Annotated in this window: 54 protein-coding genes and 1 pseudogene (2 of these 55 cut by a window edge); 27 read left to right on the top strand and 28 right to left on the bottom strand. The window is 61.7% G+C overall.

The annotated features are described in order from the left end of the window. On the bottom strand, positions 1-239 hold the start of the coding sequence (norR, locus tag LOY54_RS22985; RefSeq protein WP_213603281.1) for a nitric oxide reductase transcriptional regulator NorR. It extends 1315 nt beyond the left edge of the window; only the first 239 of its 1554 coding nucleotides appear in the window; it begins with the start codon at positions 237-239; its stop codon lies beyond the left edge, outside the window. 153 nt (positions 240-392) lie between these two features. On the opposite strand from norR, the gene hmpA reads away from it, so the two are divergent. The 3 genes from hmpA to LOY54_RS22970 all read left to right on the top strand — a co-directional run bounded on the left by hmpA (position 393) and on the right by LOY54_RS22970 (position 2542). Continuing rightward, positions 393-1574, top strand: coding sequence for an NO-inducible flavohemoprotein (hmpA, locus tag LOY54_RS22980; RefSeq protein ID WP_258608042.1), 1182 nt, complete (start codon positions 393-395; stop codon positions 1572-1574). Between the two features lie 171 nt (positions 1575-1745). Beyond that, entirely contained in the window at positions 1746-2039 is a 294-nt protein-coding gene (locus LOY54_RS22975; protein ID WP_408980538.1) for a phosphate-starvation-inducible PsiE family protein, read from the top strand. 29 nt (positions 2040-2068) lie between these two features. Next, on the top strand, positions 2069-2542 hold the full coding sequence (locus LOY54_RS22970) for a phosphate-starvation-inducible protein PsiE (RefSeq protein WP_258608040.1): 474 nt from the start codon (positions 2069-2071) through the stop codon (positions 2540-2542). 47 nt (positions 2543-2589) lie between these two features. On the opposite strand, the gene LOY54_RS27730 is transcribed toward LOY54_RS22970, so the two are convergent. Both LOY54_RS27730 and LOY54_RS22965 read right to left on the bottom strand, forming a co-directional pair. Continuing rightward, entirely contained in the window at positions 2590-3072 is a 483-nt protein-coding gene (locus LOY54_RS27730) for an adenylyltransferase/cytidyltransferase family protein (RefSeq protein ID WP_408980537.1), read from the bottom strand. Between the two features lies 1 nt (position 3073). Further along, a complete protein-coding gene (locus tag LOY54_RS22965; protein ID WP_258608038.1) occupies positions 3074-4030 on the bottom strand; it encodes a hypothetical protein in 957 nt (318 codons plus the stop codon). A 654-nt stretch (positions 4031-4684) separates the two neighbouring features. Here LOY54_RS22965 and LOY54_RS22960 point away from each other — a divergent pair. The 3 genes and pseudogenes from LOY54_RS22960 to LOY54_RS22950 all read left to right on the top strand — a co-directional run. Further along, positions 4685-6019: a hypothetical protein gene (locus LOY54_RS22960; RefSeq protein ID WP_258608036.1), complete on the top strand. Its 1335-nt coding sequence runs from the start codon at positions 4685-4687 to the stop codon at positions 6017-6019. A 314-nt stretch (positions 6020-6333) separates the two neighbouring features. Further along, the gene (locus LOY54_RS22955; RefSeq protein WP_258608034.1) at positions 6334-7203 is read left to right on the top strand and encodes an RES domain-containing protein; all 870 of its coding nucleotides are present in this window, start codon (positions 6334-6336) and stop codon (positions 7201-7203) included. Positions 7204-7287: 84 nt separating this feature from the next. Then, a pseudogene (locus LOY54_RS22950) lies at positions 7288-7521 on the top strand (phosphate-starvation-inducible PsiE family protein); the annotation flags it as partial. On the opposite strand, the gene LOY54_RS22945 reads toward LOY54_RS22950, so the two are convergent. After that, positions 7490-7795 carry a DUF3509 domain-containing protein gene (locus tag LOY54_RS22945; RefSeq protein ID WP_213603285.1) on the bottom strand — a complete coding sequence of 102 codons (306 nt, stop codon included), beginning with the start codon at positions 7793-7795 and terminating at the stop codon, positions 7490-7492. The pseudogene LOY54_RS22950 and the gene LOY54_RS22945 overlap by 32 nt on opposite strands. A gap of 200 nt (positions 7796-7995) precedes the next feature. Between LOY54_RS22945 and LOY54_RS22940 the strand changes: the two genes are divergently transcribed. From LOY54_RS22940 to LOY54_RS22920, 5 genes are all read left to right on the top strand, one after another. After that, entirely contained in the window at positions 7996-8412 is a 417-nt protein-coding gene (locus tag LOY54_RS22940) for a hypothetical protein (protein WP_258608032.1), read from the top strand. A gap of 3 nt (positions 8413-8415) precedes the next feature. After that, complete coding sequence (locus LOY54_RS22935) at positions 8416-9843, top strand: PAAR domain-containing protein (RefSeq protein ID WP_258608030.1); 1428 nt, start codon at positions 8416-8418, stop codon at positions 9841-9843. Then, entirely contained in the window at positions 9840-10247 is a 408-nt protein-coding gene (locus LOY54_RS22930) for a hypothetical protein (protein ID WP_258608028.1), read from the top strand. Before LOY54_RS22935 ends, LOY54_RS22930 begins: the two co-directional genes overlap by 4 nt. A gap of 14 nt (positions 10248-10261) precedes the next feature. Beyond that, complete coding sequence (locus tag LOY54_RS22925; RefSeq protein ID WP_258608027.1) at positions 10262-10654, top strand: hypothetical protein; 393 nt, start codon at positions 10262-10264, stop codon at positions 10652-10654. Between the two features lie 338 nt (positions 10655-10992). After that, positions 10993-11370, top strand: coding sequence for a hypothetical protein (locus tag LOY54_RS22920; protein WP_258608025.1), 378 nt, complete (start codon positions 10993-10995; stop codon positions 11368-11370). Here the strand turns inward: LOY54_RS22920 and tnpC are convergent. From tnpC to LOY54_RS22885, 7 genes are all read right to left on the bottom strand, one after another. Next, positions 11367-12902: an IS66 family transposase gene (tnpC, locus tag LOY54_RS22915; RefSeq protein ID WP_258608024.1), complete on the bottom strand. Its 1536-nt coding sequence runs from the start codon at positions 12900-12902 to the stop codon at positions 11367-11369. The two genes, LOY54_RS22920 and tnpC, sit on opposite strands and share 4 nt — an antisense overlap. A 63-nt stretch (positions 12903-12965) precedes the next feature. Beyond that, positions 12966-13301 (bottom strand): IS66 family insertion sequence element accessory protein TnpB, encoded by a 336-nt coding sequence (gene tnpB, locus LOY54_RS22910; protein WP_232893846.1) that lies wholly within the window; start codon positions 13299-13301, stop codon positions 12966-12968. Further along, complete coding sequence (gene tnpA / locus LOY54_RS22905) at positions 13298-13618, bottom strand: IS66-like element accessory protein TnpA (protein WP_258608021.1); 321 nt, start codon at positions 13616-13618, stop codon at positions 13298-13300. The genes tnpB and tnpA overlap by 4 nt, the downstream gene beginning before the upstream one ends. Positions 13619-13838: 220 nt before the next feature. After that, entirely contained in the window at positions 13839-14243 is a 405-nt protein-coding gene (locus tag LOY54_RS22900; protein WP_045197178.1) for an HPF/RaiA family ribosome-associated protein, read from the bottom strand. 178 nt (positions 14244-14421) lie between these two features. Continuing rightward, positions 14422-16761: a TonB-dependent Fe(3+) dicitrate receptor FecA gene (gene fecA / locus LOY54_RS22895; RefSeq protein WP_258608019.1), complete on the bottom strand. Its 2340-nt coding sequence runs from the start codon at positions 16759-16761 to the stop codon at positions 14422-14424. Positions 16762-16850: 89 nt separating this feature from the next. After that, positions 16851-17783 carry a FecR domain-containing protein gene (locus LOY54_RS22890; RefSeq protein ID WP_258608017.1) on the bottom strand — a complete coding sequence of 311 codons (933 nt, stop codon included), beginning with the start codon at positions 17781-17783 and terminating at the stop codon, positions 16851-16853. Further along, positions 17780-18274, bottom strand: coding sequence for a sigma-70 family RNA polymerase sigma factor (locus LOY54_RS22885; protein WP_258608015.1), 495 nt, complete (start codon positions 18272-18274; stop codon positions 17780-17782). Before LOY54_RS22885 ends, LOY54_RS22890 begins: the two co-directional genes overlap by 4 nt. A 219-nt stretch (positions 18275-18493) precedes the next feature. Between LOY54_RS22885 and LOY54_RS22880 the strand changes: the two genes are divergently transcribed. The 7 genes from LOY54_RS22880 (at position 18494) to LOY54_RS22850 (ending at position 26803) form a co-directional block, all read left to right on the top strand. Then, on the top strand, positions 18494-20461 hold the full coding sequence (locus LOY54_RS22880) for a ligand-gated channel protein (protein ID WP_258608013.1): 1968 nt from the start codon (positions 18494-18496) through the stop codon (positions 20459-20461). A gap of 74 nt (positions 20462-20535) precedes the next feature. Next, positions 20536-20841 carry a DUF3649 domain-containing protein gene (locus LOY54_RS22875; RefSeq protein ID WP_045197184.1) on the top strand — a complete coding sequence of 102 codons (306 nt, stop codon included), beginning with the start codon at positions 20536-20538 and terminating at the stop codon, positions 20839-20841. Next, positions 20838-22412 (top strand): PepSY domain-containing protein, encoded by a 1575-nt coding sequence (locus tag LOY54_RS22870; protein ID WP_195884994.1) that lies wholly within the window; start codon positions 20838-20840, stop codon positions 22410-22412. Before LOY54_RS22875 ends, LOY54_RS22870 begins: the two co-directional genes overlap by 4 nt. After that, the gene (locus LOY54_RS22865; protein WP_093379632.1) at positions 22412-22738 is read left to right on the top strand and encodes a DUF3325 domain-containing protein; all 327 of its coding nucleotides are present in this window, start codon (positions 22412-22414) and stop codon (positions 22736-22738) included. Before LOY54_RS22870 ends, LOY54_RS22865 begins: the two co-directional genes overlap by 1 nt. A 22-nt stretch (positions 22739-22760) precedes the next feature. Continuing rightward, positions 22761-23324: an RNA polymerase sigma factor gene (locus LOY54_RS22860; RefSeq protein WP_123566555.1), complete on the top strand. Its 564-nt coding sequence runs from the start codon at positions 22761-22763 to the stop codon at positions 23322-23324. After that, complete coding sequence (locus LOY54_RS22855) at positions 23321-24295, top strand: FecR domain-containing protein (RefSeq protein ID WP_258608011.1); 975 nt, start codon at positions 23321-23323, stop codon at positions 24293-24295. Before LOY54_RS22860 ends, LOY54_RS22855 begins: the two co-directional genes overlap by 4 nt. A gap of 105 nt (positions 24296-24400) precedes the next feature. Further along, positions 24401-26803, top strand: a complete 2403-nt coding sequence (locus LOY54_RS22850) for a TonB-dependent receptor (RefSeq protein ID WP_258608009.1) — start codon at positions 24401-24403, stop codon at positions 26801-26803. On the opposite strand, the gene LOY54_RS22845 is transcribed toward LOY54_RS22850, so the two are convergent. Then, positions 26800-27675, bottom strand: coding sequence for an AraC family transcriptional regulator (locus LOY54_RS22845; protein ID WP_258608007.1), 876 nt, complete (start codon positions 27673-27675; stop codon positions 26800-26802). The two genes, LOY54_RS22850 and LOY54_RS22845, sit on opposite strands and share 4 nt — an antisense overlap. A gap of 137 nt (positions 27676-27812) precedes the next feature. Between LOY54_RS22845 and LOY54_RS22840 the strand changes: the two genes are divergently transcribed. Continuing rightward, on the top strand, positions 27813-28715 hold the full coding sequence (locus LOY54_RS22840; RefSeq protein WP_045197195.1) for a DMT family transporter: 903 nt from the start codon (positions 27813-27815) through the stop codon (positions 28713-28715). A gap of 54 nt (positions 28716-28769) precedes the next feature. Here LOY54_RS22840 and LOY54_RS22835 read toward each other — a convergent pair whose 3' ends face one another. Next, entirely contained in the window at positions 28770-29741 is a 972-nt protein-coding gene (locus tag LOY54_RS22835; RefSeq protein ID WP_258608005.1) for a D-glycerate dehydrogenase, read from the bottom strand. A 73-nt stretch (positions 29742-29814) separates the two neighbouring features. Then, entirely contained in the window at positions 29815-30762 is a 948-nt protein-coding gene (locus LOY54_RS22830; RefSeq protein ID WP_045197201.1) for a LysR family transcriptional regulator, read from the bottom strand. Positions 30763-30948: 186 nt separating this feature from the next. Here LOY54_RS22830 and LOY54_RS22825 point away from each other — a divergent pair, with 186 nt between their 5' ends. From LOY54_RS22825 to LOY54_RS22810, 4 genes are read left to right on the top strand one after another with little or no spacing between them, the layout of a single operon-like run. Continuing rightward, positions 30949-32475 carry an efflux transporter outer membrane subunit gene (locus LOY54_RS22825; RefSeq protein WP_258608004.1) on the top strand — a complete coding sequence of 509 codons (1527 nt, stop codon included), beginning with the start codon at positions 30949-30951 and terminating at the stop codon, positions 32473-32475. Then, complete coding sequence (locus tag LOY54_RS22820) at positions 32472-34658, top strand: FUSC family protein (protein ID WP_258608002.1); 2187 nt, start codon at positions 32472-32474, stop codon at positions 34656-34658. Before LOY54_RS22825 ends, LOY54_RS22820 begins: the two co-directional genes overlap by 4 nt. Further along, positions 34648-34848 carry a DUF1656 domain-containing protein gene (locus LOY54_RS22815; protein WP_028943216.1) on the top strand — a complete coding sequence of 67 codons (201 nt, stop codon included), beginning with the start codon at positions 34648-34650 and terminating at the stop codon, positions 34846-34848. Before LOY54_RS22820 ends, LOY54_RS22815 begins: the two co-directional genes overlap by 11 nt. Positions 34849-34859: 11 nt before the next feature. Further along, positions 34860-35726, top strand: a complete 867-nt coding sequence (locus LOY54_RS22810) for an HlyD family secretion protein (RefSeq protein ID WP_258608000.1) — start codon at positions 34860-34862, stop codon at positions 35724-35726. 7 nt (positions 35727-35733) lie between these two features. Here the strand turns inward: LOY54_RS22810 and LOY54_RS22805 are convergent, their stop codons facing one another. Next, positions 35734-36186 carry a universal stress protein gene (locus LOY54_RS22805; RefSeq protein ID WP_258607998.1) on the bottom strand — a complete coding sequence of 151 codons (453 nt, stop codon included), beginning with the start codon at positions 36184-36186 and terminating at the stop codon, positions 35734-35736. 162 nt (positions 36187-36348) lie between these two features. On the opposite strand from LOY54_RS22805, the gene LOY54_RS22800 reads away from it, so the two are divergent. The 4 genes from LOY54_RS22800 to LOY54_RS22785 all read left to right on the top strand — a co-directional run bounded on the left by LOY54_RS22800 (position 36349) and on the right by LOY54_RS22785 (position 41452). After that, the gene (locus LOY54_RS22800; RefSeq protein ID WP_045197211.1) at positions 36349-37254 is read left to right on the top strand and encodes a LysR family transcriptional regulator; all 906 of its coding nucleotides are present in this window, start codon (positions 36349-36351) and stop codon (positions 37252-37254) included. Positions 37255-37365: 111 nt separating this feature from the next. After that, positions 37366-38907, top strand: a complete 1542-nt coding sequence (locus LOY54_RS22795) for an MFS transporter (RefSeq protein WP_258607997.1) — start codon at positions 37366-37368, stop codon at positions 38905-38907. 23 nt (positions 38908-38930) lie between these two features. After that, positions 38931-40001, top strand: coding sequence for an HlyD family secretion protein (locus tag LOY54_RS22790; protein WP_258607996.1), 1071 nt, complete (start codon positions 38931-38933; stop codon positions 39999-40001). After that, a complete protein-coding gene (locus tag LOY54_RS22785; RefSeq protein ID WP_258607995.1) occupies positions 39998-41452 on the top strand; it encodes an efflux transporter outer membrane subunit in 1455 nt (484 codons plus the stop codon). The genes LOY54_RS22790 and LOY54_RS22785 overlap by 4 nt, the downstream gene beginning before the upstream one ends. A 41-nt stretch (positions 41453-41493) precedes the next feature. On the opposite strand, the gene LOY54_RS22780 is transcribed toward LOY54_RS22785, so the two are convergent. From LOY54_RS22780 to LOY54_RS22720, 13 genes are all read right to left on the bottom strand, one after another. Further along, positions 41494-42318 (bottom strand): SDR family oxidoreductase, encoded by an 825-nt coding sequence (locus LOY54_RS22780; protein WP_093379686.1) that lies wholly within the window; start codon positions 42316-42318, stop codon positions 41494-41496. A gap of 146 nt (positions 42319-42464) precedes the next feature. Then, positions 42465-42710 carry a hypothetical protein gene (locus tag LOY54_RS22775; RefSeq protein ID WP_258607994.1) on the bottom strand — a complete coding sequence of 82 codons (246 nt, stop codon included), beginning with the start codon at positions 42708-42710 and terminating at the stop codon, positions 42465-42467. A gap of 85 nt (positions 42711-42795) precedes the next feature. Then, positions 42796-43260, bottom strand: coding sequence for a multidrug transporter (locus LOY54_RS22770; protein ID WP_258607993.1), 465 nt, complete (start codon positions 43258-43260; stop codon positions 42796-42798). A 106-nt stretch (positions 43261-43366) separates the two neighbouring features. Further along, the gene (locus LOY54_RS22765) at positions 43367-44818 is read right to left on the bottom strand and encodes a mannose-1-phosphate guanylyltransferase/mannose-6-phosphate isomerase (protein WP_045197221.1); all 1452 of its coding nucleotides are present in this window, start codon (positions 44816-44818) and stop codon (positions 43367-43369) included. A gap of 33 nt (positions 44819-44851) precedes the next feature. Continuing rightward, positions 44852-45508: an alginate O-acetyltransferase AlgF gene (locus LOY54_RS22760; RefSeq protein ID WP_045197222.1), complete on the bottom strand. Its 657-nt coding sequence runs from the start codon at positions 45506-45508 to the stop codon at positions 44852-44854. A 13-nt stretch (positions 45509-45521) separates the two neighbouring features. Continuing rightward, on the bottom strand, positions 45522-46679 hold the full coding sequence (locus LOY54_RS22755) for an alginate O-acetyltransferase (RefSeq protein ID WP_093379696.1): 1158 nt from the start codon (positions 46677-46679) through the stop codon (positions 45522-45524). A gap of 11 nt (positions 46680-46690) precedes the next feature. Then, positions 46691-48148, bottom strand: coding sequence for an MBOAT family protein (locus tag LOY54_RS22750; RefSeq protein WP_195884985.1), 1458 nt, complete (start codon positions 48146-48148; stop codon positions 46691-46693). Between the two features lie 139 nt (positions 48149-48287). Further along, positions 48288-49397 (bottom strand): mannuronate-specific alginate lyase, encoded by a 1110-nt coding sequence (locus LOY54_RS22745; protein ID WP_258607992.1) that lies wholly within the window; start codon positions 49395-49397, stop codon positions 48288-48290. 7 nt (positions 49398-49404) lie between these two features. Further along, positions 49405-50814 (bottom strand): alginate O-acetyltransferase, encoded by a 1410-nt coding sequence (locus LOY54_RS22740; protein ID WP_258607991.1) that lies wholly within the window; start codon positions 50812-50814, stop codon positions 49405-49407. 13 nt (positions 50815-50827) lie between these two features. Beyond that, positions 50828-52393 carry a mannuronan 5-epimerase AlgG gene (gene algG / locus LOY54_RS22735; protein ID WP_045197233.1) on the bottom strand — a complete coding sequence of 522 codons (1566 nt, stop codon included), beginning with the start codon at positions 52391-52393 and terminating at the stop codon, positions 50828-50830. 18 nt (positions 52394-52411) lie between these two features. Then, a complete protein-coding gene (locus tag LOY54_RS22730; RefSeq protein WP_045197235.1) occupies positions 52412-53893 on the bottom strand; it encodes an alginate export family protein in 1482 nt (493 codons plus the stop codon). Next, on the bottom strand, positions 53890-55386 hold the full coding sequence (gene algK, locus LOY54_RS22725; protein ID WP_258607989.1) for an alginate biosynthesis TPR repeat lipoprotein AlgK: 1497 nt from the start codon (positions 55384-55386) through the stop codon (positions 53890-53892). Before algK ends, LOY54_RS22730 begins: the two co-directional genes overlap by 4 nt. Positions 55387-55398: 12 nt before the next feature. Beyond that, positions 55399-56178: the 3' portion of an alginate biosynthesis protein Alg44 gene (locus tag LOY54_RS22720; RefSeq protein ID WP_258607987.1), read on the bottom strand. 387 nt of this gene lie beyond the right edge of the window; the window shows 780 of its 1167 coding nt (coding positions 388-1167); its start codon lies off the right edge, out of view; it ends in the stop codon at positions 55399-55401.

Here is a 56178-nt window from a genome sequence, read left to right as displayed (position 1 = left end):
GCGGCAAAGCGTGGATGTTCATCGACCTTGAAGCGCCGCCCGAGAGTATCGGTGCTCAAGCCGTCCACCGCCAGGGGCACCAGCCATTCGCCGTCCAGACGCAACAGCGCCGCGGCATCGCACGGCAGCAGGCTGCGCATGGCTTGGAGCAGGCGCCGGTAGCGCTCGCGTTCGGGCAATTCGCGGGACAGGTCGCTGACCAGCGGCAGCAAGGCAGTGAGCAGGGATTTTGCGGTCATAAAGACTCCTGTGGGTCAAAATGACTATATCGCAGATGTTGTCGTTATGACTCTATAATTTATAAGTTGTTGATTTATATGGATTAAATAGTTGGCACGAAAGCTGTAATAACTCAGGCATTCATCAAGAAGCCACAGGCTCAGGAGTCATCCATGCTCAATGCCCAGGATCGTAAAATCGTCAAAGCCACCGTACCCCTGCTGGAAAGCGGCGGTGAAGCGCTGACCACCCATTTTTACAAGCTGATGCTCAGCGAGTACCCCGAAGTGCGCCCGCTGTTCAACCAGGCCCACCAGGCCAGCGGCGACCAGCCACGGGCCTTGGCCAATGGCGTGCTGATGTACGCCCGGCACATCGACCAGCTCGAACAACTGGGTGGCCTGGTCGGGCAGATCATCAACAAGCATGTGGCTTTGCAGATCCTGCCGGAACATTACCCGATTGTCGGTAGCTGCCTGCTGCGCGCCATCGAAGAAGTCCTCGGCAAAGACATCGCCACCCCTGAAGTGATCGCCGCCTGGGGCGCGGCCTATCAGCAACTGGCCGATATCCTCATCGGTGCCGAAGGCGAGGTCTATGCACAAAAAGCTGCGGCCCCTGGTGGCTGGCGTGGCGCGCGCGCATTCAAGCTGGTCGAGCGGGTCGAGGAGAGCAGCGAAATCGTCTCGTTCTACTTCGCCCCGGTTGATGGCGGCGCGATCCTGCAGGCCGAGCCTGGCCAGTACATCGGGTTGCAACTGCTGATCGACGGCGTCGAACAGCGCCGCAACTATTCGCTGTCGGCCCTGAGCAATGCCGGCCAGTACCGCATCAGCGTCAAGCGCGAAGCCGGCGGCAAAGTCTCCAACTACCTGCACCAGCAGCTGGCGGTAGGCGACAGCATCAACCTGTTCCCGCCATCGGGCGAGTTCACCTTGAGTGCCAGCGACAAGCCGCTGGTGCTGATCAGCGGCGGCGTCGGCATCACCCCGACCTTGCCGATGCTCGAAGCGGCGCTGGACAGCGGCCGTTTGGTGCACTTCATTCACTGCGCGCGCAACGGCGCGGTGCACGCCTTCCGCGACTGGGTCGATCAACTGGCGGCGCGCCACCCGCAGGTCAAGCGCTTCTACTGCTATGCCGAGGACGATGGCGTCAGCCAGCCGGCGGACGCCGTGGGTTTGCTCAGCGCCGATCAGCTTGGCCAGTGGTTGCCGCAAGAGCGTGATGTGGACGCCTACTTCCTCGGCCCGAAAGCCTTCATGGCCAGCGTCAAGCGCCACCTCAAGGGCCTGGGCGTGCCCGAGCAGCAGAGCCGCTACGAATTCTTCGGCCCGGCCTCAGCGCTGGAGTAAACACGTTTCGGTAACCGCGAACTGAAAGGATAGGGGCACGGCCAGCGATGGCTGTGCCTTGCGGCAACCGGTCGCCTTCTCAAGCAGGGGGCCTGGCCTTTTTACTGCATGCAGACAAAGCGTCATGCGCCTGGCGCATCATCCTTCCAGCCGTATCAAGGAAACCGTATCGTGAGCATCAATTGGGCTGACAAACTGCGCAAGAGCCTGCATGGCTCGGCCGACTCGCTGGGCAACCTGTGCGTCGAGGCGTTCCACTACCTGGCCCTGTTCGGCATCGGTGGCATCACCGCCTACGCGGCCGTGTTCACCTTCATCGAGATGCTCGGCAAGGGCGTCAGCGTCGACGACATCCTGCTGCTGTTCATCTACCTCGAGCTCGGCGCCATGGTGGGGATCTACTTCAAGACCAACCATATGTATCTAACACACGGTAAGACCCAGCCCAGTGGGTGGAACGCTTGATTGAAGATTAGATCCGAGAGGTGCAGGAAATGAAGTGGGCAGATAAAAATCGAAAGCGTATGCATGACAACGCAAATTCGATCGGAAACTTGCTAGTCGAAGGATTTCATTACTTAGGGCTGTTCGCTATTGGGGCAGTAACTGCATGGGCGTCTGTCATGGCCTTCAAGGATATGATAGATAAGGGTCATGCTAGTGTAGATGATATACTTTTATTGTTTATTTACTTAGAGCTTGGTGCGATGGTTGGTATATATTTCAAAACCAATCATCTTCCTATTCGCTTCCTCTTGTATATCGCCATCACCGCTCTGACCAGATATTTGATAGGTGATGTCTCTCACCATAAGGAACCGAATATAGGTTTAGTATATCTATGCGGAGGAATATTATTCCTAGCACTTTCTGTTCTGGCGGTTAGATATGCATCTTATCAATTCCCTTCTAGCAAGCCTATAGATTCCTCAGGTGAGGTGGTGGGCAACAGTGATGGAGAAAAATAGTGTTATAGCTTGTGGGAGTTGCTTGCAAGTCAAATGGAGCTGATTAACTAATCTGGCTCCATTTTAAGTTTGTTCTCCTGATTTCGCGCTATGAGTATTTTTGTTATTTTCTCTGTTGTTGAATAGTTCGGGTTGCGTTGGATGAAATGGATGTGTTTGAAGTTATTTAGTGTCGATAATTCATGAATTTTGCTGCTTTCGATTATCCTGCTCGCAGAATAAAAGTGAACGTTTGGTTTGATCTGGCGAATGTAATCGATTGATGCGGTTCTCTTTTCGAAGACAAAATTTACTAGAGGTTTCAAAGTGTGAATTCTGTCTTCAACTGTTTGGAAAGGCCTTTGGTTGCCCTTAGAAATCTGTACGCGGGCATCGGAATCGACTCCAAGAACTAATATGTCGCAAAGATTTCTGCATGCATAGATGTAATCCAAGTGGCCTTGGTGTAAGAGGTCAAATACGCCTGAGGTATAGCCTATAGTCAGGCACTTGCTTCGTAGTGTTTCTAATTCCTGGATGAATGAAAGCATGTCAGATTGCTGATAACTGTAAGCTAAGTTCAGATAGGTCGTCGAATGTATGAACGCCAATGTAGACTTTCATAGGTTTTTGCAAGGAAGTTAATTTTCTCCTAATGGCATTTACTGTGGCTGGGATAGCAATATTTTGAGCTATGCCCCCACGACCAAGCCCAAAAACAGGAAAGTATATACTATCCTGCGAATTCTTTATCGCAATGTCTATAGAGGAAGATATAATTAAATCTATAGCTGCTTCTTCTATGCTGCTCGTGTTGTTGCCGTTTTTTCTTATAGCTACTGCGAATATTATGGTTTTAATATCTTTGTGTGCTGCATTGTAAGTGTTGTTACATTCGACTGTGGTTCCTAGCCTGAAATCTCCAAGCTTATTTTCGCTTTCTTTCCACTGCTCAATAAATGTTTTGAGATTGTCTTTTGTTAAATCCCCAGCCTTATTAAAGGTGGCGGCCATTTTTCGAACTCTACCAGAGACGGATGCTCCGGAAATAGAGCCAAGATTCAAATCAGTGTCTTCTGATGTAACCACCACGTCAATTCCAGAGATATGCGTCACATTACCGCAATGGAACTGTACAGTTGAAAGACCTACCTCGAAGCTATCGCCGGTTTTTTTATCGTCTATAATCGCTTCTTTGTTTGCATTTTTTATTTTTTGAGAGTTAGCTTTGAGTGCAAAAAAGACGCATAATGATGTAAATGTAAAAAAGAAGATAAGGCTCATCACCTCAATCGATGAATTTGTGCAAGTGATGGAAGGGTTTTGTGGGTCGAAGTATTTCAAGCCAGCATTTAATAGTATGGTTAGGATTGGGGTCGCTGATGAGGCAAGGGCAGCCGCAAGAAAATTTAGAGAAAGCTTTGAGTAAAAACTTCTAGACATGTAATATTTGGCCAGACGATTCAATAATCCGGCAATAATGTAAAGTGATGGCTTGAATTTGCTCATGATGAATTCGGGTAGTATTTTTTTAGATGGGTTTCATGGGACTTCGGTTGTACGTGCTGAGGCAATTCTAGCAAAAGGCTATCATTGCGTGTCAAGTGCTGAGGACTGGCTTGGTAGCGGTGTGTATTTCTTTCTTGACGGCTTTGCGTGTGCCTTTACAAACGCAAGCGAGTGGGCGTTGTCTAAGTACGCTGAGGAACAGTGTGCCGTAGTAAAAAGTCGAATTGAGTGCCAAACTTCGAAAGTTTTAGACTTGACTACTTCTGCAGGGCTAAAGATATACAATGATGCAAGGGATAGAGCTCTAAAGAAGTTTGGGGGTGATCTGGTTTTTCGGAGAGATCTTTCGATTAAAAAGCGAAGAGACATAAGGCTTGATGATAAAATAATCATAGACTTAGTCCTGAGGGATTTGAGTTTTGATGTTTTGATTCATAATGTTTACGTAAAGAATAGACAGCAAAGATCTTTGGCTCTTGAATCAAGCTATCCTAATGCTACTGTGTGCAGTGTGAGTAATCTGGAATGTATAGTGAGTTGTGAAGTTGTGAAGTTGTGAATGTTTCAGTTCGTTAGGCTTCAAAATATACAGTTTTGATTTGGTGTTTTTTTGATACTGTTAAGTTCTATTTATGTGTTTGCAGGGAAGATGCTATGGTAGAGCAGAAAAAAGCTTATGAAATACCAGTTTGCTCGCTTCCTGGTATTTCTATTGAAGATAAATTATCTGATTTAGAAAATCTGACGGTGTTTTTGAATTGTCGGGGAATTGAAACTAAAAACACTCGTATCGATAGATATCAGAAGTATCTCAGGGCCGCTTCGGATTTCGGGATTGAAAAGTCGGACCCCGTGAAGGTATTTAAGAATGTTACCGATGCTCGATTTCAGCATGATTTAGATTGGTATTTATACGTGCTGAGGGAAGTTGATGAGCTGGCCCATATTCTTAAGGGTTTAAAGGTGCATGTGCCAAATGGTATTGATGATCGGCTCCGTAAAGTTGTTGCGGGGGCTGATTTTGCAGCTTTAGATAAAAATTCAGAGTCGCGTAATATTCAGTTTGAACTACGCATCGCAAGCTATTTTTGCCTTTCTGGTTTTGTGGTGGACCTGTCTACCGAGACTGATATTTTGGCGTTCAAAGGTAGGCAGCATTTCTATATAGAGTGTAAAAGGGTGTCCAATGCGAAACAGTTAGAAGAAAACATTCTAAAGGCTAAGCAGCAGATATTGGCGAGGATGCCTAAAAGAAAAGGGATTTTAGCTAAATGTTATGGGGTGATTGCCCTAGATGTTACAAGGGTCGCATACAGTCATAATGGGCTTACTATGGGAGTCACTAATGATCATGCACGGGATGTTGTGCAAGACGCTCTTAGGGGTATTTCAAATAAGCTCGGGCATATAAAATTTTTCTCGAAGAAGCCGCCGATAATACAGTGCTGGCTTCAAATACATATACCCGGACTGATTGAGCATCCTCCTCAGGCGTTTACTCGATTTTCATCAATGTTCCTTACTAATCCAGAAGTGGCATTTGGATGCAAAGCTGCCCTCTCATTGCTCCACAGTGCTACAGCAGGGCTAGATCTCGCTGATCCTCGAGAGCATCCGCCCAAAAAATTAAATACTCGGCTTGATCTACCTGCTGGAGCAGAACTGTGGTTGGATTCGAATATATCTGAAGTTTTTGTTAAGGCGTCTGATTCGGAGTTATCTAAAAATCTCAATATTAAAGAGTTTCCAGGCTTTGATGATGTGACGAAGAAAAATATAGGAGGCATGCTAGTGCAAGGGGAGGAGTATAACTTTTCTATGCTAGATCTTGTTACGTTACTGGCGAAAAGCTCTCCAGAATTAGTTAGAGATTTGGGCGTTCGACTGTCCAGTAGTGAAGGCCTGGAAGCTCGAACTGAATTGCTCTGTATGTTGTTTTTAAATAAATATCCTTTTCATGAAGGGTGGCCCTACACGAGCAGCGATTAATTTTTGCTATGCCTCCATGCATGAAGATGTATTCCATCTGTACGTTCTTCTTCCGTACTTGGTGGGGGTATAAGATTTGCTAATGGTTACGTGTTGACGGGGGATTGATCATGAATAAATATGAGGTGGCCAGCGACGCATGCGGTGTAGAGTGACTTGATTGGTAATCTGATATATTAACTCTTTGTCTTTTATGTAAGTTTCCTGTCCGTTTTTGTTGTCATGAGTGTCTCGAATTTATTTGCTTTTAGTAGGGTGATAAGTTTTATATAAAGTGTTGTTGGTTGTGGTATTGAAAGAATGGTCGAGGACGTATGCATAATATTACGCATAAATTTCCACCCTTACCTCTAAGTGAACTAATCGCTAGAATTGAGCGATTTTCAGAAGCTAAGCTTCATGAAAAGCACTCGTTGATATCTGACTTGGTCAAGGTTCATCCTTTGCTTAGCATGGATTTTGGTGCAGGCTCTGTATTTAGGCGGGCAAGGAAGATTGATGAACATGATTATCCTTCCTCAGTTCAAGATTTTCTATGGAGGGTTGGCGGTAAACCTTCCGTTGGTCGAGCTAATCCTGAAGGGTTTCCGGTTCTTTACATTGCAGATAGGCCGGAAACAGCGTTTAGTGAAACTCACATAAGTGACAACTTTGTATTGCTCTCTGAGCTGAGAATTCGAGAAGGTGCTAAATGTAGGATTGCCCCTATAGGTGAAATGCTGCAAGTTCAGCGTACAGGCAGAGGGTTTCTATCCGGCGATGCTTCGGTTGCCATAAATAATATGCTGAACGCCTGTAGTATTGATCAAGCTCGATCTCTTCTTATAACGGATGCATTTTTGTTTGAGTGCTTGGTTGGTGATGATGAGAAGTATCTGGTTTCATCATTTGTTTCTGAAGCAATCTTTAAGAAAAATAGGAAAATTTCTGCAGTCGCTTATCCGAGTGTTAGACAGCATGGTGCGATAAATTTCGCAGTGCGAATTGATGATTTCTGGGACTCTTGGAGTGTAGTGGCTGCTCGTCGTATGAGGGCTCGCCATTTAGCATGTGGATACTACGAAACTACACGAACTGAGCATGTCTTAGGTATCACTGCAGAAGGCAAACTAGTCTGGGGAAAAGGGAAGATTGAAGACAATATAGCTTGCAGGCTTGAGCCACCTTGGCATCCAGGGTTGTGAGAATACTTCGTCGACCAGACCTTTCAGTTCCTGTATATGGCTGAGGTCGATCAAAAATGACATTTTTGGGCGGCAGGACTGGTCAAGACCAACCACATGCCGATCCGCTTCCTGCTGTATGTAGCGATCACCGCGCTGACCCGCCTGCTGATTGGCGACGTGTCGCACCACAAGGCGCCGGACGCCGGTTTGCTGTACGTGTGCGGCGGCATCCTGCTGCTGGCGTTCTCGATCCTGGTGGTGCGCTACGCCTCGTACCGCTACCCGTCGACCAAAGCCATCGATGCTAGTGGCAAGGAGATCGAGGAAGCGAAGTAACCTGGCCGGCTTTTGCACCGTTGCGGGTCATGGCGGCGAGGATTTCCACGGCGCTGTGGCCCTGTTCGATGGCGATACCGAACTGGACGCTTTCGATCAAGCGCTGCAGGCGCTGCGGGTCGTTGCGCTGGGCCGGGCTGATCAGCCGTTTGGCGACGATGCCGGTGTCGTTGGAGAGGGTCAGCATGATGCTGCCGTCGAGCCGCTCGATACTCAGGTTGACCCGGTACTCGGGGGCAAAAGCGGCGTTGATCTGTGCGAAAGGGTTGATCATGGAGCTTCACCTGGCAAAGACATGCAGTGATTGACCGGGAGGGGGAGGGTTGGTTCAGGTAACTTTTCTCACGATCTTTTGCGATATCTGACAGCTAAATCCTACGACCGAGTGGGATGCTTCTGAATTGCCTCTGCCCAGGCAGAAGGCCACCTTTACCGTGCTAGGTTCCGGGCTTCATTTGCCCAAGGAAGCTACACATGACACGGAATAATCAACCCACCTCTTCCTTCACCAACGCGCTGACTTCGCAACAGAGCGCAGCCGTTTCATCCTCTGTTACCGAAGCCATCTATCGTCTGGCAACCCAAGGCAGCCGCACGCGCAAGGGGGGTGTCATTCGCCAGGCCAGTGCCCCACTGATCATCACCCTGGACGATGGCCAGGTGGTGCGCGTGGCGCAGACCGGTGACTATGCCGACTACCCGGACGGCAGCCGCGCGCACATCATCAGCGGCGCCGGAGCCCAAGGGCAACTGCAGGATCAGGCCATTGCCCTGGTCGGCAGTGCCTTGAGCAACGGTGATGAAATCATCGACACCCCACAAAACACTGCGCTGATCAGCAAGCAGCACGGTGTACCCCTGGCGGACGATTTCCTCACGAGCGCGAGGTGAGCGATGGTCTATCGCCTGAACCTCAATGGTCGCGGCGCCGGGCAGCATGGCGACCCGACCACCAGCGGGGCGACCTGCCTCAGCAGCCAGTCCAGTCACCTGCAGAACGGGGTCGGCAGCCTGCGCCTGGGGGATGCCACCACGCCATGCCCGGAGTGCGGCCAGGCCGGCAAGATTGCCGAAGGGTATGCTGACTGGACCATCGACGGGCTGCCGATCGCCTTTGATGGTGCGCAGATCGACTGCGGCTGTCCGGCCGGCAGCAACCGCCTGGTCGCGCCGCTGGATGGCGGCGGCGCCAGAGCGGCGCCGGTAGCGGGCGGCTTTACCGCGCCGGCTGGCCAGGCCTTCAAGCCGCCTGCGGCGACGCCCAGGCCAGCCGCCATCGCTACGACTAATCCCGCTTCAGCCATGTCCAGTGCGCCCGGCGCGCTGGAGCCGGGCTTCTATGTGGTGCCACGCAGTATGTCGGGTCAGCAGGTGCTGGCCCGGCTTGGCGGCGAAAACCGCTACCTCAGCGCCCGGCTGCAGCGGCTTAACCCCACCTTCGCCGAAGGCTTCAAGGCCGGTGAACTGTTCGTCCTCGGCGACCCCGACACCGGCATGAGTTGCACCCGCGAGGAAGCTCAATTGATGGTCGCTGCCGCCCAGGTGCGCGAGGTACTGGCGCCGCTGACCGAGGAGGAGGCCAACTTCATGGTCCGCTACCAGGGTGAAATCGCCGGCTTGTTCAGCGGCGCCAGCCAGTCGATGGGCGTCGGCAAAGACATGCTCGGTCATGGTTTGAGCCAGGTTGAAAACAGCCTGCGCGCGCTTGAACAGCTGCATCAGCGCTCGTTCAGCACCTACGGGCATCTGAACAGCCCGCAGTTTTTCGCCTCCCGCCAACAGCTGTACCGCCAGCTGGATGCCCAGTTGAAGACGGCGTTTCTCAACAAGCCATTGAACCTGGGCAATTACGAGAGCCTGCGTCGAGACCTCGGCATCTCGACCAAAAGCCTGGTTCACCACTGGAGCCGTGCCGGTGCGCCGGGAGAGATCCCGGGTTATGCCACACACCTTGAGCAGGTATCCCGGACCGCGAAATACCTTAAGCACGGTGGGTATGTCGGTATTGCCCTGGGGGGTGGCGCGTCGGTTCTCAAAGTGCAGGAAGTGTGTAGAGCGGGGGAGACGGAGGAGTGTAAGAAGATTCGATTTACTGAGGCTGGGAGCTTTTCTGGGGGGCTGGCGGGTGGTGGTGCTGGTGCTTATTGGGGAGGGAAGGCAGCTGTAGCTGTATGCGGAATTGCTGCCGCTACCAGTGCTGGGGTTGGCGGAGCGATTTGTGGAATTGTTCTGGTTGGTGGTGGTTCGCTGATTGGAGGGTATGGGGTGGGCAAGGCTGGGGAGCTCACGGGGGAGGCACTTTACAATTGGACGGGACCATGACGCCTGACTTCTACTATTCCTGGCATCCAGGGTTACGATTCGCGTTCTTGTTCACGCCGTTCGTGATCATGATGTCTGGTGTGGCAATGAGTACCTACCTTGCCTTAAGTCGAAACTTTGAGACCATGATTGCGAGCTTGCAAAAGAGTTTTTGGCTTCAACAGCAGATGCCTTTCTGGGGGACGACAGGTTGGAGGTCACGTTGCTATCTGCTCAGCACAATCAGTGGAGCATTGCTCTATCCGAAACTTAGTGTTCGATCAGGGATGATGGATGCCGAAGAGTTACGTAACTTCCCTCGGTACCTTCGACGCAGAATGCTAGTGGCTTCCTGGCTGACAATCATTGGCTCAGCCTGGTTGTTTATCGGAGTTGCCTTGATCAAGCTGTTGGTGCAACGCTAGTGCTGGCTGGAACTGTGAGCAGCTTCTGGAGCTCTTGGTGGGCATTTGCCTTCATGCTGACTCCCTTCGTGATGGGTATAACCGGCGTAGCCATGGAGACCTACATCGCCCGCAGCCGGGACTTCGACCTCATCATTGCCAGCCTCCCAAACAGTCTCTGGCTCAAGCAGCAGATACCGTTCTGGGGGACCACCAGGTTGAAATCGCGCTGCTATTTGCTCAGCACGATTTGCGGCGCAATGCTTTATCCAAAGCTTTGCATCCGCCTGGGAATGATGGATGCAGAGGACTTGCGCAACTTTCCTCCACGGCTTCGGCGACGATTGTTGATTGCTTCCTGGTTGATCATCATTGGCTCAGCCTGGCTGTTTATCGGTGTCGGCCTGATCAAGCTTTCAAAAACCTGAGCAAAAAAAAGCGAGCCCCATGGGCTCGCCTTGGAAGTTTGCAGAGCAGAGGAGACTCAGGAGTGTAAAAAGATTCGATTTGCTGAGGCCGGAAGCTTTCTGGTGGGTCGCTTGCTGGCGGGCCAGGAGTTAAAGCAGGTGGCGAATGGCTCAGGGAATTCGTTTATAAAAAGGTCAATCCATAACGGAATTTTGTAGTTCTTGGTGGGCATTTACTTTCATGCTGACTCCTTTCGTGCCCAGTCTTTCCGGCGTGGCGATGGGCGCGTATATCGCCTGCAGCCGCGACTTCAACACCATCGGAGAATGCCTAGGAGACAAGATTTATCAGGTGAAACATGATTGACATAAACACTTGGCCGCCGAGCGTTGCGATCGCTTTCGGTTTTGCACCCTTTGTCATCCTCTTATTTGGCGTAGCCATGGAAACCTACATCGCCCGCAGCCGGGACTTCGACCTCGTCATTGCCAGCCTTCCAAACAGTCTCTGGCTAAAGCAGCAGATACCGTTCTGGGGGACCACCAGGTTGAAATCGCGCTGTTATTTGCTCAGCACGATTTGCGGTGCAATGCTTTATCCAAAGCTCTGTATCCGCCTGAGAATGATGGATGCAGAGGATCTGCGCAACTTTCCGCCACGGCTTCGGCGACGATTATTGATTGCTTCCTGGTTGATCATCAGTAAGCGTCCGCCCAACTCACCTTGCGTAAGTTAGGCAGACACCCACTGATGCGGTAACAGTCGCCCGATCTCACTGGCCCGTTGCGTCGGCAACCGCGTCAGTACATCTTTGAGATAGGCATATGGATCATGCCCATTCATACGCGCTGACTGGATCAAGCTCATGATCGCAGCCGCCCGTTTACCGCTGCGCAGCGATCCGGCAAACAGCCAGTTCGAGCGCCCGAGTGCCCACGGCCGTATCTGGTTTTCAACTTGGTTGTTGTCGATGGGCACAGCTCCATCGTCCAGGTAGCGCGTCAGCGCTACCCAGCGTTTCAGGCTGTAATCGAAGGCTTTGGCCGTGGCTGATCCGTTGGGCACCAGGTCGCGCTGGGCCAACATCCAGTCATGCAGTTTTTTACTGATCGGTACCGCCATTTCCTGACGTATTCGCCAGCGATCTTCATCACTCATGTCCCGCGCCTGGCGTTCGACCTCGTACAGGCCGCTGATCGAGTGCAACGCCTGTTCGGCTAGCTGACTTTTGTTCGCCACATGCAGATCGAAAAACTTGCGACGGGCGTGGGCCATGCAGCCGATCTCAGTGATGCCTTGCTCAAAACCAGCTTTATAGCCAGCGAAGTCATCGCAAACCAGCTTGCCGTTCCAGTCGCCCAGGAAGTTACGCGCGTGTTCGCCAGCACGGCTTGGGCTGAAGTCGTAGACCACCGCCTTGAGCGCCGAAAACGGCGTCGTGCTGTAGGCCCAGACATAGGCTCGGTGGGTTTTCTTCTCGCCCGGCGCAAGCATTTGCACCGGTGTTTCATCAGCGTGAATCACGCCCTGGTTCAGAACGGCTTCACGCAGTGCATCGACCAGCGGCTGGAGCCGCACACCGGTTTGTCCGACCCACTGGGCCAGGGTCGAGCGAGCGATTGCCAGCCCCGCGCGGCCAAAGATTTTCTCCTGCCGGTACAGCGGCAAGTGGTCGGCAAACTTCGCCACCATCACGTGGGCCAACAACCCTGCGGTCGGGAGACCTTTGTCGATAACCTGCGCCGGCACCGGCGCCTGCATCAGTGTCTCGCACTGACGGCAGGCCCATTTGCCACGCACATGTTGCTCGACAGTGAACACGCCCGGCGTGTAATCCAGCTTCTCGCTAACGTCTTCGCCGATGCGTTGAAGTTGGCAGCCACAGGTGCACTGAGTGTTTTCCGGTTCGTGGCGGATCACCGTGCGTGGAAACTGCGGCGGCAATGGCGCACGTTTCGGGGATTGCCGTGGCTCGACCTGTGGCGAAGCTGGGAGGAGCTGTTTCAGCTCTGCTTCGATAGCTTCAAGGTCTGTGTCGAGCAGGTCATCCAGCAAGCTGCCTTGCGCCGGGCTGATTTGCTCGCTGCGCTTAGCAAACTTGTGGCGCTTGAGCAGGGCGATTTCGAACTTGAACTGTTCGATGAGGATTTCATCGTTCTGGATCTTCCTGCTCATCGCCTCGACTTGGGACTGCAACTGCAGCGCCTGTGCCGCCAAGGCACGGAGCTGTTCCGGGGTCATCTGGTCGAGGTTGGGCGAGAAAGTCATGCCGCCGATTGTGCCAGAGCAGGCCCGAAACGACGACAAGCAGACCGGTCAAATGGCCGGCGATTACAGCATGCTGATCACGCCACCCGTGCCGACTCGCTGCCACGGCAAACCCAGTACCAACGCCTGGAGTTGCTCGCTGTCGAGTTCGACCTCGCAGCCATGGCGAATGCCGGGCCAGTGGAACTTGCCTTGGTTCAGTCGACGCGCTGCAAGCCAGACGCCGACGCCATCGTGCACCAGCACTTTCATCCGGTTAGCCCGGCGATTGGCGAACAGGTAAGCGCAGTGCGGCTTCGCCGCACCGAACACCGCGATCACTCGGGCTAATGCGGTTTCGGTACCGGCGCGCATGTCCATCGGCTCGGTGGCCAGCCAGATGGCATCGATACGGATCATCGAGTGACAGCCCGAATAAACTGCGCGCAGCCTTCAGGGTCTGAGGTTGGCCATTTCACCGTGATCACTTGCCCGGCCATGGGCAACTCGATGATCACTGGCGCTTCGGCTGGCCGTTTAGGTGCGGCTTTAAGCGGGACGAATGCCGGTAGTGAAGCCGCTGCGGGCTGATCTCGATAGAGCGGCATCCATTTGCGGATAACGTTGGCATTGATGCCATGGCTGATGGCGACACTGGAAATGGATGCGCCAGGTTGCAGGCATTCCTGAACGACCTGGGCTTTGAACGGTTTCGGATAAGAGCTTCGTTGGCGCATGGAAATCCTGGCGATAAGGGTGATCGCGTCCGCTTAAAAATACGCGGACACCATCGCCCTTAAAGCTGGAGTTCGGAAGGTGAGTTCGCCGGACGCTTACGATCATCATTGGCTCAGCCTGGATGTTTATCGGTGTCGGCCTGATCAAGCTTTCAAAAACCTGAGCATAAAAAAAGCGAGCCCATGGGCTCGCCTTTTTACCGTCTGCGTTGCTGCTTGTTCAGTTGATGCGAGCTTGCTCGTTCTCCAGAAACTCTTCCTGCAACAGCCCGTCATTCTGGGCGCCGTCGATGCTTTGCTGGGCCACCGCGCGTTTGCTGCGCAGTTTGCCGTAGAAGTGCTCCAGGGCGTGGTTCAGTTTGATTGCGGCGCCTTCGACAGCCTGGTCGAGGGATGCGGACTTGTGGCTTACGGAAATCGGTTGATGGCCTTTTGGGCGTGCCTCCATCTGGCAGCGTTTGTCGTGCGGACCTGGCTTGTCGCCGTTCTCGTCGCGCAGGTGGACCTCGATGCGGGTGAGGTCTTCGTCATATCGTTCGAGCGTGCTTTCTACCGTGCTGCGGACCCACTCTTCCAGCCGGATGTTGCCTTGAATATGGTTGTCGCTATTGACCTGGATTTGCATAGTTCAATCCCTTATTCAGCTAGCTCGCAAGAGAATCGATGGGGCCTTGGCGGCCTGTGACAACCATCGCCTCTTGACTACAAGGTCAGGCACTTGGCCAAACAATTCAAGCCCTTTTGAAATAAAAATATCTTGTAGCAAATAGCCCGGCACAGGCCGGGCTTTTGCATGCGCTGGATCAGAACGCGACGGAGGTCTGCAGGTATACCGTACGGGGTTCACCCACGTACTTGCCCTTGTTGTTGTCGTCGAACGAGCGGGTGTAGTACTGGTGATTCAAGATGTTTTTCACCCCCACGGCGACGTTGAGGTTCGACAGTTGCGGGCCGAAATCGTAGGCCGCGCGGCTGCTGAACAGCATGTAGCCGGGGATGCGCCCGGTGCTGCCGTCAGCGCTTTCGGCCGCGGTGTTGGCGTTGTCGGCGAACTGGTCGCTCTGGTAGCTGCTGTCGAGGTTGAGCCGCCACTGGCCTTCGGTATAACCGATGCCCAAGGTGCCTTTGTGACGCGAGGAGAAGGGCACACGATTGCCCTTGTTCGGCCCGTCTTCGCGGATTTTAGCGTCGACAAAAGCGTAAGTGGCATACACGTCGAAACCTGCCAGCGCCGGGTTGAGGCCTTCGAGGGCGTACTTGACGCTGGTCTCGATGCCCTGGTGGCGGGTTTCGCCGCGGGCGATCACTGAATCGTTGGTCTGGTTGCTTTCGTACTGGTTGTCGAAGTTGATCAGGAAGGCGCCGATTTCGGCTTGCAGGTTGCCGTTGTCGTAGCGGGTTCCCAGTTCCCAGGTGCGGGCTTTTTCCGGTTTCACTTCGCCGCTGCTGACCCGGTTGGGCATCTGGCTGTACTGCACGCTGCCGAACGAGCCTTCGGTGTTGGCGTACAGGTTCCAGCTGTCAGTCAGGTGGTACATGACATTGAGCGCCGGCAGCGCGGTGTTGTAGTCGCCCTGGTAGCGCTGGCCGTTGAGTGTGTTCGACTGCTCGGAATCGATCATTTCGTAGCGGATGCCCGGGGTGATGGTCCACTGGCCGATGTCGATGCGGTCATCGAGGAACAGCGCATGGGCTTCGGTGCTGCCACGGGTGTCGCGGTCGTTGCGGCTGGCGCTGGTCGGCAACTGGTTGGCAGCGATCGGCTCGCGGTAGCGCAGCTCGTGGCCGGCTTCGTTGACGTAGCGGTAGCCTACGCCCACTTCATGCCAGCTCTCGCCGAGGGCAAAGCCCTGGGAGAAGCGTGTTTCGATGCCGCGTACCCAGTACTCGCGCGGCGACAGCGAGACGAAGCTGCCCTGGTCCAGATAGCCGCTGCGCAGGGTCTTGGTGAAGAAGCTGTTGACGCTGAACTGGCGGGCGTCTTCCTTGTAGTCATAGCCGAAGTTGAACATCGTTCGCCGGCCCCAGAACTTGTCCTGCAGGCGGGTCGACTGGTACGGGTCGGCATCGTAGTCGGCAACGCTCAGGCCGCCGGGCATCTGCGCTTCGCCTTCGTAGTACTGGGCCATGGCGTGCAGGCTGTTGGCCTCGTCTAGCTGGTATTTGCCCTTGAGGATCAGGTCGTCGATGTGCGTGTCGCTGTGCTCGCGCCAGTCACCGCCACGGCTGCCGGAGTACAGCAGGGCGCCGCCCAGGCCGTTGGCGTTGGTGCCGCCGGCGAGCAGGTTGGCGCTGGTCTTGAAGCCGTCGTGGCTGGACGACGGGCTGGTCTGGGTCTGGAAACCGGCTTTCACCGTCGGCTCGTCGGGGATCGCCCGGGTCACGAAGTTGACGATGCCGCCGACGTTCTGCGGGCCGTAGCGCACCGCGCCGCCGCCGCGCACGACGTCCACCGCGTCCATGTTGCCCATGCTGATCGGAGCGAACGACAGCTGTGGCTGGCCATAGGGTGCGAACGGCACCGGAATGCCGTCCATCAGCACCGTTGAGCGCGAGGCCAGGCGCGGGTTGAGCCCGCGAATGCCGAAGTTCAGCGCCATGTCGTGGCTGCCGGTGCCGTTGTTTTCCGGGGCGTTGACCCCGGGGATGCGGTTGAGCACTTCGCGCGCGGTGGTAGCGCCGCTGCGCTCGAATTCTTCGCGGCGGATTACATCGCGGGCACCGGCATGTTCGAAGACGTTGTCTTGCTGCGCCGCGCCCAGCCAGTCGCCGACCACGGTGGAGGCGCCGAGCTCGACCGGCGCGCTGGCGGCCGCGAGCGGTTGCAGGCTGAAGGCGTTGTCACCTTCGGCGCGGGCGTGCAGGCCGGTGCCTTGCAGCAATGCATCGAGACCCTGCTGCGGGCTGTACTGGCCCTGCAGGCCGGGGCTGTGCACTCCGCGGGTGAGCTGCGAGCCAAACGAGATCAGCACGCCGCTTTCACGGCCGAACTGGTTCAGGGCGTTTTCCAGCGTGCTCGGGGCGATCTGGTAAGTGCGCGCCGGGGCCTCGGCTGCCTGGGCGGCAACGGCGCTGAAACTCAGGCTGGCACCCAGCAGCAGGGTGCGCAGGGCCTGGGCAAGTGGACTCGGTCGAAGGGGCATGCAGAAGGTCCTTGAGAAGGTCGAAGCAAAGGGTTCTGCCTTCTCTGTCACGCGAGATGTGAAAACGGCTCAGGTCAGTGGAAAAACCTTCAGGCCCGCGCTTCGACCGTCACCCAGTAGCGGGTAAAGCGCCGCACGCGCACCGGCAGTGCCACCTCGAGCAGGTCGAGAATGCGTTCGCTGTCGGCCAGCGGATAACTGCCGGAAATCAGCAAATTGGCTACCTCGGGTGCACAGTTGAGCTGGCCGCGGCGGTATCGGCCGAGCTCGTCGAGAAACGCGCCAAGGGGCATGTGCGCAGCCACCAGCATGCCGTCGACCCAGGCGCCGAGGTTGCTGTCCAGGGCCTGGCTGGCCTGCCAATGCGGGCCGTTGAAGCGCGCTTGCTGGCCCGCCCCCAGGCGATTGCCGGCCAGGCTGGCGCTGCCTTCGAACACCGCCAACTGGCTGTAGCCGGCGAACTGGCGCAGGTTGTAGCGGCCGTTGCCCAGGTTCAGCAGGCCGTGTTCGCTGCGCAGTTGCAGCGGTCGGCTATCGCCGGCCACGGTCAGTTGCAGTTCACCTTCGAGCAGGTGCACCAGGCGCTGGCTGGCATCGAAACGCACGTCGGCGGCGCTGCGGGTGTTGAGCTGCAGCAGGCTGCCGTCGTCCAGGGCCAGGCGCCGGCGTTCGCCGACCGGGCTGCGGTAATCGGCGAGCAATGTCGGCAACGGGTTGTGCTGCTGCAAGGCCAGGCCGCTGGCGCTGCCGACCCCGAGGATCAGCAGGGTTTTCAGCGCCCGGCGGCGGCTGGCCGAACGTGGCGCCTGCAACGCGGCGTGGGCCAGGGGCGAGGATAAGCCGCGCAAACGTTGATTGACCCGCTGGATGTGCTCCCAGGCGCGCTGGTGGTTGTCGTCGGCCTGCAACCATTGCTGCAGGGCCTGTTGCTGACGCGCATCGAGGGCGCCGCCCTGCAGCTCGATCAGCCAGTGCACGGCCTGTTCGGCCACCTGCGGGGAAAACTCTTGATGGCCGTTCACAGGGCGAAGTAACAGCGCATGGCCGCCTTGTTCAGGTAGCGCTTGACCGTGGCCAGGGAGATGCCCAGTTGCGCGCCGATCTCGGCGTATCTCAGACCATCGACCTGGGCCATCAGGAATGCGCGCTTGACCACCAGTGGCAGGCCGTCGAGCAGGCGGTCGAGCTCCAGCAGGGTTTCGAAAATGATTGCCCGGTGTTCTTCCGACGGCGCCAGTGCTTCGGGCAACTGCGCCAGCGCCTGGAGGTAGGCGCGCTCCAGGTCCTGGCGGCGGTAATGGTTGCACAGCACGCGTTTGGCGACGGTGGTGAGGAACGCCCGCGGCTCGTTGAGCAGCGGCGTTTCGCGGCCCTGGAGCAGGCGCATGAAGGTGTCCTGGGCCAGGTCGGCGGCACTGTCGGGGCAGCCCAGACGCCGGCGCAACCAGCCGGTCAGCCAGTTGTGATGGTCGAGGTAGAGGCCTTCGAGCGAGGAAGAGGGAGCGCTGGGCACCGTGAACACTCCGGCGCCGGGATGCGCAACAGAATAAGAATTGTTCGCATTGTAGTGAAAGGTGCCACTACTCGGCAATCGGTGCCTGACTGACGGGCGTAGCAGAGGATCGGGGAAATGTAAAAAACGTAAATACGCTTTACTCACATTTGAGAATGAATAGCATTCGCTCCCTAGATGAATTTACGCAACCTTTACATTTCTCAGGGAGAGGTCCTCGTGTCCCCGACTTTCAGTAAATCCTGCCTCGCGCTTACCCTCTGCTCGCTCTACACCGCGCAAGCCACAGCTCAGAACCAGCCGCTGGAGCTGGACAACATGGTGGTGACTGCGTCGGGTTTCTCCCAGCAGATCAAGGATGCGCCGGCATCGATTTCGGTGATTACCCGCGAGCAGATCGAGAACAAGTCCTACCGTGACGTCACCGATGCCCTGCGCGATGTGCCGGGCGTGGTGGTCACCGGTGGCGCCAGCTCCAGCGACATCAGCATTCGCGGCATGGCCTCCAAGTACACCCTGATGCTGGTCGACGGCAAACGCCAGGACTCGCGTGCCACCCGCCCGAACAGTGACGGCGCCGGTATCGAACAGGGCTGGATGCCGCCGCTGGAAGCCATCGAGCGCATCGAAGTGGTGCGCGGGCCGATGTCTTCGCTGTATGGCTCCGACGCCATGGGCGGGGTGATCAACATCATCACCCGCAAGGTCACCCCGCAGTGGTACGGCGGCGTGCGCACCGAAGCAACCTTCCAGGACCGCTCCGACTCGGGCAACTACAACAGCACCAACGCCTTCATCTCCGGGCCCCTGGTCGACAACCTGGTCGGCCTGCAGCTGTACGGCCAGCGCTCGCGCCGCGACGAAGACCATATCGTCAACGGCTTCAACGAGCAGAGCACCGACAGCGCCACGGCCAAGCTGTCGTTCACCCCGGATGAACACAACGACATCACCCTCGAAGCGGGCAAGTCCGAGCAGGAGCGCAACTCCCACGTCGGCCGTTCGGCCAGTCGTTCCGCCAGCCGTAACGACTACGACCGTACCAACTTTTCCATCACCCATTCCGGGCGCTGGGACAGCCTTACCAGCGAAAGCTACCTGCAGCGCGAAAAGATCGAGAACCCGGGTCGGCGCATGGAGCTGGAAAACACTGTGCTTAATTCGCAGGTGTCGTTCTTCAGCGATTCGCACATCACCACCTTCGGTGGCCAGTACAAGTACGAGGACCTCAGCGACGAAGGCAACCAACTGGCCTCGGCGGCCAGCGTCAACCAGTTGACCCGCTGGTCGTGGGCCCTGTTTGCCGAAGACGAATGGCGCCTGACCGAAGCCTTCGCCCTGACCGGTGGCCTGCGCATGGACCGCGACGAAAACTACGGCACGCACTGGTCGCCACGCCTGTACGGGGTCTACCACCCGACCGAGCAGTGGACCATCAAAGGTGGTGTATCCAGCGGCTACCGCTCGCCGGACATCCGCGCCGCCGTCGATGACTGGGGCCAGATCACCGGTGGCGGTGGCGACCCGGCGATCATCGTCGGCAACTCCAGCCTCAAGCCGGAGAAGAGCCTGAGCCAGGAAATCGGCTTTATCTGGGACAACCTCGAAGGATTCTCCACCGGCCTGACCCTGTTCAACACCGACTTCAAGGACAAGATCACCGAGACCCGCCGCTGCACCGACAGCACCGGCAATGCCTCGGGCCGGTGCCAGATCGGCGGTACCTCGTACAAGTTCATCAGTGACCGGGTCAACGTTGACGAGGCGCAGATGCGCGGCATCGAAGCGACCCTGGACTGGGACATCACCCAGACCGTGTCGCTGGCCACCAACTACACCTTCACCGCCTCCGAGCAGAAGAGCGGCCCGCAGAAAGGCAAGGCCCTGAACCAGATGCCGCGGCACATGTTCAACGCCACCCTCGACTGGCAGGCCACCGACCAGCTGGGCACCTGGGCGCGCCTGAACTACCGCGGCAAGACCTCGGACTACCTGGGCCGGAGCACCATGTCCGACGGCACGCCGTCGTACACCTTCGTCGACTTCGGCGGCACCTACCGGGTGACCAAGAACGTCAAGCTGCTGGCCGGTGTGTACAACGTCTTCAACAAGGAAGTGGACTACGACAACTACCAGACCGTGCTGGACGGCCGCCGCTACACCATGGGCGTCGACCTGTCGTTCTGATCGGCCGGCCTGCGGTTTTGCTTATGAGAATATAAATCATTATTATTGTGCGCTTCTCGTAATGGACCGATGCCATGAAAAGCAAAGCCGCCGGGCTGCCCATCAGCTATCGCCTGGCCGTGACTTCCCGCAGCCTGGCTGCCGTGTTCGGTGGCTACCTGCTGGCGGCCATGGCCAGCGTCTGTATCACCCTGCTGTTGCCGGTGCCGCGGGCGGAGGCGGTGATCAGCGGCATGATGCTGTCGTTCCTGTTCTACCTGGTGGCTTTTCTCTGGTGCTTCGCCTGTCGTAGTGCCTGGCAGGCCTGGCTGGGAGTACTGGTGCCGAGCCTGGTGCTGGCGATGATCAGCGGCCTGGCCTACTGGATGAAAAACCCATGAAAGAGGGCTTTCGCCAGGCCATGGCCTGGCTGCATACCTGGACCGGGCTGATCTTCGGCTGGTTGCTGTTTGCGATTTTCCTGACCGGGACCATGTCCTACTTCAAGGAAGAAATCAGCCACTGGACCCAGCCGGAAGTGCCCAGCCGGGCGCTGGATCCGGCGGCCAGCCTGGACCTGGCCCAACGCTACCTGCAAGAGCATGCGCCGACTGCGGGCAGCTGGTTCATCGAGTTGCCCAACGCTCGCGAACCGGCGCTGAGCGTGAGCTGGCCCAAGGCTGGAGGCGGGCGCCGCGACTTCACTTCCAAAACCCTCGACCCTGCCACCGGCGCCGAATTGCAGGCGCGCGAGACCCGTGGCGGCAATTTTTTCTACCGTTTCCATTTCCAGCTGGAGATGCCTCACCCCTGGGGCCGCTGGCTGTCGACCTTTGCCGCGTTCATCATGCTCCTGGGCCTGGTGACCGGGATCATTACCCACAAGAAGATCTTCAAGGAGTTCTTCACCTTCCGCCCGGGCAAGGGCCAGCGTTCCTGGCTCGATGGGCATAACGCCATCGGCGTGCTGGTGCTGCCGTTCCACCTGATGATCAGCTACAGCAGCCTGGTGATCTTCATGGCCATGGTCATGCCGGCCAGCATCATCGCCAGCTATGGCGACAACACCCGTGGCTTTTTCAACGACCTGTTCGGCGGCCAGAGCCAGGTCCAGGCCGCCGGCACCGCGGCGCCGTTGCTGCCCTTGCCGCAGTTGTATGCCAAGGTCCAGGAGCAGGCGCCCGGGGCCAATCTTGCCTGGGTTGAGGTGCAGAACCCCGGTGACCAGAACGCCCGGGTCCGGTTCGCCCGCCATGCCGGTGACCGTATCGCTCACCAGCGCGGCGGTGGCTGGCTGTTTGACGGGGTTAACGGCACGCTTGAGGGCGGCAGCCAGATCGAGGCCACGCCGGTGCTGATTTCAGGCGGCATGTACGGCCTGCACATGGGCATTTTCGCCGGGCCGTGGCTGCGCTGGCTGTACTTCTTCTTTGGCCTGGCCGGCACCGCAGTGATCGGCACCGGCCTGGTCATGTGGCTGGGCAAGCGCCAGCTCAAGCATGCCAAGAGCGGCACCCAGCCGTTCGAGCTGCGCCTGGTCGAGGTGCTCAACATCGCCAGCATGAGCGGCCTGCTGCTGGGTGTGGCGGCGTTCTTCTGGGCCAACCGCTTGTTGCCGATCGGCCTTGAAGGCCGTGCCGACTGGGAGACCAACTGCTTCTTCCTGCTCTGGGCTTTGTCACTGGTGCACGCCATGCTGCGCCGCGGCCGCCGAGCCTGGGCCGAGCAACTGGGCCTCGGCGCGCTGATGTGGGCGGGCTTGCCGCTACTCAACGGCCTGACCACCGGCCAGGGCCTGAACCACTCGCTCGCCGTCGGCGACTGGGCCATGGCCGGTTTCGACCTGACCGCCTTGGCCAGCGGCCTGTTCCTGGCCTGGGCTGCCAGCAAGATGTGGCGGGCGCCGCTAGTCGCGCCCAAGCGCAAGCCCAAGGCCGCGCCTGGCACGTTGATTGAAAGCGAGGTGAACTGATGCTGGCCATTGCCCTGTTTGGTTTTGCCGGCTTCGCCGCGCTGTGCCTGGCCATGGACAAGCACTACAAGGACCTGCTCGGACAGCCACCGAGCAATGCGCGGCGTGCGGCGCTGCGGGTGGCGGGCTGGGCGCTGCTGGCCCTGGCGCTGTTGTTGGCGGTGCGCCACAGCGGCTGGGCCATGGGCCTGGTCGAGCTGTTCGCGGTGCTGATGGCCGGCGTCACCCTCTGGGTGTTCCTCCTGCCTTACCAGCCGCGCCTGCTGCTGGGCCTGGCGGCGGCCAGCGTGGTGCTGGCGCCATTGACTGCCCTGGCGTCGCTGTAGCTTGGTCAACGAGCCGCTCGATCTGCCCGCCGAAGGTGGCAACGACACCGACGGGGCCAGCGGGCGCGCGCGATTTGTGCAGGTGTTTCTCGCCCAACGGGCGCAGATGGAAGCCCTGGTCAGCCGCCGCATCGGCTGCCGGGCCACGGCCTCGGACCTGATCCAGGAGTTGTTCCTGCGCTTCTGGCGCCGGCCGCAGGTCAAGGTCGAGGCGCTCGATACCTACCTGCTGCGCTGCGCCGGCAATATCGCCATCGATCACCTGCGCAGCGAAGGTGCCCGCGAGCGGGTCAACGACAGCCTGCAACTGGAGGTGGCCGACGAGCATGTCAGCGCACCGCAAGTGGCCCTGGAGGTAAACAGCGACCTGCAGCGCATCGAGGCGGCGCTGCGCCTGCTGCCCGAGCGTACCCGGCAGATCTTCTTGCTCAACCGCATTCACGGGCGCAAGTACGCCGAGATCGCCAAGGCCATGGGCCTGTCCCAGAGTGCGGTGGAAAAACATATGATGCGCGCACTGGAGGCGTGCAAGGCGAGTATCGAGCTGCCGCCGGCCAGCACCCGCAAGCCAGGGAAAGCACCATGACTGACATCACCGCCGCGCAGCACCAGGCCGCACTGGGCTGGCTGAGCCGGATCAACGAGCAACCGCAACTGGCCGAGCGCGCCGAGTTCAAGCGCTGGTTGCTCGCCCATCCGGCCCATGGCCGCGCCTATGCCCAGGCCCAGGCGTTGTGGCGCCTGAGCGAAGCGCCGGCGAGCCTGTTGGCAGCCGAGGACGACCCGGCCTTGCAAGGCTATTTGCGCGCCATGCAGCAACCGCCCGCGGGGCGCACCTGGCGCCGTGTCGCCACCTTGGCTGCCGCTGCCTGCCTGGTACTGGCGCTGGGCACCGCTGCCGGCTGGCATCCGGCCTACTGGCTGGATGACCTGCAGGCGGATTACGTCACGGCGCCGGGGCAGGTTGAGGAAGTGGTGCTGGCCGACAACTCGCACATGACCCTGGATGCTGGCAGCGCCGTGTCGGTAGATTTCAGCGATGGTCAGCGCCAGGTGACGATCCGCCGTGGCGCGGCGTTCTTTCATGTCACCCACACCGGCGCGCCGTTCGTGGTCGAGGCGGCAAAGGGCGAGACGCGGGTACTCGGCACCCGCTTCGAGGTGCGCAAGCACAATGGCGGCGCGCGGGTCACCGTGCTCGATGGCCGGGTGGCGGTGACCGCCGAGCCCGGGCGCTTGCAGCAACAGCTGAGCGGCGGCCAGCAGGTGGCCTACCGCCACGGCACCGCCAGCGCCGTCGAAGCGGTGGACAGCGAATCGCGCCTGGCCTGGCGCCAAGGCTGGCTCAATTACTACCAGGTGCCGCTGAGCACGGTGATCGACGACCTGGCCCGCTACTATCCCGGGCGCATCATCGTGCTCGACAGCGAACTGGGCAAACGCAAGGTCAGCGGCAGCTTCCCGGCCAGCCAGCCGCTGGCGGCGCTGGATTCGCTCGGCGCGGTGCTGGGCTTCAAGCGCAATACCCTGCTGGAGCGGGTGACGCTGATCCGCTGAAAAATATTTTCAGAAAACTGATGAGGTAAGTTCGCGCGGCAACCGTGTAGTGAGTGAAAGTGCGATTCATTCGCATAAACGTCACTCCTTCACAGGTTACCGGTCATGAAGTTCACCCCCTCGGCAGCGCGCAGCTTTTCAATCTGGCTCAGTGTCTCGGCCCTGGCCTCAGCGGGCGCATTCCCCCTGGGCGCGGTGGCCGCGCAGCAAGTCTATGTGTTTGCCCAGCCGAGCAAGCCGCTGGTGCAGGCGCTCAATGACTTCAGCCGGCTGACCGGGCAAAGCGTGATCTATACCACCGACCTGCCGGCGCTCAACGCCCCGGCCCTGCACGGCAGCCTCAGCGCCGAGCAGGCCCTGCAGCAACTGCTGGGCAATTCCGGTTTTGCCGCACGCCGGGTCGATGCCCGCACCCTGACCCTCGAACCACTCGATGCCGGCGCTGCGCTCAAGCTCGACGCGACCACGGTGAACTCGCAAGCCGATGCCGACTACAGCTATCAGCCGCCAGCCAGCAGCTCGGTGATGCGCAGCCAGGCTTTGATCATGCAGACGCCCCAGGCGATCAACGTGGTGCCGGCCCAGGTGCTCAAGGACCAGGCCCCGCGCAACCTCGACGATGCCCTGGCCAACGTCAGCGGCGTGACCCAGGGCAACAACTTCGGCGGCACCCAGGACACGGTGATGAAGCGCGGCTTTGGCGACAACCGTGACGGCTCGATCATGCGTGACGGCATGCCGATCGTGCAGGGCCGCAGCCTCAATGCCAGCACTGAGCGGGTCGAAGTGCTCAAGGGCCCGGCTTCGTTGCTGTATGGCATCCAGGACCCGGGCGGGGTGATCAACGTGGTCAGCAAGCGCCCGCAACTGCAGCAATACAACGCCCTGAACCTGCGCGGCTCGAGCTATGGCAGCGGCAAGAACGGCAGCGGTGGCGGCCTGGACAGCACGGGTGCCCTGGGCCAGAGCAACTTCGCCTACCGCCTGGTGCTCGACCATGAAGACGAAGACTACTGGCGCAACTTTGGTACCCACCGTGAATCGCTGGTGGCGCCGTCGCTGGCCTGGTTCGGCGAAGACACCCAGGTGCTGCTGGCCTACGAGCACCGCGAGTTTCTCTACCCGTTCGACCGCGGCACGGCCATCGACCCGCGCACCAACCACCCGCTGGATATCCCCAGCACCCGGCGCCTGGACGAGCCGTTCAACGACATGCAAGGGCGCTCGGACCTTTACCGCCTGGAGGTCGATCATCAGCTTGCGGACGACTGGAAAGCCCACTTCGGCTTCAGCTACAACCGCGAAACCTACGACGCCAGCCAGGTGCGGGTGACCGCCGTCAACGCCGCCCGCGGCACCCTGAGCCGAAGTATGGACGGCACCCGCGGCGCGCTCAGCAGCGACCGTTTCGCCACCGCAAGCCTGGAGGGCAAGGTGCAACTGGCGGGCATGCAGCATGACCTGCTGTTCGGCCTCGACAATGAGTACCGTAAAGTCTACCGCGCCGACCTGATCCGCCAGGGCAGCCTCAGCACTTTCAGTTACCTCGACCCGGTGTATGGCCGCGAAGTTGAGGGCACCAGCGTGCGCGACAGCGACAGCGCACAGACCGACAAGCTGCGCAGCGACTCGTTGTTCTTCCAGGATTCGATCCACCTCGATGAACACTGGATTCTGGTCGCCGGTGCGCGCTACCAGATGTACGACCAGCTCGCCGGGCGCGGGCGGCCGTTCAAGGCCAATACCAACACCAACGGTCAGGCCTGGGTGCCGCGGGTGGGGCTGGTGTACAAGGTTGACGAGCAGCTGTCGTTGTATGGCAGCTACAGCGAATCGTTCAAGCCCAACTCCAGCATTGCCCCGCTGACCGGCGGCCTGGTGCTGGATTCGGGGATCGAACCGGAGGAGGGTAAATCCTGGGAACTGGGCGCCAAGCTCGACATGCCGGGGGCTCTGACCGGCACCCTGGCGCTGTTCGACATCCGCAAGCGCAACGTGCTGGTGGCCAACTTCGATTCCGCTACCGGCGACACGCTCTACAGCAACGCCGGCGAGGTGCGCTCGCGCGGCATCGAGCTGGACCTGACCGGGCAGTTGAGCGAGCGCTGGAGCCTGATCGGCAACTATGCCTTCATCGACGCCGAAGTCACCCAGGACCCGACGCTTGAAGGTAATCGCCTGCAGAACGTGGCGCGCCACAGCGGCTCGCTGTCGGCGGTGTATGACGCCGGCAGCCTGTTCGGTGGCGACCGCCTGCGCCTGGGCGCCGGGGCGCGCTATGTCGGTGAGCGGGCCGGTAACGCCGAGAACGATTTCGAGCTGCCGGGCTACACCGTCGCCGATGCCTTCGCCAGTTACGAAACCCGCCTGGACGAACACAAGGTGCGCTTGCAATTGAACGTCAAGAACGTGTTCGACCGCACCTATTACAGCTCGGCGGTGAACCGCAACTTTGTCTCGGTGGGCGATGCGCGCCAGGTCAGCCTGTCCAGCACCCTCGAATTCTAAGCGCTGAAGGCCGCCCGGTAGGCGCCGGGCGTTGCTCCCAGGGCCTGGCGGAAGCGGTTGCTGAAATGGCTGGCGCTGGCAAAGCCGCACAGCAGCGCCACTTCGCCCAGCGGCAGTTGGCCATGGCGGAGCAATTGCCGCGCTTTGGCCAGGCGCCGGGCCAGCAGGTACTGGTGCGGCGGCAGGCCGAAGCTTTGACGAAACATTCGCGCGAAGTGGTACTCGGAAAGGTTGCACAGCGTCGCCAGCTCACCAAGGCTCAGCGGCTGATCCAGGTGGCCTTCGACATATTCACTCAGTTGCCGGCGCTGGTGCGCGGCCAGCCCGCCCTTCAGGCGCAGGCCCTGGCGCAGGCCGACCTGGCTGAGCAGGGCGTGGTCGAGAATCTCGTGAGCCAGGCTGCTGGTCAGCAGGCGTTCGGCGGGCTCGTCCCAGTCCAGGGCAATCAACTGACGAAAGCGCCGGGCCTGCTCGGGATCGTCGAGAAAGGTCGCTTCCTGCAATTGCAGCTCGCGCGGTTCGCGGTCCAGCAGGCTGACGCAGCCGAGGGCGAACTGCTCCTGGCTGATATACAGGTGCGCCAGGCGGATCGAGCCGTTGACCACCCAGTGCGAGGCGGAACCGGCAGGCATGATGCACAGTTTGTCGGGCGAGCCGGTGTGGCCGGGGCGGTCGCGGCGAAAGGTGCCGGTGCCGTCGGCGATGTAGCACGACAGGGTGTGATGGCTGGGCGCTTCGTAGTCGCGGGCGTCGTGGCGGTTGTTCCACAGGGCTGCCGCCAGGCCGTCCCCCAGGTGCGCGCTGTGTTCCAGGCGGGCATGGGGTGAGTCGTGCATGGCTTTGAAAACGTGCAGCTGGTCCAACGGCGTCATGGTCGCTACCTCTGTTGGCCATCCTACTCCGCCGCGTCCGGGCTGACAGCTGCTGCCTGCGCAAAAGCGCAAGAATGTGCAAGTGCCGTTGCCGGGGGCGGCTGCACACTGGTGGCCTGGAATTGAGGAGTGCCGCCATGAACCTGTCGTTATACCTGCTCACTGTGCTGATCTGGGGCACCACCTGGATTGCCCTGAAGCTGCAACTGGGGGTGGTCGCCATCCCGGTGTCGATCGTCTACCGCTTTGCCCTGGCGGCGCTGGTGCTGTTTGTCATTTTGCTGCTCAGCCGCCGCCTGCAACCGATGAACCGTCGCGGTCACATGATCTGCCTGGCTCAGGGCTTGTGCCTGTTCTGCGTCAACTTCATGTGCTTTCTGACCGCCAGCCAGTGGATACCCAGCGGCCTGATCGCCGTGGTGTTCTCTACCGCAACCTTGTGGAACGCGCTGAATGCGCGGGTGTTCTTTGGCCAGAAGGTGGCTGCCAATGTGCTGGCCGGTGGCGCCCTCGGCCTGGCCGGGCTGGGGCTGCTGTTCTGGCCCGAGCTTTCCGGGCATGCCGCCAGCCGTGAAACCATCATCGGCCTGGGCCTGGCACTGCTGGGAACCCTGTGCTTTTCGGCCGGCAACATGCTCTCCAGCCTGCAACAAAAAGCCGGTTTGCGCCCGCTGACCACCAATGCCTGGGGCATGCTCTATGGCGCCAGCATGCTTGGCCTGTATTGCCTGGTCAGCGGTATTGCGTTCGCCATGGAATGGAACACGCGCTACATCGGTTCGCTGATGTACCTGGTGATTCCGGGCTCGGTGATCGGCTTTACCGCCTACCTGACTCTGGTCGGGCGCATGGGCCCGGAGCGGGCCGCTTACTGCACGGTGTTGTTCCCGCTGGTGGCGCTGAACGTCTCGGCGTTCTACGAGGGTTACCAATGGACGGCGCCCGCGCTGGCCGGCCTGGTGCTGGTGATGCTGGGCAATGTGCTGGTGTTTCGCAAACCCCGGCCCAAGGTGGTCGAGCCGGTGGTGGCCTTGCGGTAGCTATCGCACCGAACCTGTGGGAGCGGGCTTGACCCGCGATGGGGTCTGTACGGCTTACTTCCACACCTGCGGATTGACCAGATCCCGTGGCCGTTCACCGAGCAAGGCGCTGCGCAGGTTATCAATCGCCCGGTTGGCCATGGCCTCGCGGGTTTCAGCGGTAGCCGAACCTACATGCGGCAAGGTCAGGGCGTTTTTCAGCTGGAACAGCGGTGATTCGGCCAGCGGCTCCTTCTCGTAGACATCCAGCCCGGCGCCGCGAATAGTGCCGGTCTGCAAGGCTTCGACCAGCGCCGCTTCATCGACCACCGGCCCACGGGAGACGTTGATCAGAAACGCGCTGGGTTTCATTAACTGCAGCTCGCGACGGCTGATCAGGTGTTTGGTCTGCGCCCCCAGTGGCACCACCAGGCAGACGAAATCAGCTTCAGCCAGCAGTTCATCAAGGCTGCGGTACTGCGCGCCGAGTTCCTGCTCCAGCGCTGGCTTGCGGCTGTTGCCGCTGTAGATCACCGGCATGTTGAAGCCGAAGCGCCCGCGCCGGGCGATGGCCGCGCCGATATTGCCCAGGCCGACGATGCCCAGGGTCTTGCCGTGCACGTCGCTGCCGAACTGCGCCGGGCCGACGGTGGCTTGCCATTGCCCGGCCTTGGTCCAGGCATCCAGCTCGGCGACCCGCCGCGCCGCGCCCATGAGCAGGGCAAAACCGAGGTCGGCGGTGCTTTCGGTAAGCACGTCGGGGGTGTTGGTCAGGGCGATGCCGCGCTGGTTGAAGTAGGCCAGGTCATAGTTGTCGTAGCCCACCGAGACGCTGGCGACCACTTCCAGCTTGCTGGCGTTTTCCAGCTGCGCCTGGCCGAGCTTGCGGCCGACGCCGATCAGACCATGCGCTTGGGGCAGGGCTTGGTTGAACTGGGCGCTGATGTCGCCGAGCTTGGGGTTCGGCACGATCACGTTGAAGTCTTGCTGCAGGCGTTCGACCATCGCCGGGGTGATGCGGCTGAAGGCAAGGACGGTCTTTTTCATCGGCGAAATCTCTGCGGGCGGTGGAGAATGGGTAGCACGCTATCATTCTCCACCGCCGCTGTGCAGCAAGATTTCAGGTGGCAATGCGCAGTTCGTGGGTTTTCAGGTCCGCTTCGTGGGCGGCGAGAATTTCCGGCAGCGAGTTGCGCAGGTACTCGACCCAGGTCTTGATCTTGGCATCTAGGTACTGGCGCGACGGGTAGATCGCGTACAAGTTCAGCTCCTGCAGGCGGTACTCGGGCATTACCCGCACCAGCGAGCCATCGCGCAGGCCCTCTATGGCCGAGTAGATCGGCAGCACGCCAACGCCCATGCCGCTGCGGATCGCGGTTTTCATCGCATCGGCGGAGTTCACCTGGAACGGCGCCTGGGTGATGTTCACCACTTCCTGGCCTTCGGGCCCGTCGAACAGCCATTTTTCCAGCGGGATCACCGGGCTGACCATGCGCAGGCAGGCGTGGTTGAGCAGGTCGCTGGGCTTGTGGGCGATACCGTGGCGCTTCACGTATTCGGGCGACGCGCAGACGATGCTGTAGGTAATGCCCAGGCGCTGGGAGACGAAGCCCGAGTCTGGCAGCTCGCTGGCCAGCACGATCGACACGTCGTAGCCCTCGTCGAGCAGGTCCGGCACGCGGTTGGCCATGGTCAGGTCGAAGGTCACGTCCGGGTGGGTTTCGCGGTAGCGGGCGATGGCATCGATGACGAAATGCTGGCCGACCCCGGTCATCGAATGCACCTTGAGCTGCCCGGCCGGGCGCGCATGGGCGTCGCTGGCTTCGGCTTCGGCTTCTTCGACGTAGGTAAGGATCTGTTCGCAGCGCATCAGGTAGCGCTTGCCGGCTTCGGTCAGGGCAATGCGCCGGGTGGTGCGGTTGAGCAGGCGGGTTTGCAGATGGGCTTCAAGATTGGAGACCGCCCGCGATACGTTAGCGGTGGTCGTATCCAGTTGCACGGCCGCGGCAGTGAAGCTGCCGACTTGCGCGACGCAACTAAAAGCACGCATGTTTTGCAGGGTGTCCATGGGTCGCTCTCAAAGTAGACGACAAATTGTGACATGAAGTGACCGGGGCGGTCTTCAGACTAAAGCCGGATTATCGCTGTTTTCGTAACAAAGATTCGCAGTAATGCACGCTTATCGCCAGTGCGGCGGCCCCCTAGAATTGCCTCTCCAAGCGTCATCCACCTTCTACGTCGGGAATTCGCAGCTGTGCCGCGTCGCATTATCAGAGCGCTCAATGCGCTCAGTGCCTGTGCCTTTAGCTTGACCTTGAGCGGCTGTATCGGAACCTGGGGCATTGCCCCGCAAAGCAAGACGCTGCAAGCCAATACCCTGACCACCGACGCGGCCATCCGTGAAGCCGCCCTCGACGCCCACTGGCCCGAGCAGCAATGGTGGCGGGCCTACGGCGACCCGCAACTCGATCGCTGGATCGCCCTGGCCGTGCACGACAGCCCCAGCATGGCCATGGCCGCCGCCCGTGTGCGCGAAGCCAGGGCCATGGCCGGGGTGGTCGAGTCGGCAGAGAAACTGCAGGTCAACGGCCAGTCGACGCTCAAGCGCCACAACTGGCCGGAAGACCAGTTCTATGGCCCTGGCGCACTGTCGGGTTCCAACACCTGGGACAACAATGCGGCATTGGGCTTCAGTTATGCCCTCGACCTCTGGGGCCGCGAACGCAATGCCAGCGAGCAGGCCGTGGACATGGCCCACATGAGCGTGGCCCAGGCCCGTCAGGCCCAGCTCGAGCTGCAGAACAACATCGTCAAGGTCTATATCCAGCTGTCGCTGCACTTTGCCCAGCGCGATATCGTCAAGGCCGAGCTTGAGCAGCAGGAGCAGATCCTGGCCCTGGCCGAACGGCGCCTGGCCGGCGGTATCGGCACCCATTTCGAAGTCAGCCAGGCGCAGACGCCGCTGCCGGAAACCCACCGCCAGCTCGATGCCCTGAATGAAGAAATCGCCCTGGCGCGTAATCAACTGGCGGCGTTGGCCGGCAAAGGGCCGGGGCAGGGCGCGCAGTTGCAGCGCCCGCAACTGGCCCTGGGTACCGCGTTGAAGCTGCCCTCGGCGTTGCCCGCCGAACTGGTCGGCCAGCGCCCGGACGTGGTCGCCAGCCGCTGGCAGGTGGCGGCCCAGGCCCGTGGTATCGATGTCGCCCATGCAGGCTTCTTCCCCAATGTCGATCTGGTCGGTGGTCTCGGCTTCATGGCCACCGGTGGCGGCGCGTTGGAGTTTCTGACCGGGCGCAAATTCAACTACAACGTCGGCCCGGCGATCAGTCTGCCGGTGTTCGACGGCGGCCGCCTGCGCTCGCAGCTGGGGGTTGCCTCGGCCGGTTACGACATCGCCGTGGCGCGCTACAACCAGACCGTGGTCGAGGCGCTCAAGGGCATTTCCGACCAGCTGATTCGTCGTGAGTCGATGAACGAGCAGCAGCACTTTGCCGCCGAGTCGGTGGCTTCGGCGCAAAAAACCTACGACATCGCCATGATCGCTTTTCAGCGCGGCCTGACCGATTACCTCAATGTGCTCAACGCGCAAACCCAGTTGTTCCGCCAGCAGCAGATCCAGCAGCAGGTCCAGGCTGCGCGCCTGAGTGCCCATGCCGAACTGGTTACGGCCCTGGGCGGCGGCCTGGGCGCGGGTAGCGATGTGCCCGGCGAAGACCGTCAGCAGGCGCCGAAGACCCCGGCGACCCTGGCGATTTTCGATAAGCCGGTTCGCGCCCAATGAGCGCGCTGACCCTGCCGTTTCGCTGGCTGGCCACCCTGGAGTGGCGTCGCGGGTTCTTTGAATGGCTGCGCACCGACGGGGTGACCTGGGTGTACATCTTCAAGGTCCTCAGCGCCGCCTTCCTGACCCTGTGGCTGGCCATGCGCCTGGAGTTGCCGCAACCGCGCACGGCGATGATCACCGTGTTCATCGTCATGCAGCCGCAGAGCGGCCATGTGTTCGCCAAGAGCTTCTACCGGCTACTCGGCACCCTGGCCGGCTCTTCGATGATGGTCGCGCTGATCGCCTTGTTTCCGCAAAACACCGAGCTGTTCCTGCCGAGCCTGGCGATCTGGGTCGGCCTGTGTTCGGCCGGTGCCATGCGCTACCGCACCTTCCGCGCCTATGGTTTCGTGCTCGCCGGTTATACCGCGGCGATGGTCGGCTTGCCGGCCCTGCAGCACCCCGACGGCGCGTTCATGGCCGCCGTGTGGCGGGTGCTGGAGATCTCCCTGGGGATTCTGGTCTCGACCCTGGTCAGCGCCGCGATTTTGCCGCAGTCGGCCAGCGCCTCGATGCGCAACGCCCTGTACCAGCGCTTCGGCGTGTTCGCCGGTTTCGTTGCCGAGGGCCTGCGCGGCGACAGCCAGCGCGACCGCTTCGAAAGCAGCAACGTGCGCTTTATCGCCGAGGCCGTGGGCCTGGAGAGCCTGCGCAGCGTTACCGCCTTCGAAGACCCGCACATGCGCCGGCGCAACGGTCGCCTGGGGCGGATGAACAGCGAATTCATGGCCATCACCACGCGCTTCAACGCCTTGCACCAGTTGCTTGAGCGCCTGCGTTTACGTGGGCCGCTGCAGATCGTCACCGCCATCGAACCCGGGCTCACCGCCCTGGCCGAGCTGCTCGACGGTTATGCCGGGCGTGGCCTCACCGAGCGCGATGCGGCGCGCCTGGCCGAGCAACTGGCGGCCTACAAGGAAGGCTTGCCGGAGCGCGTGCGCACGCTGCGTGCGGCCTATGTCGAAAGCGGCCCGAGCGACGCCGACCTGCTGGATTTTCACACCGCCTATGAGCTGCTGTACCGCTTCGTCGACGACATGCACAACTACGCCCAGACCCACGCCTCGCTGACCGAACACAACCATGCCCGCGAGCAGTGGGATGAGCCCTATGTCGCGCAGACCAACTGGATGGCTTCGCTGGCCGCCGGTGTGCGCGCTTCGTTCATTTTGCTGGTGCTGGGCAGTTTCTGGATTCTTACCGCCTGGCCGAGCGGGGCGATGATGACATTGATCGCCGCCGCCACCGTCGGCCTCTCGGCGGCGACGCCGAACCCCAAGCGCATGTCGTTCCAGATGGCCTGCGGCACTTTGTTCGGCGCCTTTGTCGGCTTCTTCGAAACCTTCTTCGTGTTCCCCTGGATCGACGGTTTCCCGTTGCTGTGCCTGGTGCTGGCGCCGGTGTTCGTGTTCGGTGCGTTCCTCGCCTCGCGCCCGGCCTATGCCGGTTATGGCCTGGGCCTGCTGATCTTTTTTGCCACCGGCTCCGTGCCCGACAACCTGACCATCTACAACCCCTACAACTTCATCAACGACTACATCGCCATGGTCATCGGCATGCTGGTCTGCGCCGCTGCCGGGGCGATCATCCTGCCGCCCAACAGCCGCTGGTTGTGGAGCCGCCTGGAGCAGGACCTGCGCGCCCAGGTGCTGTATGCAATTACCGGGCGCCTGCGCGGCCTGGGTTCGAGCTTCGAAAGCCGCACCCGCGACCTGCTGCACCAGGCCTATGGCCTGGCGGTCGGCCAGCCGTTGGTGCAGAGCAAGCTGCTGCGCTGGATGTTCGTGGTGCTTGAGGTTGGCCACGCGATCATCGAGCTGCGCAAGGAACAGGCAATCTTGCCAGTGCACCCGTGCTATGCCGAATCGCAGCCCTGGCGCCAGGCCATCCGGGTCATGGGCCGGGCGTTGGCGCGGCTGTTCATGCAACCGAGCGCCAGCAACCACGAGCGCGCCCTGGTGGCGGTGGATCACGCCATCAGCCGCGTGCAGGCCACCGACGAGCCGTTCGCCCGCCACTTCGACACCTCGGCCCTGCGCCGGGTGCAGAGCTACCTGCACTTCATCCGTACTTCGTTGCTCGACCCTCAGTCGCCGCTGGCCGAACTGGCCCCGGCCAAAGGACTGCCCCATGCCTCGTGAAATCGCCTTCCATGGCGTCTACATGCCGACCATGACCTTGATGTTCCTGTTCGCCGCCGGGCTTGCCTGGGGCCTGGACCGGTTCATCGCCAGCCATGACGGCTACCGCTTTTTCTGGCACCCGGCGCTGCTGCGCCTGTGCCTGTTTATCTGCCTGTTCGGATCCATGGCCCTGACTCTCTACCGTTGAGACCCCTGTTGATGAAAAAGTTTTTCAGCCTGATCGCCACCTTGCTCGTGCTGGCCGCTGCCGTGGTGATCGGTCGCCAGCTCTGGGTGCATTACATGAACACGCCCTGGACCCGTGACGGACGGGTGCGTGCCGATATCATCAACGTCGCCGCCGACGTGCCGGGCTATGTGGTCGACGTGCCGGTGCGCGACAACCAGTTGGTGAAGAAGGGCGACGTGCTGCTGCAGATCGACCCCGAGCATTACCAGGTGGCGGTCCGCCAGGCCCAGGCGCTGGTCGCCTCGCGCAAGGCCACCTGGGAGATGCGCAAGGTCAACGCCCATCGCCGCGCCGACATGGACAACCTGGTGATCTCGCGGGAGAACCGTGACGATGCCAGCAACATCGCCAACTCGGCGCTGGCCGATTACCAGCAGGCCCAGGCGCAGCTGGCGGCGGCCGAGCTGGACCTCAAGCGAACCCGGATCCTCGCCACGGTCGATGGCTATGTCACCAACCTCAACGTCCATCGCGGCGATTACGCGCGCACCGGCGAGGCGAAGATGGCGGTGGTCGACAAGGACTCGTTCTGGGTTTATGGCTTTTTCGAAGAAACCAAGCTGCCGCACGTGCACGTGGGTGACCAGGCCGAGCTGCAGATGATGAGCGGCGAGCGGCTCAAGGGCCACGTCGAGAGCATCTCGCGCGGTATCTATGACCGCGACAACCCTGAAAGCCGCGAACTGATCGCCGACGTCAACCCGACCTTCAACTGGGTGCGCCTGGCCCAGCGGGTGCCGGTGCGGATTCACATCGATGAAGTGCCGGAAGGCTTTTTACTGGCGGCGGGGACCACCTGCACGGTGGTGGTCAAGCCGGCTCGGAAAGAAGGCTAAAAGCGCCTCAAGCCTGGCGCGAATCCACCAGCACCGGGCAACTGACCTGATCGATCACCTTGTTGCTGATCGACGGGTCGAGCAACCGCCCGAGGCGGTTCAAATGCCGGTGGCCGATGATGATCAGCTCGCACTCAAGCGCGCGGGCGGCAGCGACGATGGCCGCCACCGGCTCGCCCGGCACCAGCCTGCCTTCGCTCTCGAAGCCCAGCGCCCGCAGGCTCTCCAGGGCCTGGCGCACTGCCTGGACGGCATGGCGCTGCTCATCGGTGGCCGCCGGGTATTCCTGCTGCTCGTACAGGCTGATCGCCCCCGGGCCGTCGCTCAGGGCGAAGGCGCTGTCGATGGCCAGCACCACCTGCAGGCGATGGCAGTTGGGCAAACAGTACTGTTGCGCGAGCTCGACCAGGCCCTGGGAGGCGGGCGATCCATCGATGGCAATCAATACGGGGCTGAGCATGGGCGGCTTCTCTGGGCGGCAGTCGAGCCGGCTATTGTTGAGGATCGGCGGCCTGCGGATAAATGGCCTGGCATGCACTGTGTAGTTGCGTGACGCGCAACCCGGTGGCCGCTGCCGAGCTGTTAAGATCGGCCCTTGTTTACCCGTCATGGATGCCTGGCAATGCAGATCCCGGATATGAACCTGTTGGTCGCTCTCGATGCCCTGCTTGATGAGGGCAGCGTGGTCGGCGCAGCGCGGCGCATGAACCTCAGCCCGGCGGCCATGAGCCGGACCCTGGGGCGAATCCGCGAGGCCATCGGCGACCCGATCCTGGTCCGCGCCGGCCGTGGCCTGGTGCCGACGCCGCGGGCGCTGGCCCTGCACGAGCAGGTGCGGGCCCTGGTCGAGCAGGCCGGGCTGGTGTTTCGCAGCCGCGAAGAAGTCGACCTGGCAACCCTCGACCGGGCCTTCAACATCCGCACCAACGACCTGTTCATCGCCCTGTATGGCGCGCAACTGCTGCAGATGATGCACGAGCAGGCGCCGCACACCGTGCTGCGTTTTGTCCCGGAAGGCGGTGGTGACGATGATGCGGTGCTGCGCGACGGCGGCACTGACCTGATCGTCAGCTCGACCATCGACCTGGGCCCCGAGATCAAGATGCAGAGCCTGTTCAACACCATCTACGTCGGCCTGGCGCGCCAGGATCACCCGATCTTCGAGGCCGAAATCACCCCCCAGCGCTTTGCCGCCTACCCGCAGATCAGCGTCTCGCGCCGCGGCCGCGCCAACGGCCCGATCGATGTCGAGCTGGCCAACTACAAGGTGCAGCGGCGGGTGGCGCTGATCACCCCGAGCTTTCATTCGGCGATGTTCTCCTTGCCTGACTCCGACCTGTTGCTGCCGATGCCGGCCAATATCCTCAGCAGCGTGACCAAGCTCGGCCTGCCGCTGCGCTCGTTCCACATCCCGTTGCCACTGGAACGGGTGACGGTGATGCAGGCCTGGCATCCGCGTTTTGACAACGACCCGGCCCACCGCTGGCTGCGCCAGACCCTCAAGGCGTGCTGCAGCGAGCAACGCTGAACCAGTCGATTGCGTTTGCTGCACTAGTAAACTGCCAATATGTCAGTTTTCGTAAGCATTGCCCCTTCATAGACTTGCGCCGGTTCTTTTGTTTGTCCGGAGATGTCTGTGATGAGTTCGCTGACCGCGACTCCTTTACCTGTGCTGCCCCGACCGGTTGCCGCTACGGCGGCGCCGGCGGCTTTTGGCACGCGCATTCTGGTCGGCCTGCTCGGGGTACTGCTGGCGGTGCTCTGCGCCGGCCTCAACGAGATGGTCACCAAAGCCTCGCTGGCCGATATCCGTGGTGGCATGTTCATCGGCGCCGATGAGGGCGCCTGGCTGATTGCGGTGTATTCGGCGGCGTCGGTCTCGGCCATGGCCTTTTCGCCGTGGCTGGCAGCGACCTTTTCCCTGCGCCGTTTTACCCTGTGCGCCATTGCCGTGTTTGCCCTGCTCGGGCTGGTGCAGCCGTATGCGCCCAACCTGTCCAGCCTGATGCTGCTGCGCACCTTGCAGGGCCTGGCATCAGGGGCGTTGCCGCCGATGCTGATGAGCGTCGCCCTGCGTTTCCTGCCGCCGGGGATCAAGGTCTACGGCCTGGCCGGCTATGCCTTGACCGCGACCTTCGGGCCCAACCTGGGCACGCCGCTGGCCGGGTTGTGGACTGAATATGTCGGCTGGCAGTGGGCGTTCTGGCAGATCATTCTGCCGTCATTGCTGGCAATGGCCTGTGTTGCCTGGGGCCTGCCCCAGGACCCACTGCGCCTGGAGCGCTTCAAGCAGTTCGACTGGCGCGGGCTGCTGCTCGGCCTGCCTGCCATCTGCGCCCTGGTGATCGGCCTGACCCTGGGGGATCGCATGGGCTGGTTCGACTCGCCGCTGATCTGCTGGCTGCTCGGCGGCGGCCTGGTGCTGCTGGTGCTGTTCCTGTGCAACGAGTGGTCCGAGCCGCTGCCATTCTTCAAGCTGCAGATGCTCAAGGTGCGCAACCTGACCCACGCCCTGGTGACCCTGTTCGGCGTGCTGATCGTGCTGACGGCAGTGATCATCATCCCCTCCAGCTATCTGGCGCAGATCCAGGGTTATCGCCCGGCGCAGACCGGCCCGCTGATGCTGCTGGTGGCCTTGCCGCAGTTGCTGGCGCTGCCGCTGGTGGCGGCGCTGTGCAACATTCGCGCAGTGGATTGCCGCTGGGTGCTGGCGGCGGGGCTGGGCATGTTGTCGCTGTCGTGCGCGCTGGGCAGCCAGCTCACCAGCGTGTGGATTCGCGACAACTTCTACCTGCTGCAACTGCTGCACATCTTCGGCCAGCCGATGTCGGTGATCCCCTTGCTGATGCTGGCCACCGGCGGCATGACCCCACAGGACGGGCCGTTTGCCTCGGCCTGGTTCAACACGGTCAAGGGCCTGGCTTCGGTGGTTGCGGCCGGTTTGATCGAGGCGCTGACCACCGTGCGCCGGCATTTTCATTCCAATGCGCTGGTCGACAGCCTGGGCAACTCGCCGCTGGCCGACAGCAGCGCCCCGGGCCTGGCCAGGCGCATCCATGAACAAGCCCTGGTGCTGACCTCGGCCGATCTTTACCTGTGCATGGCACTGCTGGCTGCGGCGCTGATTGTACTGATTCCTTTTGTGCCTACCCGGATCTACCCACCGCGCGCGGTGGCCTAGGTTTGCGGATTTGAGAGAAAGACATGACCACGACAACAACTCACCGAAAAACCGCCTTGATCGTCGCCGCCCTGGTGGTGGCAGGGATTGCCGGCGTGCTCGGCCCGATGCTGCTGGGCCACGACAGCGCGCAGAGCACCAACGACGCCTACGTGTCTGCCGACTACACGGTGATCGCACCGAAGGTGGCCGGCTTTATCAAGCAGGTGCTGGTGGAGGACAACCAGCAGGTCAAGGCCGGCCAGTTGCTGGCGCAGATCGACGACCGCGACTACCAGGCGGCGCTGGCGGCGGCGCAGGCGCAACTGCTGGTGTCTAGCGCGCAAAGCCACAACGCCCGGGCGACCCTCGAGCGCCAGGCCTCGCTGATCGACCAGGCCCAGGCCGCGGTCAGTGCCGACCAGGCTGAGCTGGCCTTCGCCAATCACGAACTGACCCGCCACAGCCGCCTGGCCGAGCAGGGCGCCGGTACCGTGCAGAACGCCCAGCAGGCGCGCAGCCGGGTTGATCAGGCGCGGGCGCGGCTGGCCAACTCGCAGGCGGCGCTGGCGGCGGCGCGCAAGCAGGTGGATATCCTCAGCGCCCAGGTCGACAGCGCCGAAGGGGGCCTCAAGCATGCCCAGGCAAGCCTTGAGCGGGCGCAACTGGACCTGTCGTACACGCGCATCGTCGCGCCCATCGACGGCATGGTCGGCGAGCGCGCGCTGCGCGTTGGCGCCTACGTCAACCCGGGGGCGCGGTTGCTGTCGGTGGTGCCGCTGGAGCACGCCTATGTGCTCGGCAACTTCCAGGAAACCCAACTGACCCACGTGCAACCCGGGCAGCCGGTGCAGATCCGCGTGGACACCTTTGCCGATGAATACCTGCACGGGCGGGTCGAGAGCATCGCCCCGGCTACCGGTGTCACCTTCGCGGCGGTCAAGCCGGACAACGCCACCGGCAACTTCACCAAGGTGGTGCAGCGCATTCCGGTGAAAATTGTCTTCGACGCCAACCAGCCATTGCTGGATCGCCTGCGGGTCGGCATGTCGGTGGTGGCCACGATCGATACCGGCGCGAGCCTGAGTACCGGTAAAGAGGTCAGCGCCCGATGAAACCTGCATTCGCCCTTTGCCCGCTGCTGCTGAGCCTGCTGGCCGGCTGCAGCCTGGGCCCGGATTTCAGCGCGCCTGACAGCCATGCCCCGGCCGCATGGCCGGCGCTGCAGGAAACCCCCGCCGCCAGTCAAGCCCAGGCTACACCGCTGGAGCAGCGCTGGTGGGAAAGCTTTCACGACCCCAAGCTCAGTGCCCTGATCGAGCGCGCCAGCCAGCGCAACCTCGACCTGCAGATCGCCAGCGCGCGCTTGCTGCAAAGCCGCGCGCTGCGCATGAGCATCGCTTCCGAGCAAACCCCGTCGGTTGATCTGGGCGGCGGATACAGCCGGGCGCGCAACAGTGCCGAAGGCCTCAACGACCCGTCCGGCAACGGCGGCAAGTCGGCCTTCAACCTCTGGCAGGGCGACTTTACCGCCAGTTGGGAGCTTGACCTCTGGGGCCGCGTACGCCGCCAGGTCGAAGCCGCCGACGCGGTGGTCGAAGTCGCCGAGAACGACCGCCGTGGCGTGCTGTTGTCGCTGCTGGCCGAGACCGCCGGCAACTACATCCAGCTGCGAGCGGTGCAGAGCACCCTGGCCGTCACCCGGGAGAACCTTGAGGTTTCGCGGCACAGCCTGCGCCTGTCGCAAATGCGCCTGCGCGACGGGGTAGCCACCGCCCTCGATGTGGCCCAGGCCAGTGCCCAGGTCGCCTCGGTCGAGGCCCGCCTGCCGACCCTGGAAGAGCGCCAGGCACAATTGATCAACGCCCTCGGCCTGTTGCTGGCCGAGCCACCACGCAGCCTGCAGGCCGAATTGCTGGAGCCAGGCGCGATGCCGACGCCGCAGCAACGCTTTGCCATCGGCGTGCCGTCGGAGCTGGCCGAGCGGCGCCCGGACATTCTTCAGGCCGAGGCCCAGCTGCATGCCGCCACCGCCAGTATCGGGGTGGCCAAGGCGGATTTTTATCCGAGCATCCGCTTGTCGGGCAATGTCGGTTTGCAGTCACTGCAGTTGTCGGATTTCGGCAGCTGGGATGCGCGTCGATTCGCCATCGGCCCGCAACTGAACTTGCCGATTTTCGAAGGCGGGCGCCTGCGCGGCGTGCTCAAGTTGCGCGAAGCCCAGCAGCAGGAAGCGGCTCTGCGCTATCAGCAGGTGGTACTGCGCGCCTGGCACGAAATCGACGATGTGCTGCGCCTGTACAACGCCAGCCAGTTGCGCCGCGACCTGCTCGAAGAGGCCGTGCGCCAGAACCGCATCGCCCTGCAGACCGCGCAGCAGCAGTATGTCGAGGGCGCCGTGGACTTTCTCAATGTACTCAGCGTGCAGGGCGCCTTGCTGGCCAGCCAGGAGCAGTGGGTCGAAAGTTCGGCGGCGGTGTCCCAGGCCCTGGTTGGCTTGTACAAGTCGCTGGGCGGTGGATGGCAGCCGTTCAGCGAGCCGTTGCAGACCGCCGCCCAGGGGTGATCGTTGCGCGGTCATGCACCCGGCGTGCTGCGCTCGATCGCCTAGAGCGCGCGGTCCAGGCCGAAGCGTTTTTTCAGCACGCGCTGTAGCAAGCCCCGCGGCAGCCAGTTTTGCAGCAGCGGCAAGGCGCGGCTGCCATTGCCCAGGCGTACCAGCGCCGCCGGCTCTGGCTGGCGCACGGCCTTGAGGACATCGCGGGCGAAGTCGGCCGCCGGGGTCGGTTTGTCCTGGGAGGCGCGTGAGCGGGCACGGATGCCTTCGCGCAGCGGCCACCACGGCGATTGTTCACCGATCAGTTGTTCGGCTTCGTGCCCGGCGTTGCTGGCGAATTGCGAGGCAATTGCGCCAGGCTGTACTTCCATGACCCGTATGCCAAAGGGCGCCACTTCCAGGCGCAAGGCTTCGCTCAGGGCGTGCACGGCCGCCTTGGAGGCGCAGTAGGCACCGGCGAACGGCGTGACCAGTACCCCGGAAACACTGCCGATATTCACCACCAGGCCTTTGTTGCGGCGTAGCGCCGGGAACAATGCGCGGGTGACCCCGACCACGGCGAACACATTGGTTTCGAATTGCCGGCGCATCGCCTCGGCGCCGCCATCGAGCAGCGGCCCCATGGCGCCGTAGCCGGCGTTGTTGATCAGTACATCGAGGCCCTGGCCGTGCTGTTCCAGTTCACCGGCCAGTTGCGTCAGCGCCTGCTGGTCATTGACGTCCAGTTGGCGGGCATTGAAGCCGCTGGCGGCCAGGCGGTCTACGTCCTCGGCCTTGCGCGCCGTGGCCCAGACCTCGAAGCCGGCATTCTTGAAGGTCTCGGCCAAAGCCAGACCGATACCGCTGGAGCATCCGGTGATCAACACGCTGGGCATGAGCTGCTGTCCTTGAGCAGTGGGGGTACTGGATCATAGTTCAGCAATCAGCGTTTTCAATGCATTTTCCAACTGATCGGTGCAAATGCCGGTCCAGAGCTGGCGTTGGCTTGCCCTGTCATACAGCAGTTGAGTGGGCACGTGGGTTACCCGGGGGGCTGAATGTCGCGGGACAGTGCCCTGAAGGTGGCGAAGGTCAGTTGATAGAAGTCAACGCAGTCTCGATAGCCCTTGTCGGCCAGGGTTGCCACATTGCGCTTGGCATCGGCACATGCCGGGCAGGTGTCCGAATACACCAGGATCACCACGGGCCTGGCCAGCGGTTGATGATGATTGATCCGTTCGAACAGTTGCTTGAACTGGTCCTGAACCGCTGGCGATGTATCGACCATGACCTTACTCCGCTAGGCAGTGAAGTACGCGGAGTCATTCAATAGGATTTTGCCGCTTGGGTAACCTGGCAAAAATACCAGGTGCTCAGTCGGCGAAGCTGCCTTGCAGGTGCTCGGCGCGGTAGTCGACGCTCTGTGGCCGGTAGCCGGAACGCAGTGGCGGCAACGGCAGGCACTCCTGCCAGCTGGCGCCGGGCTGCAGCTCGCCGGGGCCGCGGTAGCGCGGGGCGGCGTAGGTGTTCTCAGCGAGGTTGACGGTATCGCCCGGGGCATAGGCCGCGACCCGCCAGCGCAGCTCCACCAGTGGCACCGGGTTGCCGTTATTGATGTGCACCTGCAGCGGGCGATCGGCCGGGCATTGGTCGGGTGCGTAGGTCAGACGCAGCTCCAGGTGGGCCAGTTGCCTGGCTTCGCGGTTGTCCAGCCAGACCACCCACAACGCCACCAGGCCCAGGCCGAACAGCGCCGCCAGCGAAATCGGCAGGGCTTTGGCCGGGTAGCGCAGCAGCAGGACCAGCCAGGTGAGGATGAGCAGGGCGCCGATGAACATGGAGCGAACCTTGTGGGTGGGGGTGCTTTCATCCTAACCAAAAAGCATCGCGGGGCAAGCCCGCTCCCACAATGTGTAGGAGCGGGCTTGCCCCGCGATTGGGGTTTTACTGCGCGATGGTCTTGATCGAGATCCCGCGCTCGATCGGCGTCGAGCGTCCGTAGATATCTTCAAAGCGCTCGATATCGTCCTCGCCCAGGTAGCTGCCCGACTGCACTTCGATGATCTCCAGGGGGATCTTGCCCGGGTTACGCAGGCGGTGCACCGAAGCGATAGGGATGTAGGTGGACTGGTTTTCGGTGAGCAGGAACACGTTCTCGTCGCAGGTCACCTCGGCAGTGCCGGACACCACGATCCAGTGCTCGGCGCGGTGGTGGTGCATCTGCAGCGACAGGCTGGCACCGGGCTTGACGGTGATGTGCTTGACCTGGAAACGCCCGCCCATGTCCACCGAGTCGTACGAGCCCCACGGCCGGTACACCTCGCAGTGGTTCTGGGTTTCGCTGCGGCCTTGTTCGTTGAGGGTGTTGACCAGTTGCTTGACGCCCTGGACCTTGTCCTTGTGGGCAATCATCATGGCGTCCTTGGTCTCGACCACGACGATGTTTTCAAGGCCGATCACCGATACCAGCTTGCCGTTGCCGTGGATCATGCAGTTGTGGCTGTCCTGGACCACCACGTCGCCCTTGGTGACGTTGCCGTTGTGGTCTTTTTCATGCACATCCCACAGCGACGACCAGCAGCCGACATCGCTCCAGCCCGCCGACAGCGGCACCACGCAGGCGCGCTGGGTCTTTTCCATCACCGCGTAGTCGATGGAGTTGTCCGGGCAGCAGGCGAAGGTGGCTTCGTCGATGCTCAGGTTATCGCCGTCTTCCTCGCTGCGCTCCAGGGTCAGCAGGCAGGTGTCGTAGATATCGGCGTCGTGCTTTTTCAGCTCTTCGAGGAAGCGGCTGGCGCGGAACAGGAACATGCCGCTGTTCCAGAAGTAGCCACCGGCCCGGACGAACTCGGCGGCGCGTTTTTCATCCGGTTTCTCGACGAACTGCGCCACCCGGCTGACGCCTTCGGGCAGCAGCACGTCCTGGCTCGACTTGATGTAGCCGTAGCCGGTTTCCGGCTTGGTCGCCGGCACCCCGAACAGCACCATCTCGCCGCGCTCGGCGGCCACGGTGGCCAGGGCCAGGGCCCGTTGCAGGGCTTTCTGGTCGTCGATCACATGATCGGCCGGGAGCACCAGCATCAGCTCGTCACGGCCTTCGTTAACCAGCTTCATCGCGGTCAGTGCCACCGCCGGCGCGGTGTTGCGGCCGAAGGGCTCCATGAGGATGCCCTGGGTTTGAAGTTTGAGGCTTTGCAGCTGCTCGCTGACGATGAACTTGTGGTCTTTGTTGCAGACCACGATGGGCGCGTCCATGCCGTCGAACACCAGGCGCGAGAGGGTTTGCTGGAACAGGGTGTGTTCACCGGTCAGGGCCAGGAACTGCTTGGGAAACTGCTTGCGCGACAGCGGCCACAGACGCGAACCGCTACCACCGGACAGAATGACTGGAATCATGGGTGTTCTCCAAAAATAGAAATAGGCAGGTGGTTAACGGGTGGATACCGGGCGCTTGACCCAGACCGGCGACAGGCTGCTGCCGGAACCGGTCACGTACAGCACCGCTGCTTCGCCGCGCTCCAGAGCCACAGGCTTCAGATCGCTGACTTTTTTATCGCCTTCATACAGCGCCAGGCTGACCTTGACCGGGTTGATCTCGCGCTCGCCACGGGCCTTGGCGGCCACCGGCTTGACCACTTCGGTCTTGCCGTCGGCGGTCTTCAGGGTCAGGGCCTGGCTACTGAGGTTCTGTACCCGCACCAGGGATTTCTGCTTGTTCTTGAACGGTGGCTCCTCGACCAGTTGCGGCTGGCCCGAGGCGTTGTTGACCAGGGTGTAGTAGTGATCGGCGGCGAGCTTGACCGGCAGGCTCTGGCTGCCGACCTTGGCGCTGTAATCGCCCTGGGGCATGAAGCTGAAGTCACTGCTGCCCTGGGCCGCCACTTCGCTGATCTGGGTGTTGCCGACGCTGGCGCTCACTGGCTGGGCGCCGGCGTTGTAGATGCGCACGAAGGTCGAGCCTTTCGGCGCGGTCGGGCCATACAGCGCGGCGTCGGCGCCGGCCAGGGCTTGCAGCGAGAGCAGGCTGAGGCCGGCGGCCAGGGCGCAGGCTTTGGCGATGCGCAGCTTTTGGGTATGCAAGGTCATGTGCGTTTCCTCTTCAGTTTTCCGTCCGATGGGACGACAGGGCCAGGTCTTGATTGGCATTGCGGGTTTTTTTCAGCTGCGCGATCCACTGCGGATCGAAAGCGCTGAGGTCGTTTTTCATTGGCAGATAACGTTCCGGGAACTCCCAGATCAGCACTTGCGGCGCGCTGTTCTTGAAGGCGTCGGTTTGCAGGTACTTGAGCATCGGCAGCAGTGGGCCATGGCCGTCTTCGGCGTAATTGACCACGTCGCTGCGCAGTGCTTGCTGCAGGGCTCCGAGGAAGTTCCAGTTGGGGTTGGCGCTGTAGCTGGTGCCAATCAGCGCCACCGGGATTTCACTGTCGGCGAACAATGCATCGCCGCTTTCACCTTCAGCCTCGGCCGGTCGGGTGCTGCGTTTTTGCAGGCTGTCCGGCGGCGGCAGCAGGTTGCTGAACAGCGGGTCGAGCGGCAGGAAGTTGGTCAAATCGCCCTTGTATGGCGCGCTCTGGCGCTGTTCGGTGACGAACTGCTGGGGCTCGCCGTTGAGCAGGGTCTGGCGCGCCACGGCGGCGGCCAGGTGCTGGGCAACCACTTCGGCGCCCATCGGCGTCCAGTGGGTGTCGGTGCGCAGGAACACCTGGCCACGGGCTTTGGCCTCTTGCAGCGGCGCCAGCAGGTCGGGGGCGAACACGCCGGCCTGGCGGGCCTGGGCGTGGAACTCGTTGTACAGGTCGGTGTGCAGGCTGGCCGGGGTCTGTTCGCCGACATACTCCGGATACAGCCGCGCCTTGGCCGGTACGATCGCCAGCACCAGTTGCACGCCGTGTTGCTGCAGGGTGTCGCGCACACCGCGGATCAGCGCCAGGTTCTCTTGTTCGTACTGGTCGCTGTTGGCCACCGGCTTGAACTCCTCGTCACTGAACAGCCAGTGCTCGCGGCCCAGCACCACGCCCGGGCGGCCTTCGTTGAACAGCTTGAAGTCCAGCGCCGCCCACAGGTTGGTGCCGATGCGCTTGAGCGGGAACTGCTCGTCGTAGTGGGTCTCGGCGGCCTTGGCCAGCTTGCCGTCGAGGGCGCTCATCTGCGCAGTGCGCTGGAAACTGCCCAGGCCGCCCAGCGACCACAGGCCCAGGCCCAGCAACAGGGCGAGGAACAGCAGGGCGTAGAGTTTGCGTAAATGTCGGGTCATGGTCGGCTCGCTCAGAACTGGAAGTAAAGGAACGGCGAGTAGCTTTGCGCCGAGAGCTTGAGGATCGAGGCCACGAACAGCAGCAGCACCAACGCGCGGGTGGCGTACAGGCCCCAGTCCAGGCTCAGGCTGCCGTCGGCATGCACGGCCACCGGGCTGGCCTTGGGCGCGGGCCTGGCGTTGCGATAGAAGTCGCGCAGGCCGAAGTACGCCAGAGTCACGTAGGCCAGCACCAGGGTTGCCACTTGCAGGCCGGTGAGGCTGGCGCGGTTGAGCTCCGACAGTTGCCAGTCACCGAAGCTGAACATGGCGCCGTACATGCGTGCGGCGACGTGCAGGTTCTCGGCGCGGAAGATCACCCAGCCCATCACCACCAGCAGGAAGGTGAAGGCCCAGCGCACCAGGTTGAAACGCTGCGGCGCGGCGTTGATGCCCAGGGCCCGCTCGATCGCCAGCCACATGCCATGCCAGGCACCCCAGACGATGTAGGTGAAGTTGGCGCCGTGCCACAGGCCGCCCAGCAACATGGTCAGGAACAGGTTGCGGTAGGTGGCGAAGGTGCCGCCGCGGTTGCCGCCCAGGGTGATGTACAGGTAGTCGCGCAGCCAGGTCGACAGGCTGATATGCCAGCGCCGCCAGAACTCGGTGATCGACTGGCTGATGTACGGCTGCTTGAAGTTCTCCATGAAGCGAAAGCCCATCATCAGGCCCAGGCCGATGGCCATGTCGCTGTAGCCGGAGAAGTCGAAGTACAGCTGCGCGGTGTAGGCCAGGGCGCCGAGCCAGGCGTCGCCGGTGCTCGGGTTCTGCAGGGCGAAGCAATGGTCGGCGACCACCGCCAGGGTGTCGGCGATGAACACCTTCTTGATGAAGCCCTGCATGAAGCGCGTGCAGCCTTCGGAGAACTTGTCGAGGGTGTGGGTGCGGTGGTTGAACTGGTCGGCCAGGTCCTTGAAGCGCAGCACAGGGCCGGCGATCAGGTGCGGGAAGATCGCCACGAAGGCGGCGAAGTCGATCAGGTTGCGGGTCGCCGGGGTGTCGCCGCGGTACACATCGATGATGTAGCTGATCGACTCGAAGATGTAGAACGAGATACCGATCGGCAGCAGCACATGGGTGAGGATGAACGGCTCAAGGCCGAACGAGGTCATGATCGCGTTGATGCTGTCGACGCCGAAGTTGGCGTACTTGAAGTAGCCGAGGATGCCCAGGTCGACCGCAACCCCCAGCAGCAGCCAGCGCTGGGCCGGCTTGCTGCGCACGCCGGCGGCGCCGACTTTCAGGCCGATCCAGTAGTTCCACAGGGTGACCCCGGCAAACAGCGCCAGGAAGTCCACCCGCCACCAGGCATAGAACACGTAGCTGGCCAGCAGCAACAGGGCGTTGCGATAGCGTTGCCCGCTCAGGTAGTACAAGCCGAGAAAGATCGGCAGGAACAGGAACAGAAACACGTTGGATGAAAACACCATCCCGATCTCTCCTTGTCGTTAGCAACCGGGGCAGCAGCCCCCCAAACCCCCCATGTCGGAACGCGGGGGGCAGTGTTTAAAGCATCGCGGGTTCGCCGCGCTCCTGTGGGAGCGGGCTTGACCCGCGACAGGTCCTAGCTCATTTTTTCTGTTCGGCCTGCGGGTCATAGACCCGGGTCAGGTCGCCGCCCAGGCGGAAGCTCTTGAACGGCTGCATGTCGTGCTTGCGCCCGAGCACGTCGCTGTTGCAGCTGTAGAGGCTGCACCAGGGTTCGAGCCAGGCGTATTTGCTGTCGATCTTGAGGTCGTCCATGTCCTGTTTCTCGCCGTTCTTTGCCTTGAACGGGCTCGGGTCTTTCGAGCCCGACAGCACCCGCTCACCCAGGCGCTTGAGTGCGCCGTTGTTTTCCGGGCGCACATCGACACCGTTGGCCTGGGCGAAGCTGGCGATCATCGCCAGCGGCGGCAGGGCGTAGTTGTGGTAGGCCAGGGCGCGCTGCTTGCGCTTGAGCTCGTTGGGCAAGAAGCCCTGGGCGTCGACCTGGTTGGCGGCCACGCGGTATTCCTTGATCGACCAGTCGAACAGGTCGCGGCGGTCGGTGGCGACGGCGGTGGCCATCACCGACCAGGCCGCCCAGTAGGAGTGGTTGTTGATCTTCTCCAGCGGCAGGTCGCTCCAGTCCTTGACCACCTGGTCGGCCAGGCGCCCGAACCATTTCTCGATCAGTTCGGCCTGTTGTTGGTGCGCCGCCAGCGGCTGTGAGTTGGAGAACTTCAGGCGCAGCCAGGCCGAGCTGAGGCTGCCCAGCGCCCATTTGCGCATCGACTTGCCGGTGTGGTTGTAGTCGGTGGACATCAGCGCATTGGCGCTGGCCCAACTGCTCAGCCACTCCAGGGTGCAATCGAGCTGTTGCGGGCGGCCATCGCGCATGTACTGCATGACCTGTTTGCTGACCCCGCGCTCGAGGGTGGTGATGCTCGCGGTGGAGTCGCGGAAGGCCTTTTCCGAGGCTTTGTTCAGGGTTGCGCGGGCCTTGTCCGAGCCTTCGTACTTGCTGCGAAACTGCAGCTTGTCGGTGTAGGGCGTGGGGATGGCTGCGCATTTGAAGTCACTGTCGCCGGTCTTGAGTTTTTCGATCCCGGCGTAATAGCCCTGGGGAGGGACCAGCCCGGCGGCGTGCGCGGCCGGGCCGAACAGGGCCAGCGCCAGTGCGAGCGCTGCTGCAGGGGATGTGCTGAAATTTTTCATAGGCGCCTCACTTTCGTTTGCACAGCGTGGCTTCGACTTTCTGGCTGCCGCTTTGCGGCCCCTGGACTTCGACGGCGAGCAGGGTCTGGGCGGCCCAGTCCTCATCCTCGCGCAGCTCGAAGGCAAAGCGGCCATCGGTGTCGGCGGTTTCCGGCTTCTCGATCTTCAGGTCTTCGTGGCGGCCGTTCATGTACCAGAGGGTGGCTTGCAGGGTCTTGACCGACTTGTCTTCGAACTGGATATCCAATTGGTGGCGGCCATTGGTCAGGTCCTTGATCACGCCGTTACGGCCGTTGACCATCAGCTCGTTCTTGCCCGGCTTGAGCGCGGTGCTGGCGCTCATCTGCGCAGGCTTGCCTTCGCAGCCGTTGTCGACCAGGGCGAGCATCTGTCGCCAGATGGTTTCCTGGTCGAGGCGGTACAGCGGCGAGAATTCCCAGATGAGGATCTTCGGCGGGTTGTTCTGGAAGTCTTCGCTGCCCAGGTACTGGATCATCGAGCCTTCCAGACCGCCGCCGGGGAAGGCGACGTTGAGCACGTCGGCGCCGATGTACTGCTCAAGGAAGCCCGAGAAGTTGTAGTTCTTGCCGCTGTGGCTGGTACCGACCAGGGTGATCTGCGGGTTGCCGGAATCGCCGAACAGGTCGTCGCTGCCGCTCTCGCCCTTGGGCTCGGTGACGAACTGGTCCATGTACTGCACCGCATAGCTGGTGCCGCACAGCTGCCCGGCGACGTTGTGCAGGGTGCCGGTCTTGCCCATGCGCCCGGACTTGTGGCTCTCGAACTCACGCTTGGGCACGTTGGCGAAGGCAGGCATCTTGTGCACGCTGTCGGCGACGATTTTTGCCGCGCGCTCGGCGCCGTACGGGGTCCAGTGCTGGTCGCCACGGAAGTAGAAATCCTTGCCCTGGTCGGCCGCGGCCAGTTGTTCGTTGGTCAGCGGCGACAGGTCGGGCACGGTGTAGCCCATCTGGCTGAAGCGCCCGAGCATGGCCTGGTAGTTGTGCAGCGCCTTGGCGTAATTGAAGGCGGCCTTTTCGGCCGGCTTGAGCATGTTGCGGTTCACCAGGCCGCGGGTCGGCTGGTAGACGATCACCAGTTCCACGCCCTTGGCCTTGAACGCATCGTGCAACTGCTGCAGGCGCCGGTAGCCGGCCGGGGTGGTGTCGAATTCGGTGCGCAGGTCTTCGCGGGTGCGGAACAGCCAGTCGCCCTGGGCTTGCACCAGGGTGGTGAAGTTCTGCTGGTAGCGGGTGGTGTAGCGGCTGGCGTCGTGGGCCTGCGGGCACAGTTGGCAGCACGGCTCGGCGGTGAAGTCCGGTGCCTGGACCTGTTCGGCCGAGGCGCCGGCGCTGATGGCCAGCAGGGCAGTGGCGAGGCCGCAAAGGCTCAGCAGCTTGGTCAGTTGTGGTTGCATAGGATTGGCTTCCTCAGTCCAGCATTTCGGTCTGGCGCTCGACCGGATCGATCAGCACGGCTTTGCCCTGGCGCACCATCAGGTCGAGAATCTCGTCCTGGCGATCGCCCAGTACTCCGGAAAAACTGATGCCGCTGGCCTTGCTCGGCGCCAGCATCGACACCCGGTACAGCTCCACGCTCAGCGGCGAATCGATCGACAGCGGGCCGCTGCCGTTGGCCGCCAGCTCACCGCCGACGACGATCAGCGAGACCTTGGTGTCGAACGGGTCGAGGGCGATGTCGCGGTCGGTCTCGGACAAGTCCTTGATGTGCCCGTAGACGCCTACCAGGCCGTTGGCCATGGCGACGTTCTCGTACAGGCGGATGTTGACGCTGTTGCGCACGCGAATGCCGTGGCGGCGGTTACTGATCAGCTTGTTGCCCCAGATCAGGTTGTCACCGCTCTCGTACAGGGTGATGCCGTCGGTGTGGTTGCGGTAGATCTCGTTGTAGGCGATCAGGTTGTTGACGCTGTTACGGTCGATGACCACGCCCGAGAGCTTGTTGTCGTAGCTCTTGTTGTTGATGATCCAGCTGTCGTTGACCTCGCGTGAAACGATGATGCCGTGCTTCTTCTTGGTCCCGTACACGGTGTTGCCGGCGATGATCAATCGGTGCGAGCGGTCGTGGGGGTCGATGCCGTAGACGATGTTGTCGCGGTAGGTGCTGTCCTTGACCACGAAGTCGCTGGTTTCGTAGCAGTAGAAGCCGTACCACATGTCGCTGAACTCGGAGCCGATGATCCAGCCGGTGGGTTCCGGGCGGCCCATCTGCTTGGCCATGTTCGGTGTGTACTGAGAAATGCTCACGCCGTAGGACTTGCTCTTGGCATAGCCGAAGCTGGCCATCTTGCTGTTGACGATGTAGGTCTCGGTGCCGCCCCACGACAGCAGGAACGGGCGGAATTCCTTCGGCGAGCGGAAGGTCGCCGGGCCGTTGTCTTTCTCGCGCCAGCCAGTCACCCGGGTGTCGCTGACGAACAATTTGCCGTCGTTGACGATGAACGCGCCACCCTCCTGGGACAGGCGCAGTTCCTTGACCTTGGCGTCGATCTCGAGCACGCCCTTTTGCCCGACCACGATCGGCAGGCGCGCCAGGTACACGCCCGGCGCGGTTTCGCGCAGGTACTGGGCGGGCACCTGCTTGCTCAGCTCGGTGAAGTTCACATGGCCGTCGTCGATGAAGATCGCCTGGGGGATGCCGTGCTGGCGCGCCACCCATTCGGCCATCTTGTTGTCGCCGCCGATGAACTCCTTGAGGCTGTTTTCCTGGAGCATGCGCCGCACCGAGACCTTGCCCTTGTGCGAGCGGTCGATCTTTTTCTGCACCGCTTGCGCGCTATAGCCGGACAGCTCGGGCAGGGTGGGCGCCGGGATCTGCAGCGGCTCGATCGGCGCGCTGCTGACCGTGTAGGTCTTGGCCTGCTGCAGCTCCTTGGCCACCGGCGTCGGCGCCTGGCCGTTGGCCAGGGCGATGCTGCTGGCCAGCAGCAGGGTGCCGGCCAATAAGGCGTGGAGCTTGTTCGGTTGAAGGCTCATTTGATTGCACCCCAGGCGTCAGAAGCGCCAGATCACGTCGACGAAAGCGCGGTGCATGTAGGAGTCCGCTTCCTTGCCATAGGCATCACCGGGCTTGAACACGCCGCCACGAAAGCGCACCAGCGCCGACGGCTCGTCGATCGACTGGCTCAGCGCGGCGGGCAACAGGCCCTGCTTGAAGTACTTGGTGACCACCAGGTCCATCTCCTGGCCGAGGTCTTTCTCGCCCTGGATCAGCGGCCGGTTGATGCCGTTGTCCTCGACCACGGCGTTGATGCCGCTGCTGCCGATGTTCTGGTCGCCATCGACGCGCCAGAACTTGTGGTAGATCAGGCTGGCGTCGTAGTCGTCGCGCAGTTGCCAGGAGGTGAACAGGGTCGCCGCCTGGACATTGCCCAGCTCGCCACGGAAGGCTTCGCCGAAGCGGTGTACGCGCGAGCGGGTGCCGGTGAAGTTGGAGCGGTTGCTTTCAAGGCCGGTCTGCTCGTAGTTGCCCGAACCGTCGCCGCCACCGCCGCCGCTGCCGCGGGCATAAGCGGCGCCGACCTGCCAGTTGGGATCGAGGCGCAGGCGGATACCGAGGTCGGTGGCCCAGGCATTGACGTCGCCGCTCTGCTTGCCGCTGGCCACTTGCTCGCCGTTGACCGTGGTGGTGTTGAGGCTGTCGCGATCGCCGCTCAGCCAGGTCAGGCTGCCCCAGTAGTTGACGCGGTTCTGGTTGCGCCAGTTATAGGCGTCGCTGTTGGCTTCCAGTCCCAGCCAGGTGAGGTCGCCGGTGCGGGTCTTGTCCAGGGCGTCGACGGTTTCGCCGGGATTTTTCAGCTTGCCGTCGTCGTGGGTGTGGTGGGCGCGCAGGCCGACCCAGTGCCCGGGCGTCCACTGCGTGGCAACGTCGCCGTAAATGTGCAGGCGGTCCTTGTCTTCCGGCGCCAGCTCGGTGAGGTCGGTACGGTACTCGCTGAAGCGCTCGGCCACGCCCAGGTTGGCGCGCAGCAGGGTGGTGTCGAAGGTCCAGTTCAGCGCTTCGATGTTGGTGTCGCGCCACATGCCGTCGTCGTTGCGCAGGCGTTGGCGGCCAAAGCGCAGTTGCTCGCCGGGGTAGGCGGTCAGGCCGCTGTAGCCGACCCAGAATTCGCGCATGGCCAGGTAGCTTTTATCGGCTTCGCGGCCATGGGCGCGGCCGCTGTCGGACTCGGCCTCATCGCCGGACTGGCGCAGGGTGTCGGTCTCGATGATGTCGCTGGCGGCCACCGCCTGGCCCATGGCAAAGGCGCTCCAGTTGCCGCGCTCGCCGTACACCCAGGGGCGCAGGTCCAGGCCCAGGCCGTTGACGTCGCCACCGGAGCGGGTACCCAGGTCGCGGTCGTCTTCGGACTGGCCGGTGATCTTCACGTCCAGGCCGAAGTTCTTTTCAGCGGTCATTGCCGCCAGGGTCGGGCACGACCAGAGCAGGGCGAAGCCCAGGCCTACGCCTGCTTTCATCCACGGATTGAGTGTCATAGGGAGTCCTCGCCTTGTTCGGGTTGCGCTTGGGCCTGCAGGGCCAGGGCATCGGCACCCGGGCCCATGGCGCCACGGGCCTGGCGCTCTTGCTGCAGCAGGCGCTCGGCCTGGGCTTTTTGCGCGGGAGTGAGTTGCTGGTCGAGCTGGGCGGCCAGCTCGCGCGACTGATCGCTGGGGTTGGCTTGCGCCAGTTGGCTGAACACCCAGGCGTTGACCAGGTCCTGGCGAATGCCGTGGCCTTCGCTGAACAACTGGGCCAGGGCGTAGTCGGCGCTGAGCTGGCCGCCGCGGGCAGCGCTGAGCAGATGATCGACGGCCTTTTGCGGGTCAACGCTGCCCAGGTAACCGCGGCGATACAGCTGGCCCAGGTAGTAATGGGCGCTGACTTCGCCGGCGTTGGCGGCGCTGAGCAAATGGGTTTCGGCCTGCTGCGCATCGGCCGGCACGGTCTTGCCTTCGTAGTACAGGCGGCCCAGCAGCAGTTCGGCGCGCGGTTGTTCGGCTGCGCGGCCCTTGTCGATGTATTCCATCAGCTTGTCGGTGTCGCCAAGCTCAGGGAAGTCGTAGAGCAACTGCGCCAGGCTGACCCAGGAACCGGGGTTGACCGGCGCCACCTGCTCAAGCAGGGCCTGGGCGGTTTTCTCGTCAGTCTGGCCGAGGCTGCGGTCGGCCAGGACGCGGGCCACGCTGTCGACCCGGGTGGCCGGGATTGCACCGCGCTGGTAGGCGCTTTTGACTTGCTCGAGCAGTGCCGCTTGCTGCTCGGGCTGGGCGCGCTTCTGGTAGACGGTGGCCAGTTCCACGTAGCAGATGTCAGTGCTGCTCAGCGCCGCTTTGCAGATGCGCTCGACCTCGTCCAGGTGCTGGTCGTAGCTGTCCTGGGTGCGGTACAGCAGGATCTGGGCCAGGCCGGCTTCGGGGTAGCCGGCGCTGCGCCACGTGTCGATCTGCTGCTGGGCGTTGGTGCCGGGGAAGCTCTGCGGGTATTGCAGGTAGAGCATCGCCAGTGGGATCAGGGTGTTGCCCTCGCCATTGGCGAAGGCTTTTTTCAATAGGGTTTCGGCTTCCTGGCGCTCGGCTTCGCTGGCGTCCGGCTTGGCCGCCAGCAAACGGCCGAGGCGGGCCTGGGCGCGCGGCGAGATATCAGCGGCGGCGCGGTAGGTGGCTTCGGCCTCCTTGAGCTTGGCCGGGTCGCGGGTTTCCACCTGGATATCGGCGAGGCCCACCTGGGCTTCGCTGTAACCGAGGTCGGCGAGCTGGCGGTAGTTCTGTTCGGCCAGGGCGGTGTCGCCGCGCTTGAGTGCTTCATTGGCCAGGCGCTGGTCGGGCAGGCCGGCACAACCGGCCAGGCTGATGGCCAGGGCCAGGCCGAGAAGGGTGCCACTGTGGGAGCGGGCTTGCCCCGCGATCGAGCACAACGCTTTGGGGAATTGAGGGGCTTCATCGCGGGGCAAGCCCGCTCCCACAGTTGGGGTGGTGAGCATATTCATGGGCAGATCCTCTTAGAGCCCACGGGCCACGGCTTTATCGATCAGCCAGTCCAGCGACGGGCCTCGATTGCTGTCTACCGCCACCGGGCGGCCGGCCAGTTCGCTGGGCAGCGATTCGTCCGGCTTGATCTGCACGCGGATGTCCGAGGACAGGTCTTCGCTGTTCAGGCTGCTACTGCTGACGATCTGCCCGGTACGGGTCTGCTCTTCGCCAGCGACGGTGAAGTGCACGCGCGAGCCTGGTTTGACGTCGTCGAACTGGCGGTAACTGAAGCGCGCTTCGACCGTGGGAATGCTGGTGCGCGGGACCAGCTGGAAGATCACCTGGCCCTTGCTTGCATACTGGCCGTCATCCACCAGCTGGCGGGCGACCACGCAATCGCAGGGGCTGGTCAGGGTGCCGCTCATCTGTTTGCCGAACAGCTCCTCGACCTTGGCCGGCTCCAGTTGCTGGTCATCCAGGTGGCCCTTGAGCATGTCCAGCATGCTGGTGCTGAACGAGGCCAATGGCGCGCCCTTGACCACCTGGCCGCCGCTTTGCACCAGGCCCTGCACGGTACCGTCGCGGGGCATGGTGACGTTGCTGGTCGGCACGCTGACCACCCCGGCCTGGGCATGGCTGACGAAGTACAGGCCGTATACCGACTTGGCGATAAAGCCGAAGGCGGCAACGCCAACCACGAACACGCCGAGGCTGAAGGTCACCGCCCGCAAGCGGCCGAAGGCGCTCATGCCGCCGCTGGCGTCTTTCTGTTTGCGCGCCTTGGTGAAGTTGTCGCGCTGCAGGGTACT

The sequence above is a fragment of the Pseudomonas sp. B21-032 genome (genome assembly GCF_024748965.1).
Taxonomy (GTDB): Bacteria; Pseudomonadota; Gammaproteobacteria; order Pseudomonadales; family Pseudomonadaceae; genus Aquipseudomonas.
This window is presented reverse-complemented; position numbering and strand designations above follow the sequence as displayed.

Excerpts from the sequence above, each read along its gene's own strand:
- LOY54_RS22945 (WP_213603285.1), bottom strand. The coding sequence starts at position 7,795 with ATGATCAACCCTTTCGCACAGATCAACGCCGCTTTTGCCCCCGAGTAC.
- hmpA (WP_258608042.1), top strand. The coding sequence starts at position 393 with ATGCTCAATGCCCAGGATCGTAAAATCGTCAAAGCCACCGTACCCCTG.
- LOY54_RS22930 (WP_258608028.1), top strand. The coding sequence starts at position 9,840 with ATGACGCCTGACTTCTACTATTCCTGGCATCCAGGGTTACGATTCGCG.
- LOY54_RS22775 (WP_258607994.1), bottom strand. The coding sequence starts at position 42,710 with ATGGTCGATACATCGCCAGCGGTTCAGGACCAGTTCAAGCAACTGTTC.
- LOY54_RS22845 (WP_258608007.1), bottom strand. The coding sequence starts at position 27,675 with ATGACGCCGTTGGACCAGCTGCACGTTTTCAAAGCCATGCACGACTCA.
- algG (WP_045197233.1), bottom strand. The coding sequence starts at position 52,393 with ATGAGCCTTCAACCGAACAAGCTCCACGCCTTATTGGCCGGCACCCTG.
- LOY54_RS22835 (WP_258608005.1), bottom strand. The coding sequence starts at position 29,741 with ATGAAAAAGACCGTCCTTGCCTTCAGCCGCATCACCCCGGCGATGGTC.
- LOY54_RS22850 (WP_258608009.1), top strand. The coding sequence starts at position 24,401 with ATGAAGTTCACCCCCTCGGCAGCGCGCAGCTTTTCAATCTGGCTCAGT.
- algK (WP_258607989.1), bottom strand. The coding sequence starts at position 55,386 with ATGAATATGCTCACCACCCCAACTGTGGGAGCGGGCTTGCCCCGCGAT.
- LOY54_RS22870 (WP_195884994.1), top strand. The coding sequence starts at position 20,838 with ATGAAAGAGGGCTTTCGCCAGGCCATGGCCTGGCTGCATACCTGGACC.
- LOY54_RS22785 (WP_258607995.1), top strand. The coding sequence starts at position 39,998 with ATGAAACCTGCATTCGCCCTTTGCCCGCTGCTGCTGAGCCTGCTGGCC.
- LOY54_RS22815 (WP_028943216.1), top strand. The coding sequence starts at position 34,648 with ATGCCTCGTGAAATCGCCTTCCATGGCGTCTACATGCCGACCATGACC.
- LOY54_RS22750 (WP_195884985.1), bottom strand. The coding sequence starts at position 48,148 with ATGGTGTTTTCATCCAACGTGTTTCTGTTCCTGTTCCTGCCGATCTTT.
- LOY54_RS22900 (WP_045197178.1), bottom strand. The coding sequence starts at position 14,243 with ATGCAAATCCAGGTCAATAGCGACAACCATATTCAAGGCAACATCCGG.
- LOY54_RS22780 (WP_093379686.1), bottom strand. The coding sequence starts at position 42,318 with ATGCCCAGCGTGTTGATCACCGGATGCTCCAGCGGTATCGGTCTGGCT.
- LOY54_RS22760 (WP_045197222.1), bottom strand. The coding sequence starts at position 45,508 with ATGACCTTGCATACCCAAAAGCTGCGCATCGCCAAAGCCTGCGCCCTG.
- LOY54_RS22865 (WP_093379632.1), top strand. The coding sequence starts at position 22,412 with ATGCTGGCCATTGCCCTGTTTGGTTTTGCCGGCTTCGCCGCGCTGTGC.
- LOY54_RS22795 (WP_258607997.1), top strand. The coding sequence starts at position 37,366 with ATGAGTTCGCTGACCGCGACTCCTTTACCTGTGCTGCCCCGACCGGTT.
- LOY54_RS22960 (WP_258608036.1), top strand. The coding sequence starts at position 4,685 with ATGGTAGAGCAGAAAAAAGCTTATGAAATACCAGTTTGCTCGCTTCCT.
- tnpA (WP_258608021.1), bottom strand. The coding sequence starts at position 13,618 with ATGCGCCAACGAAGCTCTTATCCGAAACCGTTCAAAGCCCAGGTCGTT.
- LOY54_RS22955 (WP_258608034.1), top strand. The coding sequence starts at position 6,334 with ATGCATAATATTACGCATAAATTTCCACCCTTACCTCTAAGTGAACTA.
- LOY54_RS22800 (WP_045197211.1), top strand. The coding sequence starts at position 36,349 with ATGCAGATCCCGGATATGAACCTGTTGGTCGCTCTCGATGCCCTGCTT.
- LOY54_RS22755 (WP_093379696.1), bottom strand. The coding sequence starts at position 46,679 with ATGACCCGACATTTACGCAAACTCTACGCCCTGCTGTTCCTCGCCCTG.
- LOY54_RS22935 (WP_258608030.1), top strand. The coding sequence starts at position 8,416 with ATGGTCTATCGCCTGAACCTCAATGGTCGCGGCGCCGGGCAGCATGGC.
- LOY54_RS22765 (WP_045197221.1), bottom strand. The coding sequence starts at position 44,818 with ATGATTCCAGTCATTCTGTCCGGTGGTAGCGGTTCGCGTCTGTGGCCG.
- fecA (WP_258608019.1), bottom strand. The coding sequence starts at position 16,761 with ATGCCCCTTCGACCGAGTCCACTTGCCCAGGCCCTGCGCACCCTGCTG.
- LOY54_RS22920 (WP_258608025.1), top strand. The coding sequence starts at position 10,993 with ATGATTGACATAAACACTTGGCCGCCGAGCGTTGCGATCGCTTTCGGT.
- LOY54_RS22875 (WP_045197184.1), top strand. The coding sequence starts at position 20,536 with ATGAAAAGCAAAGCCGCCGGGCTGCCCATCAGCTATCGCCTGGCCGTG.
- LOY54_RS22790 (WP_258607996.1), top strand. The coding sequence starts at position 38,931 with ATGACCACGACAACAACTCACCGAAAAACCGCCTTGATCGTCGCCGCC.
- LOY54_RS22965 (WP_258608038.1), bottom strand. The coding sequence starts at position 4,030 with ATGAGCAAATTCAAGCCATCACTTTACATTATTGCCGGATTATTGAAT.
- LOY54_RS22830 (WP_045197201.1), bottom strand. The coding sequence starts at position 30,762 with ATGGACACCCTGCAAAACATGCGTGCTTTTAGTTGCGTCGCGCAAGTC.
- LOY54_RS22770 (WP_258607993.1), bottom strand. The coding sequence starts at position 43,260 with ATGTTCATCGGCGCCCTGCTCATCCTCACCTGGCTGGTCCTGCTGCTG.
- LOY54_RS22810 (WP_258608000.1), top strand. The coding sequence starts at position 34,860 with ATGAAAAAGTTTTTCAGCCTGATCGCCACCTTGCTCGTGCTGGCCGCT.
- LOY54_RS22970 (WP_258608040.1), top strand. The coding sequence starts at position 2,069 with ATGAAGTGGGCAGATAAAAATCGAAAGCGTATGCATGACAACGCAAAT.
- LOY54_RS27730 (WP_408980537.1), bottom strand. The coding sequence starts at position 3,072 with ATGCTTTCATTCATCCAGGAATTAGAAACACTACGAAGCAAGTGCCTG.
- LOY54_RS22730 (WP_045197235.1), bottom strand. The coding sequence starts at position 53,893 with ATGACACTCAATCCGTGGATGAAAGCAGGCGTAGGCCTGGGCTTCGCC.
- LOY54_RS22855 (WP_258608011.1), top strand. The coding sequence starts at position 23,321 with ATGACTGACATCACCGCCGCGCAGCACCAGGCCGCACTGGGCTGGCTG.
- LOY54_RS22740 (WP_258607991.1), bottom strand. The coding sequence starts at position 50,814 with ATGCAACCACAACTGACCAAGCTGCTGAGCCTTTGCGGCCTCGCCACT.
- LOY54_RS22805 (WP_258607998.1), bottom strand. The coding sequence starts at position 36,186 with ATGCTCAGCCCCGTATTGATTGCCATCGATGGATCGCCCGCCTCCCAG.
- LOY54_RS22745 (WP_258607992.1), bottom strand. The coding sequence starts at position 49,397 with ATGAAAAATTTCAGCACATCCCCTGCAGCAGCGCTCGCACTGGCGCTG.
- LOY54_RS22820 (WP_258608002.1), top strand. The coding sequence starts at position 32,472 with ATGAGCGCGCTGACCCTGCCGTTTCGCTGGCTGGCCACCCTGGAGTGG.
- tnpB (WP_232893846.1), bottom strand. The coding sequence starts at position 13,301 with ATGATCCGTATCGATGCCATCTGGCTGGCCACCGAGCCGATGGACATG.
- tnpC (WP_258608024.1), bottom strand. The coding sequence starts at position 12,902 with ATGACTTTCTCGCCCAACCTCGACCAGATGACCCCGGAACAGCTCCGT.
- LOY54_RS22840 (WP_045197195.1), top strand. The coding sequence starts at position 27,813 with ATGAACCTGTCGTTATACCTGCTCACTGTGCTGATCTGGGGCACCACC.
- LOY54_RS22940 (WP_258608032.1), top strand. The coding sequence starts at position 7,996 with ATGACACGGAATAATCAACCCACCTCTTCCTTCACCAACGCGCTGACT.